50 protein-coding genes (2 of these 50 only partly in view) are annotated in these 57,671 nt (G+C 62.9%); 28 read left to right on the forward strand and 22 right to left on the reverse strand.

The window, feature by feature from the left end; all coding sequences use genetic code 11:
- The 3 genes in view from LB519_RS01330 to LB519_RS01340 are tightly spaced (at most 35 nt apart) and all read left to right on the forward strand, a layout consistent with a single transcriptional unit that may run on beyond the window.
- Nucleotides 1-208: the 3' portion of an ABC transporter ATP-binding protein gene (locus LB519_RS01330; RefSeq protein ID WP_013528136.1), read on the forward strand. The gene continues 869 nt to the left of window position 1, outside the view; the window shows 208 of its 1,077 coding nt (coding positions 870-1,077); its start codon lies off the left edge, out of view; it ends in the stop codon at nucleotides 206-208.
- A complete protein-coding gene (locus tag LB519_RS01335; protein ID WP_224618409.1) occupies nucleotides 205-1,236 on the forward strand; it encodes an ABC transporter ATP-binding protein in 1,032 nt (343 codons plus the stop codon). Before LB519_RS01330 ends, LB519_RS01335 begins: the two co-directional genes overlap by 4 nt.
- Nucleotides 1,237-1,271: 35 nt before the next feature.
- A complete protein-coding gene (locus LB519_RS01340) occupies nucleotides 1,272-2,543 on the forward strand; it encodes a CaiB/BaiF CoA transferase family protein (RefSeq protein WP_013528134.1) in 1,272 nt (423 codons plus the stop codon).
- Nucleotides 2,544-2,706: 163 nt separating this feature from the next.
- Here LB519_RS01340 and LB519_RS01345 read toward each other — a convergent pair whose 3' ends face one another.
- Both LB519_RS01345 and otnK read right to left on the reverse strand, forming a co-directional pair.
- Nucleotides 2,707-3,345: a class II aldolase/adducin family protein gene (locus tag LB519_RS01345; RefSeq protein WP_224618707.1), complete on the reverse strand. Its 639-nt coding sequence runs from the start codon at nucleotides 3,343-3,345 to the stop codon at nucleotides 2,707-2,709.
- Nucleotides 3,345-4,697, reverse strand: coding sequence for a 3-oxo-tetronate kinase (gene otnK / locus LB519_RS01350; RefSeq protein WP_224618410.1), 1,353 nt, complete (start codon nucleotides 4,695-4,697; stop codon nucleotides 3,345-3,347). Before otnK ends, LB519_RS01345 begins: the two co-directional genes overlap by 1 nt.
- Nucleotides 4,698-4,828: 131 nt before the next feature.
- Here otnK and LB519_RS01355 point away from each other — a divergent pair, with 131 nt between their 5' ends.
- Complete coding sequence (locus LB519_RS01355; protein WP_013528131.1) at nucleotides 4,829-5,566, forward strand: GntR family transcriptional regulator; 738 nt, start codon at nucleotides 4,829-4,831, stop codon at nucleotides 5,564-5,566.
- 33 nt (nucleotides 5,567-5,599) lie between these two features.
- Here the strand turns inward: LB519_RS01355 and LB519_RS01360 are convergent, their stop codons facing one another.
- The 4 genes from LB519_RS01360 to LB519_RS01375 all read right to left on the reverse strand — a co-directional run bounded on the left by LB519_RS01360 (nucleotide 5,600) and on the right by LB519_RS01375 (nucleotide 11,841).
- Nucleotides 5,600-6,829 (reverse strand): aminotransferase class III-fold pyridoxal phosphate-dependent enzyme, encoded by a 1,230-nt coding sequence (locus LB519_RS01360; protein WP_224618411.1) that lies wholly within the window; start codon nucleotides 6,827-6,829, stop codon nucleotides 5,600-5,602.
- Between the two features lie 119 nt (nucleotides 6,830-6,948).
- Nucleotides 6,949-8,511 carry an ABC transporter substrate-binding protein gene (locus LB519_RS01365; RefSeq protein ID WP_167355196.1) on the reverse strand — a complete coding sequence of 521 codons (1,563 nt, stop codon included), beginning with the start codon at nucleotides 8,509-8,511 and terminating at the stop codon, nucleotides 6,949-6,951.
- 88 nt (nucleotides 8,512-8,599) lie between these two features.
- Nucleotides 8,600-10,774, reverse strand: coding sequence for a dehydrogenase E1 component subunit alpha/beta (locus LB519_RS01370; RefSeq protein WP_063169872.1), 2,175 nt, complete (start codon nucleotides 10,772-10,774; stop codon nucleotides 8,600-8,602).
- Nucleotides 10,775-11,061: 287 nt separating this feature from the next.
- A complete protein-coding gene (locus LB519_RS01375; protein ID WP_063169873.1) occupies nucleotides 11,062-11,841 on the reverse strand; it encodes a helix-turn-helix transcriptional regulator in 780 nt (259 codons plus the stop codon).
- 112 nt (nucleotides 11,842-11,953) lie between these two features.
- Between LB519_RS01375 and LB519_RS01380 the strand changes: the two genes are divergently transcribed.
- The 5 genes from LB519_RS01380 (at nucleotide 11,954) to LB519_RS01400 (ending at nucleotide 19,251) form a co-directional block, all read left to right on the forward strand.
- On the forward strand, nucleotides 11,954-14,113 hold the full coding sequence (locus LB519_RS01380; protein WP_224618412.1) for a hydantoinase/oxoprolinase family protein: 2,160 nt from the start codon (nucleotides 11,954-11,956) through the stop codon (nucleotides 14,111-14,113).
- A gap of 12 nt (nucleotides 14,114-14,125) precedes the next feature.
- Nucleotides 14,126-16,330, forward strand: coding sequence for a hydantoinase B/oxoprolinase family protein (locus tag LB519_RS01385; RefSeq protein WP_224618413.1), 2,205 nt, complete (start codon nucleotides 14,126-14,128; stop codon nucleotides 16,328-16,330).
- Nucleotides 16,327-16,821, forward strand: a complete 495-nt coding sequence (locus LB519_RS01390) for an acetone carboxylase subunit gamma (RefSeq protein WP_224618414.1) — start codon at nucleotides 16,327-16,329, stop codon at nucleotides 16,819-16,821. Before LB519_RS01385 ends, LB519_RS01390 begins: the two co-directional genes overlap by 4 nt.
- Before the next feature lie 87 nt (nucleotides 16,822-16,908).
- Complete coding sequence (locus tag LB519_RS01395; protein WP_224618415.1) at nucleotides 16,909-17,736, forward strand: SDR family NAD(P)-dependent oxidoreductase; 828 nt, start codon at nucleotides 16,909-16,911, stop codon at nucleotides 17,734-17,736.
- Between the two features lie 201 nt (nucleotides 17,737-17,937).
- A complete protein-coding gene (locus LB519_RS01400) occupies nucleotides 17,938-19,251 on the forward strand; it encodes an O-antigen ligase family protein (RefSeq protein ID WP_013528122.1) in 1,314 nt (437 codons plus the stop codon).
- Between the two features lie 186 nt (nucleotides 19,252-19,437).
- Here the strand turns inward: LB519_RS01400 and LB519_RS01405 are convergent, their stop codons facing one another.
- Together LB519_RS01405 and LB519_RS01410 are read right to left on the reverse strand one after the other, a co-directional pair.
- Nucleotides 19,438-20,703 carry a polysaccharide biosynthesis/export family protein gene (locus LB519_RS01405; protein WP_224618708.1) on the reverse strand — a complete coding sequence of 422 codons (1,266 nt, stop codon included), beginning with the start codon at nucleotides 20,701-20,703 and terminating at the stop codon, nucleotides 19,438-19,440.
- A 100-nt stretch (nucleotides 20,704-20,803) separates the two neighbouring features.
- On the reverse strand, nucleotides 20,804-21,481 hold the full coding sequence (locus tag LB519_RS01410; RefSeq protein WP_013528120.1) for a sugar transferase: 678 nt from the start codon (nucleotides 21,479-21,481) through the stop codon (nucleotides 20,804-20,806).
- Nucleotides 21,482-22,082: 601 nt separating this feature from the next.
- Between LB519_RS01410 and LB519_RS01415 the strand changes: the two genes are divergently transcribed.
- Complete coding sequence (locus LB519_RS01415) at nucleotides 22,083-22,358, forward strand: exopolysaccharide production repressor ExoX protein (RefSeq protein ID WP_013528119.1); 276 nt, start codon at nucleotides 22,083-22,085, stop codon at nucleotides 22,356-22,358.
- A gap of 108 nt (nucleotides 22,359-22,466) precedes the next feature.
- Here LB519_RS01415 and LB519_RS01420 read toward each other — a convergent pair whose 3' ends face one another.
- The 6 genes from LB519_RS01420 to LB519_RS01445 form a co-directional block, all read right to left on the reverse strand.
- Complete coding sequence (locus tag LB519_RS01420; RefSeq protein WP_127367916.1) at nucleotides 22,467-24,311, reverse strand: ABC transporter ATP-binding protein; 1,845 nt, start codon at nucleotides 24,309-24,311, stop codon at nucleotides 22,467-22,469.
- A gap of 8 nt (nucleotides 24,312-24,319) precedes the next feature.
- On the reverse strand, nucleotides 24,320-25,306 hold the full coding sequence (locus LB519_RS01425; protein WP_127367917.1) for a serine kinase: 987 nt from the start codon (nucleotides 25,304-25,306) through the stop codon (nucleotides 24,320-24,322).
- The gene (locus LB519_RS01430) at nucleotides 25,303-27,225 is read right to left on the reverse strand and encodes a lasso peptide isopeptide bond-forming cyclase (protein ID WP_127367918.1); all 1,923 of its coding nucleotides are present in this window, start codon (nucleotides 27,223-27,225) and stop codon (nucleotides 25,303-25,305) included. Before LB519_RS01430 ends, LB519_RS01425 begins: the two co-directional genes overlap by 4 nt.
- Entirely contained in the window at nucleotides 27,222-27,599 is a 378-nt protein-coding gene (locus LB519_RS01435; RefSeq protein WP_224618418.1) for a lasso peptide biosynthesis B2 protein, read from the reverse strand. Before LB519_RS01435 ends, LB519_RS01430 begins: the two co-directional genes overlap by 4 nt.
- Nucleotides 27,600-27,768: 169 nt before the next feature.
- Nucleotides 27,769-28,083, reverse strand: coding sequence for a PqqD family protein (locus tag LB519_RS01440; RefSeq protein WP_013528114.1), 315 nt, complete (start codon nucleotides 28,081-28,083; stop codon nucleotides 27,769-27,771).
- Nucleotides 28,084-28,220: 137 nt separating this feature from the next.
- Nucleotides 28,221-28,373, reverse strand: a complete 153-nt coding sequence (locus tag LB519_RS01445) for a lasso peptide (protein WP_010913078.1) — start codon at nucleotides 28,371-28,373, stop codon at nucleotides 28,221-28,223.
- Nucleotides 28,374-28,886: 513 nt separating this feature from the next.
- On the opposite strand from LB519_RS01445, the gene LB519_RS01450 reads away from it, so the two are divergent.
- The 8 genes from LB519_RS01450 to LB519_RS01485 all read left to right on the forward strand — a co-directional run bounded on the left by LB519_RS01450 (nucleotide 28,887) and on the right by LB519_RS01485 (nucleotide 37,370).
- Nucleotides 28,887-30,011 carry a nucleotidyltransferase family protein gene (locus LB519_RS01450; RefSeq protein WP_013528113.1) on the forward strand — a complete coding sequence of 375 codons (1,125 nt, stop codon included), beginning with the start codon at nucleotides 28,887-28,889 and terminating at the stop codon, nucleotides 30,009-30,011.
- Nucleotides 30,012-30,102: 91 nt separating this feature from the next.
- A complete protein-coding gene (locus tag LB519_RS01455; protein WP_224618420.1) occupies nucleotides 30,103-31,125 on the forward strand; it encodes a glycosyltransferase family 2 protein in 1,023 nt (340 codons plus the stop codon).
- 290 nt (nucleotides 31,126-31,415) lie between these two features.
- Nucleotides 31,416-31,811, forward strand: a complete 396-nt coding sequence (locus LB519_RS01460; RefSeq protein ID WP_224618422.1) for a hypothetical protein — start codon at nucleotides 31,416-31,418, stop codon at nucleotides 31,809-31,811.
- Between the two features lie 154 nt (nucleotides 31,812-31,965).
- Nucleotides 31,966-32,820: a family 16 glycosylhydrolase gene (locus LB519_RS01465; protein ID WP_024501832.1), complete on the forward strand. Its 855-nt coding sequence runs from the start codon at nucleotides 31,966-31,968 to the stop codon at nucleotides 32,818-32,820.
- A gap of 67 nt (nucleotides 32,821-32,887) precedes the next feature.
- A complete protein-coding gene (locus tag LB519_RS01470) occupies nucleotides 32,888-34,219 on the forward strand; it encodes a UDP-glucose dehydrogenase family protein (protein ID WP_013528109.1) in 1,332 nt (443 codons plus the stop codon).
- Nucleotides 34,220-34,310: 91 nt separating this feature from the next.
- On the forward strand, nucleotides 34,311-35,753 hold the full coding sequence (locus LB519_RS01475; protein ID WP_063169883.1) for a GMC oxidoreductase: 1,443 nt from the start codon (nucleotides 34,311-34,313) through the stop codon (nucleotides 35,751-35,753).
- A gap of 13 nt (nucleotides 35,754-35,766) precedes the next feature.
- Nucleotides 35,767-36,216 (forward strand): hypothetical protein, encoded by a 450-nt coding sequence (locus tag LB519_RS01480; protein WP_013528107.1) that lies wholly within the window; start codon nucleotides 35,767-35,769, stop codon nucleotides 36,214-36,216.
- A gap of 74 nt (nucleotides 36,217-36,290) precedes the next feature.
- Nucleotides 36,291-37,370, forward strand: coding sequence for a glycosyltransferase (locus LB519_RS01485; RefSeq protein WP_224618423.1), 1,080 nt, complete (start codon nucleotides 36,291-36,293; stop codon nucleotides 37,368-37,370).
- A gap of 18 nt (nucleotides 37,371-37,388) precedes the next feature.
- Here the strand turns inward: LB519_RS01485 and LB519_RS01490 are convergent, their stop codons facing one another.
- Together LB519_RS01490 and LB519_RS01495 are read right to left on the reverse strand one after the other, a co-directional pair.
- A complete protein-coding gene (locus LB519_RS01490) occupies nucleotides 37,389-38,411 on the reverse strand; it encodes a phosphoribosyltransferase family protein (RefSeq protein WP_013528105.1) in 1,023 nt (340 codons plus the stop codon).
- A gap of 52 nt (nucleotides 38,412-38,463) precedes the next feature.
- Entirely contained in the window at nucleotides 38,464-39,960 is a 1,497-nt protein-coding gene (locus LB519_RS01495; protein ID WP_013528104.1) for a lipopolysaccharide biosynthesis protein, read from the reverse strand.
- Nucleotides 39,961-40,145: 185 nt separating this feature from the next.
- Here LB519_RS01495 and LB519_RS01500 point away from each other — a divergent pair, with 185 nt between their 5' ends.
- The 6 genes from LB519_RS01500 (at nucleotide 40,146) to LB519_RS01525 (ending at nucleotide 47,856) form a co-directional block, all read left to right on the forward strand.
- Nucleotides 40,146-41,318, forward strand: a complete 1,173-nt coding sequence (locus LB519_RS01500) for a glycosyltransferase (protein WP_063169885.1) — start codon at nucleotides 40,146-40,148, stop codon at nucleotides 41,316-41,318.
- Nucleotides 41,319-41,358: 40 nt separating this feature from the next.
- The gene (locus LB519_RS01505; RefSeq protein ID WP_063169886.1) at nucleotides 41,359-42,354 is read left to right on the forward strand and encodes a glycosyltransferase family 2 protein; all 996 of its coding nucleotides are present in this window, start codon (nucleotides 41,359-41,361) and stop codon (nucleotides 42,352-42,354) included.
- On the forward strand, nucleotides 42,354-43,304 hold the full coding sequence (locus LB519_RS01510) for a glycosyltransferase (RefSeq protein WP_224618427.1): 951 nt from the start codon (nucleotides 42,354-42,356) through the stop codon (nucleotides 43,302-43,304). Before LB519_RS01505 ends, LB519_RS01510 begins: the two co-directional genes overlap by 1 nt.
- Nucleotides 43,294-44,262, forward strand: a complete 969-nt coding sequence (locus tag LB519_RS01515; RefSeq protein WP_224618428.1) for a glycosyltransferase family 2 protein — start codon at nucleotides 43,294-43,296, stop codon at nucleotides 44,260-44,262. The genes LB519_RS01510 and LB519_RS01515 overlap by 11 nt, the downstream gene beginning before the upstream one ends.
- Nucleotides 44,263-44,336: 74 nt before the next feature.
- Nucleotides 44,337-45,233: a UTP--glucose-1-phosphate uridylyltransferase gene (locus LB519_RS01520; protein WP_013528099.1), complete on the forward strand. Its 897-nt coding sequence runs from the start codon at nucleotides 44,337-44,339 to the stop codon at nucleotides 45,231-45,233.
- A 235-nt stretch (nucleotides 45,234-45,468) separates the two neighbouring features.
- A complete protein-coding gene (locus LB519_RS01525; protein ID WP_024501825.1) occupies nucleotides 45,469-47,856 on the forward strand; it encodes a polysaccharide biosynthesis tyrosine autokinase in 2,388 nt (795 codons plus the stop codon).
- Between the two features lie 76 nt (nucleotides 47,857-47,932).
- On the opposite strand, the gene LB519_RS01530 is transcribed toward LB519_RS01525, so the two are convergent.
- The 3 genes from LB519_RS01530 to LB519_RS01540 form a co-directional block, all read right to left on the reverse strand.
- A complete protein-coding gene (locus LB519_RS01530; RefSeq protein ID WP_013528097.1) occupies nucleotides 47,933-48,691 on the reverse strand; it encodes a metallophosphoesterase family protein in 759 nt (252 codons plus the stop codon).
- Between the two features lie 246 nt (nucleotides 48,692-48,937).
- Entirely contained in the window at nucleotides 48,938-50,020 is a 1,083-nt protein-coding gene (locus LB519_RS01535; RefSeq protein ID WP_224618432.1) for an acyltransferase family protein, read from the reverse strand.
- A 113-nt stretch (nucleotides 50,021-50,133) separates the two neighbouring features.
- On the reverse strand, nucleotides 50,134-52,041 hold the full coding sequence (locus LB519_RS01540) for a propionyl-CoA synthetase (protein WP_224618433.1): 1,908 nt from the start codon (nucleotides 52,039-52,041) through the stop codon (nucleotides 50,134-50,136).
- A 142-nt stretch (nucleotides 52,042-52,183) separates the two neighbouring features.
- Here LB519_RS01540 and LB519_RS01545 point away from each other — a divergent pair, with 142 nt between their 5' ends.
- The 4 genes from LB519_RS01545 to LB519_RS01560 all read left to right on the forward strand — a co-directional run bounded on the left by LB519_RS01545 (nucleotide 52,184) and on the right by LB519_RS01560 (nucleotide 55,132).
- Entirely contained in the window at nucleotides 52,184-52,996 is an 813-nt protein-coding gene (locus tag LB519_RS01545; RefSeq protein ID WP_224618434.1) for a DUF2259 domain-containing protein, read from the forward strand.
- 440 nt (nucleotides 52,997-53,436) lie between these two features.
- A complete protein-coding gene (locus LB519_RS01550; protein WP_032898709.1) occupies nucleotides 53,437-53,724 on the forward strand; it encodes a PqqD family protein in 288 nt (95 codons plus the stop codon).
- The gene (locus tag LB519_RS01555) at nucleotides 53,724-54,158 is read left to right on the forward strand and encodes a lasso peptide biosynthesis B2 protein (protein ID WP_063171094.1); all 435 of its coding nucleotides are present in this window, start codon (nucleotides 53,724-53,726) and stop codon (nucleotides 54,156-54,158) included. The genes LB519_RS01550 and LB519_RS01555 overlap by 1 nt, the downstream gene beginning before the upstream one ends.
- The gene (locus LB519_RS01560; protein ID WP_224618436.1) at nucleotides 54,155-55,132 is read left to right on the forward strand and encodes a serine kinase; all 978 of its coding nucleotides are present in this window, start codon (nucleotides 54,155-54,157) and stop codon (nucleotides 55,130-55,132) included. The genes LB519_RS01555 and LB519_RS01560 overlap by 4 nt, the downstream gene beginning before the upstream one ends.
- A gap of 7 nt (nucleotides 55,133-55,139) precedes the next feature.
- Here the strand turns inward: LB519_RS01560 and LB519_RS01565 are convergent, their stop codons facing one another.
- The 3 genes from LB519_RS01565 to LB519_RS01575 all read right to left on the reverse strand — a co-directional run.
- Nucleotides 55,140-56,156 carry a nucleotidyltransferase family protein gene (locus tag LB519_RS01565; RefSeq protein ID WP_024501819.1) on the reverse strand — a complete coding sequence of 339 codons (1,017 nt, stop codon included), beginning with the start codon at nucleotides 56,154-56,156 and terminating at the stop codon, nucleotides 55,140-55,142.
- Between the two features lie 64 nt (nucleotides 56,157-56,220).
- The gene (gene dhaK / locus LB519_RS01570; RefSeq protein ID WP_224618438.1) at nucleotides 56,221-57,207 is read right to left on the reverse strand and encodes a dihydroxyacetone kinase subunit DhaK; all 987 of its coding nucleotides are present in this window, start codon (nucleotides 57,205-57,207) and stop codon (nucleotides 56,221-56,223) included.
- 92 nt (nucleotides 57,208-57,299) lie between these two features.
- Nucleotides 57,300-57,671: the 3' portion of a hypothetical protein gene (locus LB519_RS01575; protein WP_013528088.1), read on the reverse strand. 51 nt of this gene lie beyond the right edge of the window; 372 of the gene's 423 nt are visible here — the last part of the coding sequence; its start codon lies beyond the right edge, outside the window — the gene reads right to left on this strand; the stop codon is at nucleotides 57,300-57,302.

Here is a 57,671-nt window from a genome sequence, read left to right on the forward strand (position 1 = left end):
TTCGCCGCCCGCACTTGGGCGCTTGCCGGGCGGCTGCGCCTTCCATCCGCGCTGCATTTATGCCGCGGCACGCTGCCGGACCGAGGACCCGCCTTTGCACGATGTCGGCGGCCGGTTCTCGGCCTGTCATTTCGCGACGACCTTGCCGCCCTTCCACAGTGCTGTGCTGGCGGCGGCGAGCCTGGACAGTGGAGACGTGGCCCCATGAGCGCAGCGGAGCAACTCCAGGCGGAAACCAAACCGGCGGTTGCGCTTTCTGTTCGCCATCTCGTCAAGGACTTTCCGGTTCGCGGCGGCCTCGTCTTCGACCGTGCCGTTGCCCATGTCCGTGCGGTCGCCGATGTCTCGTTCGACGTAGCACCAGGCGAAACGATGGGTCTGGTCGGTGAATCCGGTTGCGGCAAGTCGACCCTCGGGCGCTGCCTGATGCGGCTGATCGAGCCGACCAGCGGCGAAAGCTGGTTCCGTGGCCAGAACCTGCTCGCGCTCAATCACGAAGACATGCGCCTGATGCGGCGCTACATCCAGCTCGTCTTCCAGGATCCCTACGGGTCGCTGCATCCGCGCATGCGCATTGCCGACAACATCGCCGAGCCGCTGCGCATGAGCGACATGTCGGCGGCCGACCGCCGCGCGCGCGTCGCCGAATTGCTCGAACTGGTGCGGCTCAATCCCGAGCATGGCAAGCGCTATCCGCACGAACTGTCCGGCGGCCAGCGCCAGCGCGTCGTCATTGCCCGCGCGCTGGCACTCAATCCGCAAGTGGTGATCCTCGACGAGCCGGTTTCGGCCCTCGACGTTTCGGTGCAGGCCGGCGTGCTCAATTTGCTCAAGGACATCCAGCAATCCTTCGGCACCTCCTATCTGTTCATCGCGCATGATCTGTCCGTCGTGCGCCACATCTCGCATCAGGTGGCGGTGATGTATCTCGGCAAGATCGTCGAGATCGCGCCGGCGGCCGAACTCTATTCGAGGGCGCTGCATCCCTACACCCAGGCGCTGCTGTCGGCGGTGCCGCTCGCCAATCCCGAGAAGGAGCGCAAGCGCGAGCGCATCGTGCTGAGCGGCGATGTGCCGAGCCCGCTCAACCCGCCATCCGGCTGCCGCTTCCGCACGCGCTGCTTCAAGGCGCAGGCGATCTGCGCTGCCGTCGAACCGCCGCTCGATCCGGCCGGTGGTTCGCATCGCGTCGCCTGCCATTTCCCGGAGCCGGTCAACACTTTCAGGGCTGTCTGAGTAGCCTGCCGAATTCACCCGAAGGAATTTTGATCGTGACTGAGGACCATTCCGCGAATGCCGGTACGGCAGAACCCGCGCGCTTGCCGCTCGAAGGCATCAAGGTTCTCGACCTCTCGCGTGTGCTGGCCGGGCCGTGGGCAACGATGAGCCTTGCCGATCTCGGCGCCGAGATCTGGAAGATCGAGAACATCGACGGCGGCGACGACACCAGGGCGTGGTCGGTGCCGAGCTACAAGGGTGTCTCGACCTACTATCTCTGCGCCAATCGCGGCAAGCAGAGCATCGCGCTCGACATGAAAAGCCCGCAGGGGCTGGCCATCGTGCGCGAGCTGGCGGCCAAGGCCGACATCGTCGTCGAGAATTTCCGCTCCGGCACCGCCGACCGCCTCGGCGTCGGTTTCAAGGAACTCAGCGCGTCAAATCCGCGGCTGATCTACTGTTCGATCTCCGGCTACGGCCAGACCGGGCCCGATGCCGGACGGCCCGGCTATGATTTCGTCATGCAGGCCGAAAGCGGCCTGATGGCCATCACCGGCGAGAGCAATGGCGAACCGATGCGTGTCGGCGTCGCCATTACCGATATCGTCTGCGGCATGGTCGCCACGCAGTCGATCCTGGCGGCGCTTTACGAGCGCGCGACGACCGGCAAGGGCCAGTTCCTCGACCTGTCGCTGATCGACTGCGCGCTCAGCCTGCTGATCAATGTCGGCAGCGGTTACCTTAACACCGGCCAAGAGGTCGCCCGCTACGGCAATGCCCATCCGACGGTCGTTCCCTATCAGATATTCGAAGCCTCCGATGGCAGCTTTGCGCTGGCGGTCGGCAATGACCGCCAGTTCGCGGCGCTGTGCGAGAAGGTCGTTGATCTGCCACATCTGGCTGGGGATGCGCGCTTCATCAAAGCAGGGGCGCGCGCCACCAACCGTGAGGCGCTGATCCCGCAACTAGCCGCCGTCTTCAAGACCAAGCCACGTGACCACTGGATGGCCACCTGTGCCGCCGCCAGCGTGCCGGCCGGCACGGTAAAATCGATACCGGAAGTCTTCGACAGTTCCAATGTGCGCGAGCGTGGCCTCGTCCAGACCTTGCCGCATCCGCATCTCGGCTCCGTCGCCATGGTGCGCCCGGCGCAGGGACTTGCCGCGCAGCTGACCGCGGACTTCACCGCGCCGCCGATGCTGGGCCAGGACACAGCTGCCGTGCTGGCCGACGTGCTCGGCTATAGCGCCGAGATCATCGACCAGCTGATCGGCACCGGCGCCATCGGCGTCTATACGCCGGCCGCCGAACCGATCCCCGCCTGATCTTCATGGAGCCTGACGGGCCTTCGTCTCGCATTTGCAGGTCGACTGAATGGTTCTTCAAGAGGGCGAAGAGCCGTTCCTTGTTTTGGCGCAATTCCCTGGAGAAAGCGCTATGCGCTTTTCCCGGGAAACCGCTTCACCTTTTCTGGAATTGCTCGGCCGGCTACTTCTGCTGGCCGTAATTCTTGTAGCGCCCGCGAATGGCGGGGATCTCGCTGCCCTCGATGAGCACCGGCGTGCCGGCGCTGCGCGCCAAAAGGTACTGCCGCGCCAGGGTTTCCAGCTTGATGGTGCGGATGAGCGCCGTGTCGAGATCGCCGCCGAAGGCGATCATGCCATGATTGGCGAGCAGGCAAGCCGTACGGTCCTTGAGCGCGACGACGGCAACCTTGGCCAGTTCGCTTGACGCGAAAAGCGCATAGTCCGAGCAGCGCACATCATCGCCGCCGAAGCCCGCCACCATGTAGTGGAACAGCGGCAGCGGTTCGCGCAGGCACGACAGCGCCACACAATGGTCGGGATGGGCATGCACGACGGCGCCGGTCTCGGGAAACGTCTTGTAGATCTCGGCGTGCATCTCCCATTCGCTCGACGGCCGGAACGCACCGTCCCAGGATCCATCGAGCTGCATCGCCACCATCTGCTCCGGCCGCAAGGCGCTTGTGGCTATTCCCGTCGGCGTGATCAGCATGCCGCCTGTCGTGCGCACGCTGATGTTTCCGGTGGTGCCGACATTCATCCCGCTGGCGTCCAGCGTCTGCGTCGCGGTGATCAGGCTCGTGCGTTCGATTTCGAGTTCCATCACGATGCTCTCCTTGCCGGTGGCCATGTGTCGATCGCCGGCGCAATAGTGCTCGGCCGTGTCATGTCTTGCAGGACGTCGGCGAAAATATCCGGGCCGCCGAGCTTTCCCGATTTCAGCATCAGCGCCAGCGGATCGGAGGGCCGGCCGGGGAGGTGAGCGATGGCGCGCGACAGTCCGGGGCCCTCATAGGCGCCCATGGCGATCCGGTCGATGCCGAGCGCCTTCACCACCGAACCGGCGGTCTCGCCGCCGGCGACGACGAGCCGGCGGACGCCGAGTTCGGGCACCAGAATCTGGGCAATCCCGGCCAGGATCTCTTCCGCCCTTGCCGCCACCATATCGCGGCCATGCGCCTGCTGCAGCGCTTCGACGGTCGCTTGCGGCGCTGTCGTAGCAATGGCGATCATCGCGCCGGGCAAATGCCGTTGGGCGAAGGTACGCGCTTCGGCCATGACATCGGCGCCGGCAAAGGCGCTGGCAAGGTCAATCGTCAGCAGTGGATTGTTTTGCGCAAAACGCTCGAGCTGTTCGATGGTGCGGTCGGCGACGCTGCCGGCCAGCACCGCTGCCGGCCCTTCGACGGCCGGCAGGCTGGCGGCAACGAGATCGCCTGAATCCAGCAGCCCATGCGTGAGCCAGGCCGGTGGCAGATGCGCGGCGACTGAGGAATTGCCGGTCATCAGCGGCAGGTCGAAGGTGGCTTCCGCGATCGCCGCCAGATCGCGCTCGCGGATGGTGTCGGTGACCAGCAGCGTCTCGCCGCGCCTGCTTTGCTCTCCTATAGCGCTCCGGATGGCTCCAGCGCCGGCGTCGACGACGAGATAGGGCACCAGCCCGACCTTGCCCCTGCTCTGCGCCTGCAGCACGCGAACCAGATTGGAATCGGTCATCGGCGTCAGCGGATCGAAGCGCTTGGGCGACTCAGCAAGCAGCTGGGGACCGCCGAACATATGCCCCTGATAGACGGTGCGCCCAGTCTCACACAGCGCGGGGGCGAACAGTGTGACGCCGCCGCCAAGGCGCTCGAGCAGCGCTTCGGCGCAAGGACCGATATTGCCCGCGGGCGTCGAATCGAAGGTGGCGCAATATTTGAAGAAGATCTGCCGCGCGCCAGCTTCGACCAGCCGGTCCGCGGCCTCCAGCACCTGGCGCACCGCATCGCTGGCTGCGATGACGCGGGTCTTCAGCAGGATCACATGGGCAAGATTGCCTGATGGGATCGGCGCGTCCAGCCCGACCGTGCATCCCGTCGGAATGCCGCGCGCGACCAGCATCGACGCCAGCTCGGTGCCGCCGGTCAGATCGTCGGCAATGGCGCCGAACAGCAAGGAAGGCATCGACGCGGTCATGCGGCCCGTCTCATGTCTGCCGGTTTCGGGGCGGCTTGTCTCATGTCGGTGGTCAGGCCATTCGTGGTATCATATACACAAGCCACGCGACGCAGGCGACGCCTGCGCTGTTGCAAGAACGGAGAGCGGATGTGACTGCTTCTATCGCGCCGATCGCGCGCGACAATCTGACGACGCGTGTCTATGAGGAGCTTCGCCGTGCCATGATGGAAGGCCGTTTCTGGCCGGGCCATCGCTTCAAGATCCGCGACCTTGCCGCCAGCCTTCAGGTGTCTGAGACGCCGGTGCGCGAGGCGCTGATGCAGTTGGTGCGCGAAAAAGGCCTGGAGATGGAGGCCGGCCGTTCGATCACCGTCGCCCAGCTGTCGCTGGCTCAGTATCTGGAACTGCGCAGCATCAGGCTGCATCTCGAAGGCATGGCGGGTGCCGCGGCAACGACGCGCATCGAGCCGCGCGAGATCGACCGTCTGGCGGCGGTGCATGAGAAACTCATTGCCAACGAGGACAATGGCCGCTGGTTCGAAGCCGTCCGCGACAATTGGGAATTCCATCACTCCATCTACCAGGCGGCGCAAATGCCGGAGCTGCTGGCCATCATCGAGGGAATCTGGCTGCGCAACGGACCGCTGGTGAACTACCAATACCCGCACGCCCGGCCGACCTATGACGGCCGCCACCGGCATCTCGACATTCTTGAAGCGCTGCGGGCGCGCGACGAGAACGGTGTGCGCAAGGGCATTCAGCAGGACATGATCGAAGGCGGCCGCCTGCTGGTCAAGGTTCTCGAACGGCTGAACGACGGCGCGGTCACGCCGGAAGAACTGCGCCGCGCTGCGCAGAACGGCCGACTGGTGTCGGCCACCGGCTGAACAGTTTGTTCCTTTCCACCGCATTGGCGCCGGTCACGCCACCTGCGCCGCGGCGGCCATGCCCGCATCGGCAGCCTGCAGGGCGAGATCTATATCTTTTGCGGTGTGCGCAGCACTCAGGAACATGTTGTGCCGGGGATGGAAATAGGCGCCTTCGCGCAAGGCGGCCGAGCAGAAGGCGTTGGCCAGCTTGAATTCGGCATCGCCGTCGAACAGCACCATCGGCATCGACACCGGACCTGTCTGTCGCAGCGAAAGACCATGCTTCTTCGCTGCAGCATCGAGGCCTGAGCGCAGCCTGTCGCCGGCCTGTGTCATGTGGGTGACGGCGTCGGTGTCGCGCAGTGTGCTGATGGTGGCGATCGCCGCGGCCATTGCGACGGCGCCATACCAGAACGAACCCGTCACATAGACCTTGGTCGCGGCTTCGCGAAACCGGTCGGTGCCTGCGATGGCGGCCAGCGGATAGCCATTGGCGATCGCCTTCGAGAAGGCGGACAGGTCCGGCCGTACGCCGAGCGGCTCCCAGCTGCCGGCGAGGTCGATGCGGAAGCCGGCGCGCACATCGTCGACGATCAATGCCGCATCGGCAGCGGTGGTGAGTTCGCGCGCCCGTTTGGCGAAGGCGGCGGTCGGCAGTTCCTGGTCGCGGGCGATGTCGTGCCGGAAGGCAGTGACGACGACAGCAGCGAGATCGTTGCCGGCCTGCTCGACGGCCGCTTCGAGGCTGGCGACGTCATTGTAGTCGAAATGGATCAGATGGGCGCGGTCCTCGGCGGTGACGCCGGCCAGCGATGGCGTGCACCACGGCACGGCGCCGTGATAGGAGCCGCGCGCGACCAGCACCTTGCGTCGGCCGGTGCCGGCGCGCGCGATCGTCACGCAGGCCGTGGTGGCGTCGGTGCCGTTCTTCTGCAGCATTGCCCAGTCGGCATGCGCGACCGTCTTGACCAGCAGCTCGGCCAGTTCGACCAATACCTCGCCGGGGCCGTTCATTGCATCACCGAGGCGACGCTGCCGGGCGGCAGCCTCTTCGACTGCTTGATGATGGTGGCCGAGAATGTTGGGCCCCCAACTGCACATCAGGTCGATGTATTCGTGCCCGTCGATGTCCCAGACCCGGCAGCCGTCGGCGCGTTCGAAGAATTGTGGATAGGCGGAGCCGAGATAGCGCGTCGCCATGTGTCCCCACATGCCGCCCGGAATCACCGAGGCCGCACGCTCGCGCAGCAACTGGTCCTTGGAGTTGATCAGGGAAGGCATGACGAGGTCTCCGCTCATTGATATATCATATATTGAATGTGATGTTGGAAGAACAGGATTTGCTGGCCTTCCGGGATGGAGAACAGGGAGGCGACTGTCGCCTCCCCGTATTGTTTTGCTCAGTGGCTGAGTTCTGCCAGCGGCAGGTTGCAGCAGGCGCTGTAGCGCACGCCCTTGACGTCCGACTTGTAGGCCAGGATCAGGTTCGGGCTGATCAGCGGCAGGATGATCCTGTCCTTGATCATCTCCTCGCCGGCCTGGTGCCACAGCTTGGAGGCCTCGTCGCCGCTTGCCGCAAGGGCTGCCTTGTAGATATCCGCTTCCTTCGGGTTGAGCACCGACGGGTCGCGCTCCGCGCCGGCACGGCGCGACCAAGGGCTGCCCTTCGTCATGGCGAAATAGTCGATGTATTGCGAGGTGCCGTAATAGTCCGGCGCGTAGAACACCGCCGTCATCGGGATGCCGTCGCCATTGACGCGCTCGCGCCAATTGGCGAAGGGGATCGGCTGCAGGTCGAGCTTGATGTTGATCTTGGCCAGATCCTGCTGGACCTTCTGCATCAAGAGCGAGAGATCGACGCCGTAGACGTTCATGCCGGGGAACGCCGCCTCCATCTCGAAGCCGTCGGCGTGTCCGGCCTTGGCCAGAAGTTCCTTTGCCTTGGCAACGTCATAGGGCTGCGCCTCGAAGCCCGAACCGCCGGGGAAGCCGAGCGGGATCGGCGCGCTGATCAGCTGACCCTCGGAGCCGATGGTGAAGTCGAGGATAGCAGGACGGTCGAGACCGAGCGAAATGGCCTCGCGCACTTCGGGCGTCAGCGGCACCTTGTTGGCCTTGGCGCCGGGCGACAGCGCCACATAGATGAAGTTGTAGGACGGCACGGTCTCGATCTTGACGTCGCTGCCGGTCATCGTCTTGGCCGTGTCCGGGTCGATCTGCATGGCGATATCGGCGGTGCCGCTCTGCAGCATCTGCGCCTGCGCCACCGCATCCTTGGTCTGGCGTATGACGACTTCGCTCAGCGCCGGCGCCGTGCGCCAGTACTTGTCGTTGCGCGCCAGCCGCAGTTCCGAATTGGGCTCATAGGATTTCAGCACGAACGGCGCGCTGCCGGCCGAATGGGCCAGGAACCAGGCCTCGGCATTGTCTGTCGTCGAGGCGTCCGCATCGGCCTTGGCGCCGGCTTCGGAAGCAACCTTGCTGTTGACGACCGCTGCGTAGGGCGCCGCCGCGATGTTGAGGAATTCGGAGCTCGGCGCGACCATCTTGACGACGACCGTATGCGCGTCCGGAGTCTCGATCGAGGCGACATTGTCCATCAGGAACGAGGCGCTGCCCTTGAGGTTCTTCAGCCGCTCCCAGGACCATTTGACGTCCTTGGCTTCGACAGGCGAACCGTCCGAGAATTTGGCGGCCGGGTCGAGCGTGAAGGTGAAGCTGCTCTGGTCGGCATTGCCTTCCCACTTCGAGGCGAGCAGCGGGATCAGCTTGTTGTCCTTGTCCAGCGTCAGCAGCGATTCGTAGACGCTGGAATTGTAGATCTGGCAGGTGTCGCAGAAGGCGCGGTGCGGATCGAGCGAATTGAGGTCGATGTTACGCGCAATGACCAGCGGCTTGCTGTCCTGCGCGAAGGTGGCAGGCGCCCAGAAGGCGCTGGTGGCCAGCAGCACGGCCGCCAGCATCGTCGCCCTGGTCTTGGCTCTTGGTAGGATCGTCATGTCCATTTCATTCTCCCATTTTCTTGTCAGATCTTTGTGGCAATGCGTTGCTCTATCCACCCACGGCAATGAGGGATTGAAGCGCGGCCTTGAGCTTATCAGCGCCGCCCAGTGCGGCGCGGTTGAGCGGGGCCGATACGACGGGAGCCGAGAGGCTTCCCGTCACATGCAGGATCTCGTGATCGAGATAGTCGAACACGCGATCCTGAATCTCTTGTGTCAGCCGTCCGCCAAGCGACAGTCCACGCTGCACCTGCTCGACGACGGCCACCCGGTTGGTCTTGCGGATCGAGGCCTCCACCAGCGGCCAGTCGAGCCCGGTCGGGTCGAGGCTGCGCAGATCGATGATCTCGGCATCGACGCCGGTCTCCTCGACCACCTGCTTGGCGACGGCGACCATGCTGGCACTGGTGAGCAAGGTGCAGGCACTGCCCGGCCTGACGGTTTTCGCCTTGCCGAGTCGCACGCAATAATCGCGGTCATCCGCAGGCACAGGCCCTTCGCTCGGGAACAGTTCGACATGCTCGATGACGACGACCGGATCGTCGCATTTCAGCGCCGAATTCATCAGGCCGATATAGTCGAAGGGCGTCGTCGGGGCGACGATGCGCCAGCCGGGAAACAGCGCGAACAGGCCAGACGGATCGCCCGAATGCTGCGAGCCGTAGCCGGTGTGCGGCGAGACGCGCACCCGGATCACGATCGGCACCGGGAAGCCGCCGCCGAACATGTGGCGCACCTTGCTGACCGCATTGAACAGCTGGTCGGCGGCAACCAGGCAGAAATCGCCGAACATGATCTCGACGATAGGCCGCAGCCCGCAAAGCGCTGCACCCAGCGCCACGCCGACAAAACCGTTCTCGGCGATGGGCATTGCCAGTACACGCTCCGGCCAGCGTTCCAGCGCACCCTTTGTGGCGCCCGAAACGCCGCCGCGCAGCCGGTGCACATCCTCGCCCATGATAATGATGCGCGAATCCTTTTCCATGGCGCGCGCAATCACCTCGGACGCGGCAACCATGAACTTGACCGGCCTGGTGTCGGCTGGCGGCATATCCTCGATCTCGAGGAAACGCTCGCCCTTCAGTTCGGAAAGATCACCGCGTATCTGGTTGTCGACGCCGCCTGGGTCTGGCCACAGATGGTCGGGAATGCCCAGCGCGTTGCCACTCATTTCGGTGAGCGAATCGGCAGCGGTGTTGACCACCTCCATGACGCGCTGGTCGAGTGTGCCGAGGTCGGAAGCGTTCAAAATGCCCATCGTCTTCAGGCGAGCCGCCATCGTGACCAGCGGATCGCGCGCTTTCCAGGCGTCTTCCTCGGCCCGCGTGCGGTAGCCGAATTCGCTACCCGGGCGCGCGCCGCTCTGATGCAGGAAGCGGTAGCAAAGCGCCTCGACCAGCACCGGGCCACCGTCTTCCTCGATCGCCCGGCGCGCCTCGCGCATGGCATGGTGGACCGCCACCACATCCATGCCGTCGCATTCGATGCCGCGAAAGCCGAGCATAGGTCCGCGCGAGGCCAGCCGCGTCTCGCGCGTCTGCTCGTTGATGTGCGTCGAGACGGCATAGAGATTGTTTTCGGCGAAAAAGATCACCGGCAGCCGGTAGAGCGCGGCGATGTTCATCGCCTCATAGGCCGGCCCCGCCATCATCGTGCCGTCGCCGAAAAAGGCGACCGAGATGTTGCCGGTACCGAGCAGCTTGTCGGCCAGCGCATAGCCGGCCGCATGCGGCAGGTTGCCGCCAATGATCGCGCTGGTGCCAGGGATGCCGGAGGCATCGTCGCGCATATGCATCGAGCCGCCACGGCCGCCGCAATAGCCTGACTTGAGGCCCATGATCTCGGCCATCAAGCCGCGCACCGAGCCCTGCATGTCCGGGTTGAAAGCGTCATGCAACGGGTCGAATCCGCCGGGCGTCTGCGCGTTGACAAGCTTGGCCAAGACCTGGTGATGGGCGCGGTGGGTGCCGTTGATGCGGTCGCCCGTACCGAGCACGGACATGGCGCCGACCGCCGTCGCCTCTTGTCCGATGCTGGCATGCGCCGGACCATGCACCAGCCCGGCATTGGCGAGATCGAGCACTTTTTCCTCGAAACGGCGGATGAGCAGCATCTGCTGATACCAGCGCACCAGGCTCGAAACCTCGGCGTCGTTCCAGTCCGAATCGTCGACGTCGAGCCGCAACCAGGGCGCCGATGGCTGGATCGATGTCTGCTGGACCATGTCAGCTATTTCCGTTCTGGTAGATGATATATCAAATATTTTCTCAGTCGATTGCGTCCGGGCACTTTTCCTGGGCACTGCACTGGCTTGCGGGCACCGCACAAATGGAATTAAATTTCATTTTCTGTGCGAAGCCGAGACTAAGCCGGGACGGCGGCGTTCCGCAAGAGGAATTTTGAAGCCAGTTTTCGAGCCATTCCGGCGACAAGCCCCCTGCACCAATTCACGGAGGGAGCGGCTCTGCAAATCAGGCATTCGGCTGGCGGATCGGCTGGGTAAGCGAGCGGCTAGCGATCGGCCTGATGCTGGAAGAACTGCAAAAACAATTCCCGCTCGGTGGTGATGTCGAGCTTCTCGTAGATGCGCCGGCGATGGTTCTTGACCGTGCCGACGGTGATGCCGAGGCGCTCGGCGATGTTGGCCGTCGGGTGGCCGGCGAGGATCAACTGAACCAATTCCCGCTCGCGCAGCGACAGCTCCGGCCACAGACTGGCCGGGATCGTCGGCTCCTGCCGGGGCGAGGCGCCGGGGCCTGTCGGCGCCGACGTGCGGGAGAATTTGGTTCCGCGCGCCTTGATGTCGAGCGCATGCAGCGCCTCGAATACAGGCAACCGCTCGTCCAGCAAAGCGATCTCGCTCTCCTTGAACGACGTGGTCGAGCGGTCGAGGAAGATGCCGAGGCACCAGTCGCCGCCATCGGCAAGCATGATGCCGACCTCGTCGCAGATCTCCGACTGCGCCAGGAAGCCGGCAATGTACTGGCCGCGCTTGGCCTCGTCGTCGGCGAGCCGTTTCAGCGGCATGATGCCCAACCTGCGCTCGCGCCGCCACGAGGCATAGAACGGGTCGAACACGTAGTAATTGTGGAGATAGCGCCGGACCATCTCATCCGAGAAGCGCCGGTGCTTGATGAATTCGGGTGTCTGCGTCGCCGAATAGCGCGTCACCGTGACGAGGTCGTGGTCGATGTCGGCGCCGATCAGGTCGATCAGGCAGTCGACATGCCTGTCCGTGCCGATGGCGGCGATCGCTTTGGCGAGCGGCGCCCAGATATTGCCCATGCCCATGCCCTTTTCTCGGCGATGTCAGCCCAACCGTCATTGTGTCTTTAGGCATATGGCGCGAGGCCATCCAATGAATCTAGCCTGGCGTCAACCTAGACCAGATCCCGAGGCGACCGTGACCCAACCCAATCTCACCGCCCCCATTGTCGGCAACCCAATCGTCATCGGCATCGACGCCGGCGGCACCATGACCGACACGATCCTTGTCGATCAGGACGGCCACTTCAAGATCGGCAAGTCGGCGACCACGCCGAAGAACGAAGCCGAGGGTTTTCTGGCCTCGGCCGAGGACGCGGCGGATGCCTGGGGCATCTCGCTGGAATCATTGTTTTCAGGCGTCAACGTCGTGCTCTATTCCGGCACCGGCATGCTGAACACGCTGTTGTCGCGCACCGGCCGCCGGCTCGGCCTGATCACCACCAAGGGCCTCGAGGACATGATCCTGATGGGCCGCGGGCTGCAGGCCTGGGCCGATTATTCCTACGCCGACCGGCTGCATGCGGTCACCCACCATCATCCCGATCCGCTGGTGCCGCGCCGCCGCACCCATGGCGTCACCGAGCGGATCGACCAGTTCGGCGACGTCGTGCTGCCGCTCTATGAGCACGAGGTTTCTGCAGCCGCAAAAAAACTGATCGCCGACGAGGTCGAAGCGATCTGCATCATGACCATCTTCTCGCACGTCAATCCGGTGCACGAGAAGCGCATCGCGGAAATCTGCCGCGAAGAGGTCGACAAGGCCGGCGCCGACATCATCGTCTACACCAGCCACGAGGTCCGCCCGGTCATCCGCGAGCAGTCGCGGCTGAACTCGGTCCTGATCGAGGCCTACGCCACCTCGCGCGGCCGCAAGCAGCTTAGGGGTATCGAGGACGTCTCGAAGAAATACGGCTTCAAATATGGCGTGCAGACGCTGCTCTCCTTCGGCGGCCTGACCTCGATCAACCATCCGCGCCTGCATGAAACCATGATCTCCGGCCCGATCGGCGGCATCCTCGGTGCTGCCTATGTCGGCAAGCTGATCGGCAATGATTCGCTGATCTGCTCGGACATGGGCGGCACCTCCTTCGACATGGGCGTTATCACGCGCGGCCAGACGCGGATCGAGAACGAGCCGCTGATGGATCGCTTCAAGCTCAACGTGCCGACGCTGCACCTCGATACGATCGGTGCCGGCGCCGGCATGATCCTCAAGGTCGATCCGCTGACCAAGAAAGTCTCGCTTGGACCGGAAAGCGCCGGCTCCGATCCAGGTCCGATTTGCTTCGCCAGGGGCGGCACCGAACCGACCATTGCCGATTGCGATGCGATTCTCGGCCGGCTCAACCCGCACTATTTCCTCGGCGGCAAGGTCGTGCTGCAGGTCGAAAAGGCCCGCCGCGCCTTCCAGGAGAAATGCTCCGACATCCTGGGCGTCGGGCTGGAGGAAGCCGCCGAAGGCATGATCGACATGCTGGAGGCCGACGCCAACAACGCGCTGCGCCGCGTCATTTCGGGCCAGGGCATCCATCCCTCCGAGTTCACGCTGCTGTCCTATGGCGGCTCTGGCCCGCTGCACCTGGCCGGCTGTTCCAGGGGCATCGGCTTCAAGGACATCATCACCTTCCAGTTTGCGGCCGCCTTCTCCGCCTTCGGCTGCACCACGGCTGATTTCATGCGCCGGCATTCGGTGTCGACGCAGCACGACATCCCGTCACGCGCCGATGAGGCGACGCTGGCCGCCTTCGGCGTCAAGGTCACCACGGTCTGGAACGACCTGACCAAGGCCGCGGTCGACGAGATGATCGCCGACGGCCATGCGCGTGAGAAGATCAGGACCGTGCCGTTCCTGATGATGCGCTACACCGGCCAGCTCGAGGATGTCGAAGTGATGGCGCCGCTGGTTGAGGTCAACTCGGCCGACGACATGCGCAGGGTTATCGACGAGTTCGAGGCGGTCTACGCCAAGGTCAATCATCGCGTGTCGCGCTATGGCGAGGCCGGCTTCACCATCACCGAACTCGGGCTGATCGCCACCGCCGACAAGGTCAAGCCGGTGCTGCTCAAGCGGCCGCTTGGCAAGTCGGATCCGGCTTCCGCGCACAAGGGCGTGCGCGAGGCCTATATCGGCGGACGCTGGCACAAGGCCAATCTCTATGAGATGGACCTGCTGCAGCCCGGTCACGAAGTCATCGGCCCCGCCATCATCGAACACCCCGCCACCACGCTCGTCGTTCATCCGCAGGACCGCGTCCATGTCGATGAATGGACGCTGCTGCACTACACCCACGCTTGAGAGGGCATCGCCATGTTGGACAAACCTGCCTCGACCCTGCGCCTTCGCGAAAGACTGCTCGATTCCGAGCGGCTGATGGAAGAGACCGGCTGCTATGACGGCATCACGGAACTCACGCTGCGCAACCAGGATCCGCTGAAGTTCGAGACGCTGCACACCAAGCTGCGCGCCTATTGCGTCTCGGCTCGCGAAATGGCCCGCCGCATCTCGGCCTCGCCCGGCGTGCGCGAAGTCGGCGAGATGGTGGTCGCCATCTATACGCCCGAAGGCGACGCCATCGCGCTCTCCAATGGCATCATGGTGCATGTCCATACGATGAGCCGCTTCATCAAATGGATGATCAAGAACAATTACGAGGAAAACCCGAAGATCCGCGAAGGCGACATCTTTGCCAACAACGACGCCTTCATCGGCACCGTGCAGGTGCCTGATGTCATGGATGTGGTGCCGATCTTCCATGAAGGCACGCTGGTCGGCTGGGCCGGTGCCGTCTGCCACGAACTGGAAGCCGGCGGCATCACGCCGGGCGGCGATGTCTGCCTGGCGCAGGAGCGCTTCACCGAAGGCCTGTTCGTCTGCGCCGAGAAGATCGGCGAGAATGACGAGATCCGGCGCGACTACGTCATACGCTGCGAGCGCAATCTGCGCATGCCGATCTACTGGGTGCTCGACGAGAAGGCCAAGGTCGCCTCCTGCATCGACATGCGCGAAAGCGTCAAGCAGCTGATCTCCGAGATCGGCCTCGACTACTGGATGAAGGTGTCGAAGGAGTTCATCGAGGAAGGCCGTCGCGCCCAGCTCGCCCGCACCCGCCAGCTCACCGTGCCCGGCATCTACCGCGGCCACACGTTCTACGGCCATGTCACGGCGGGAAAGCCCGGCTTCCAGCTGCTCGGCGATCCCGACTGGCTCTACAACATCCCGATCGAGATGGAGATCACGTCAGACGGCAAGATCACCATGGACTTCGAGGGCACGCAGCCCTGGGGCTACCATTCGATGAACTGCACGCCGGCCGGCATGGATGGCGGCATGTTCGTGACGCTGACCCAGCACATGAATTTCGAAGGCCTGGTCAATGACGGTGCCTGGATGGCGACCGAACTGAAACTGCCGCACGGCACCTGGACCAACCCCGACAACGAGATGGTGGCCACCGCCACCTCTTGGGCGCTGCTGCTGCCGGCCTACGGCGTTTTCCAGCGGCTTTTGTCGCGCAGTTTTGTCGCGCGCGGCTTCGTCGAGGAGGCCTTTGTCGGCCAGGTCAACAGCCCGATGATCGAGATGGGCGGCGAAAGCCAATACGGCACGCCGTTCGGCATGGCGCATTTCGAGTGCGCTGCCGCCGGGTCCGGTGCGCTCGCCATCAAGGACGGTCTCGACACCGCCTATGTCGGCTGGAACCCGGAATCCGACATGGGCAACATCGAGGTCTGGGAACAGTCGATGCCGATGGTCTACATCGGCCGTTCGATCGTGCCGAATTCCGGCGGCGCCGGTAAATATCGCGGTGGCTGTTCCTTCGTCTCGACCTGGCTGATCAACAAGACCTCACATCTGCGGCTCCACACCTCCGAGCACTCCTCGCGCGTGTTCGACAATGGCGGCATGTGCGGTGGTTATCCGGCGCCGACCTGCCAGAAGCATCGCGCGGTGCGCAACTCAGACATTCACGAACTGGCGGCAAAAGGCGAACCGCTGGCGCATTCGCCCGGCATCGACCCTGACGTCTCCGACTACGAGAAGAACATCGGCGGCGACCATGTCGTGGTCGAAGGCCCCTACATCACCTCGCCGCACAAATCCGGCGACATCTTCAGCCATTCCTACAATGGCGGCGGCGGCTATGGCGACGTGCTGGAGCGCGATCCGATCAAGACGGCATGGGATGTCGAGAACGGCTTTCTCACCCGTGAAGCGGCGGACCAGGTTTTCGGAATTGTGCTGAAGGACGATGAAGACGGTTATCCCGTCGCCGATATCGACGCCACGGTCGAACGCCGCGCCGCCATGCGCAAAGAGCGCCTGGCTAAGGCGATCCCGGTGACGGATTGGATCGCCAAGGAGCGTGGCCGCGTCGGAAAGGCCGACTTCGCGCCCGAAGTGAAGAAAATGTACGCCAGCGCGATCAAGCTGTCGTCGCGCTTCACCAAGGAATTCAGCGATTTCTGGAACGTTGACGCCAAATCGATCTTCACGCCGGGAGCCAAGCCATGACCTCATACAGCAAGGAAGTTCTGGGCGATCTGGCCGCCGGCAAGCTGCCCTGGCCGCAGACAAGGCGCATCATGAGTGCCTACAAGGATGACGACCGTTTCTTCAAGATGGTTGCCGTCTATCAGGATCGTGTCGCCTGGAAGGACCCGATCCTACTGCCGGTCTCGGACCATCTGTTCATCTGCCAGAGTGGCGATGAGCGCATTACCCGCTGCGAATGCGGCCACTCCTTCGGCGACTATCGGAAGAACTGGAAGCTCAACGCCGCGATTAACGTGCGCAACACCGAGGAGGCTTTGCGCGAGATCTATCCCAACAGCGATCTCCCTGATCCCGAATGGATGGAAATCCGGGAGTTCATCTGCCCGGAGTGCGGGACGCTGCATGAGGTCGAGGCGGCGGCACCCGGTTATCCCATCGTGCATGATTTCGAACCCGACCTCGAAGGCTTTTATCGCGAATGGCTGGGCAGACCGGTTCAGGGGTCCTGAACCCTCGTCGATGGAGGCTGCGCCGCTGTGATTGCCAAATCCGGTCAGGACTGATTGCCTGCCCAAACGAAGCGGAGACCGTGCGCCATGAACAACCTTTCCGGCCGTAGCGCCATCGTGACCGGCGGTTTCTCGGGCATGGGCTTCGCCATTGCCACGGCTTTGGCCGAGGCTGGGGCCAATGTCGCCGTCGGCTCCTACATCGCGCCTGCCGGCGCCGACAGATCCGATGCCGCCTACTATCCGGCCGCCGACGAGATCGAGCGCGTGCGCTCGGCCCTTGCCGCCCATGGAACGAAAGTTCACGCCGCACACCTTGACGTTCGCGACAGCGACGTCACCAACCGTTTCGCGGCTGATGCCGAGACGGCCATCGGCCCCGCCGACATTCTGGTCAACGCCGCCGGCACCACCGCCGAGCAGCCGGTCTGCGGCCATTCCGACGCGCTTTGGGACAAGATCGTCGACACCAACCTGACCGGCGCCTTCCGCGTCACGCGTGCCGTGCTGCCGGGTATGATCGAGCGCGGCTGGGGCCGCATCGTCAACATTGGCTCGACGGCCGCCTTGGTCGGGTGGAAGGACAACCCGGCCTACTGCGCGTCCAAGGCCGGCCTGCTGGGTCTCACTCGCTGCGTGGCGCTGGAAGGGGCGGCGCATGGCGTCACCTGCGTTATGATCAGCCCGACCTGGGTCGAGACCGAACTGATGCGCCGCAATGTGGCGCAGGTCGTCGAGCGCGAAGGCAAGGGGCGCACGCCAGAGGAAGCGATGGCCGAGATCGCCAGGGGCAACCCGCAGCAGCGCATGCTGCAGCCGCGGGAGATCGCGGCTTTGGCAGTCTTCCTGTGCTCGGATCTCGCCAAGGGCATCACCATGGAAAACATCCAGATCACCGGCGGAGCGCTTTGGTAGCGTCTCGGACGCGCAACCGGCTGATCTCTCCGCAGATGCCTCGCTGTAAGACAAGGTGACCGGATTTGCCATTGAGCGCCGGGCGCAATAGGTTATATTGCACTGCACAATGGAGACGCCGTTTATTGCACGCCCATGTCTGCGAAGATTCCGGCCGGCTCATGGCTTGCCGGCCCTGGGTCGTGTCGGCGGGACTCTGAGATGAAGATTCCAAAGTCCCTGCTGATCGATCCCGAGAAGAATTCGGTCTATGGCGCCTTTGCCGTAGCCGTTTCGATCTGGGCGTTTTCTTATTCGGTCATCTTCGGCCAGATATTGATCCTGGCCTACTATGCGGTCTGGCTCCCGCTCGTCCTGGTCGACTACCGGCGGTTTGTGAGGCATCTGTCCAGCGCCTGGCTGCCGCTGCTGTTTGCTGCCTATGTCTGCTTCTCGGTTTTCTGGTCGCAGGCTCCCGGCGTCACCGCAAGGACGTCGGTCCAGTATTTTTCCCATATTGCCTGCGCCTACGTAGCTGCGCGCACCGTCAGCGTGCGCACGCTGACCATAGGGGCGCTGATCGGGATATTTGTCGTCCTCATCTATTCGCTGAAGGTCGGGAACTATTCCGAGGATGTCCTCGACGGCACCGTCAACTTCGTCGGCGCCTTCGCCTCCAAGAACCAGATCGGCTTTGTCGGCTCGCTCGGCATCTATTTCTGCGTCGTCTTCCTTGCGTTCTACAGGCGCGGCCGGCTGAGCTTCATCCTGGCGGTGCCCGTCGTGCTGCTGTCGGCCTATGTCCTGGTCGCCTCGCATTCCGCCACCTCGATGGCCTCGATACCCGCGGTTCTGGCGCTGGTGGCGCTTCTTGCGATGAGCAAACTTCTGTCACGACGCTATCGCCGGGTCATCTTCCTGATCGGCGCCGGCCTGCTGGTCGTGACGGCCTTCGTCGCCTTGAATCTCGGGTTGATGGACTTCGTCCTCGGCCTCTTCGGCAAGGATTCGACGCTCACCGGGCGAACCTATCTGTGGGAGCAAGGCTGGAACACGGTCCAGAAATCGCCGATTCTCGGCGTCGGCTATGCCGCCTATTGGGTGCAGGGTTTCGCTGAAGCCGAGCGGCTGTGGAACGAATTCTACATCACCACCCGCACCGGCTTCCACTTCCACAACACCTATATCGAGGCCCTCGTCGAACTCGGCTTCGTCGGAGCGACGCTGGTGTCGCTGATCATGCTGCGCACGCTCTACGGCCACGTCTCGGCGGTGATCTTCAAGGCATGGCAGGCGGACTCGGTGATCCTTTTCGGCGTGATGGTCCTGCTGCTGATCCGCTCCTTCGTCGAGGTCGAGATACTCAACCCCTACATCATGGGTTCTTTCCTGATGTATTTCAGCTTCTTCAAGCTGGCGCGGCTGCCTGTTACCCGCAGGCGGCGGTCGCCGGCTCTGGAGCCGGCTGACGCGGCCGGGGGCGAGACTGACTGGCCTCGGTATGCCGGCCATCCGGCGGGCGCCGGTCCCTCATAAATTATCATCTCGCGGGCTGAAGGGGGCGGTCTTCCTTTTTGAGCAAGCATGTGCTCGGACGGGAAGCCTCGATCCCGAGACGGCTATTATAGTTTCCGCAGGGGTTCAAACAACTGAGCCAGAGCCTCATCCCGGTTTGTCGGGTGAGGCTCTGGCTCGAAACACTGGATCGTGTTGGAAGTCGGTCTACTGGCTGGCCAGCGGCGCCAGCTTGATCTTGATCACATCGCCGGGCAGCACCGGGGTTTCTTCCTTGGCGGCTATTTCGGTGGTCTTGCCGTCGACATTGCGCACCAGCGAATAGAGCAGGGTCGGCTGCTGATCATTTGTCATAGCGGCCGCCATCGCGGGATCGCTGGCCTGGGCTATCAGGCCTTTCTGCATGTTCACCTTCAACGCGGCCTCGTTCAGGTCGGCTTCGGTCTGCTGCCGGTCAGTGGCGAGACTTGAACTCAAGGTGTTCTGGGCATCGATAGCATCCTGCTTCGCCTTGCTGATCGCCTGCTTGGCGGTGAGGATGGCGGTTTCGTAGTCCAGGATCTTGCCCTGCAGGTCGGCAACCGACTGGCGCGAATCCAGCAGTCGGGCGTTGGCGATCAGGCCTTTCTGCGCCAGCGGGCCGATGCTGGCGAGCTGCTGCTGCGCCAAGTCGACCTGCTGCTGCTGGTTGACGATCTTCTTCTGCAGCGATTCGATCTCGGATTCCAAAACCCCTTTGAGATCGTCGAGCGCTTCAAGCTTCAGCTTCAGCGCCTTTTGGTCCGCTGTCAGGATCGTCATCTCGTCCGCCACGATGGCTGGCAGTCTCGGATCGCCCTCGACCTCCTTCGGCACGTCGAAACTCGCCTTTCCGGCCATATCCGCATCGATGCGGGCGCGCCTTACGATCAGTCGGATGCGCTGGTCGTCGGAGATGTCGAACATGCCCTTGGCGGTGACCAGGTCCTTGCCGAGCTGGGGGCCGTAGTCGGCGTTTCGCCGGATGCCTCCGGCGACGCTGATGGCCTTCAACACCGTCAGGTCGGGCACATAAGGAAACTGGCCGGGGTTCTGGACTTCGCCCGAAATGTAGAATGGCCGGAACTGCGCCATCTCGACCGAGGCTTCCGGCCTGTCTGACAAAGCGAGCTTTTTCTGCAAAGCCTCGCCGATCGCCGCCGCGATTTCGGACGTGGTCTTGCCGGAGGCCGGCAGTTCGCCGGCGAACGGCACCGACAGCGTGCCGGATGGACCGACCGTGTACTCGCCATTCACCGCCGACCAGTCACGGAATGTGCCTTCCACGGTCTGCCATTCGGCGACGCGGATGGTGAGCTTGTCCTGCGAGCCGAGGCGATAGTCGCCGGCGGCGGCGATGTGCGGGACGACGAGGGCCATGGCAAGGCATGTGGCCAGCAAACGCGCCCGCCGCAGCCGGCCGGAATCCGGGCCGCTGCGAAAGGTTTCGAACAAATCTGTTTTCAACTCAACGTTCCGATCCGCTATAGCCCCATCGCCCGATGAGCTTGCGTCGAATGGCCGACGCCAATGTCTGGCATTGGCCACCGGCCGGTCAGTAAGAACCGCGCGACATCCAGACGGCCGGGACGGTCTTGATGATGATGCGAACGTCCTCGAACAGCGACCAGTTCTCGACATAGTGACGGTCGAAGGCGACGCGGCTGTCATAGGACACATCGTTGCGGCCGCTGACCTGCCACAGGCCGGTCAGGCCCGGACGCGATTTCAGATAGTAGACGGCGGATGTGCCATAGATCTCTAGTTCGTCGCGCACAACCGGACGCGGACCGACAAGGCTCATATCGCCCTGCAGGATGTTGATGATCTGCGGCAACTCATCGAGGCTGAGTTTCCTCAGCACTGCTCCAACGCGGGTGACGCGCGGGTCGTTCTTCAGCTTGCGGGTCGCGATCCATTCCGCGTTGGCGTCCGGGTTGGTGGCGAGATAGGCTGCCAGCACCTTGTCGCCGTCCGGAACCATGGTGCGGAACTTCAGGCACGGAAAAATCCGTCCGCCCCGCCCGATTCGCCTGTGGCCGTAGAAAATCGAGCCGCCGTCGGAAAACTTGACGAGCAGCGCTATCATAACAAATAGCGGGCTGAGGGCGATCAAGCCAATCAGTGAACCGGTGATATCGAAGCTGCGTTTGAGCAGGCCGCCGATCGGCGGCGGAAAATCGATGTCAGCCTGCGAAAAGCTCGCGGTGGCCGACTTGGCAACGTCCCTCATGCCGTAAACTCCATGCGTTGAACGAATGGTTCACCACACGATACCAAAAAAATGTTGCAGCGCAACACACAATTTACCACCCCGTTGAAATAGTCACGTCATGAAATGACTAAATAATAAGCTTGCCATGCACAAATTTCGGCATATTTAGCACATTTGTGACAATAAATGGGCACAGCCGAAAAAATAGAGGCCTTTGTGGGGCGGTTTTTAGGCGGACCTACCTATTTGCCAAGGCGAGGTACAAACTAGTGCTTCATCATGCCGTGATGCTTGGTCGAAACCATATAAAATACTACTTAATATTGGCCATTTTACTGAAAAATATCGACGAGAGGATATCGGCCTAGCTCCCGTTGCGTGCATTGCAACATGGCAGAGTCGATCGCAAAAGCTCGATCAAAAATAACCGAAGTTGCCCTTGCCGCCTATTGCTCGCCTTAATAGAATTGCAAATTATACCTGTCACGGTGACGACAGGTGGAAAAGGCCGGAAGCAACCGGTCGAGAGTGGGCGACCTTAACAAGCCCACATGACAAGGGACGGCGCTCGGGTGGGGCAATCGCGATAATACCCGAGCCGGTTTATGGGCTGTTGGGTATGGCACTTCCAAAATTCATCCTCGGGATGATTTTCGCTCTGGCGATCGTCGTCGGCTGGTCCTGGCTGGGCGGTGCGTCGATAGGCACGATATTGGTGCGTGTCATCATCTGCGCCGTGACCATTCAGGCCGGCTATTTCGTGCTCATCTACACCATGATCGCCAGGAGCGCGCCGACGCCTGCCGACATAGCTCGTGACGCCGAGCGCAAACTGAACGCACCCGAGGTCGCCGAAAGCGAGAAGCTCGGCGGTGCCAGGCGCGGCCTGCATTGATGCAGACTGCTCAAACGTGGCCGGTTTGGCGGCAACGACATCCTTCGAGACAAAGGGACCAAAGCGCCGCGTGAATCCGTCTCGGCGCGACGCGTCCTGGTCGCCGGCTCACGCCACATCAGCGGGTTCGCTCTCCGACTGTTCCCCCGACAGCATCCTCGACAACCGGCTGCCGGTTTTTTCCTTCAGCCGCTGATATTGGCCGACCTCGACGATACGGCCGTTTTCCATCGCCACCACCCAGTCGGCGAAGGCGATCATCGACGGCCGGTGCGCGATGGTCAGGATCGTCATCGTACCGCGTAATCCGTCGATCGACCTGGCGATCAGCGACTGGTTCTGCCAGTCGAGCGCGCTGGTCGCCTCGTCGAGGATGAGCAGCGACGGCTTGCGCAGCAGCGCGCGCGCGAGCGCGATGCGCTGACGTTCGCCGCCCGAGAGCCGCACGCCGCGATCGCCGACCACCGTCTCGAGCCTGAGGTCGAGCCGTTCGACAAACTCGCCGGCGTGCGCCTGACGCAGCGCGGCCCACAGATCGCCATCGCTGGCCCGTGGCGCGGCGAGGCGCAGGTTCGCCGCGATCGTGTCGTGCAGGAGGAACACGTCCTGCGGCACATAGGCCACCTGGTCGCGCCAGCGACGGCGATTGCTGGCATCGATCTCGACGCCATCGACAAGCATCTTGCCAGTGGTGGGCTCCAGCAGGCCAAGCAGCATGTCGGCGATCGTGCTCTTGCCCGATCCGGACGGGCCGATCAGGGCGGTGACCTTGCCGGCCGGCAGGCCGAAGGTGATGCCGCTCACCACCGCCTTGTCGACAGTATCTCCGTAGGCGAAGGACACGCCGCGAATATTCAATCCCGTATTGAGGGAGAGTGTCCCGGCGTCGGCGAACTCGGTATGGCCGGGTTCGCGTTCGGCGTCGAAACGTGCCTGCAGGCTGCGCATTGCCGTAAAGGCGGGCAGGTTGATCAGCACTTGCTGGGCCTGCGTCTGCATGTCCATGAAGCGCGGCGCGATACGCATGAAGACCAGGAGCAGGACGACGATCTCGGCCAGCGACAGGTTGAAGCGGACCAAAGCCACATAGATGAACAGGCTCAGGCCCACGACGCTCGCCACCTGGAATACAGCAGTGCCGATGGTGCTGTTGCGCACATAGTCGATGTTGTCGGCCTTCATCCTCTCAAGCGTCGACCGCAGCTGCGCGAAATAGCTGTCCTCGACGTTCAGGCTCTTGGCCACCTTGATGCCGCCGAGAAATTCCGAGACCGTCCGGTACTGGTCCTGGCGATTGGCGGTCAGCACACGGCCGAAGGCAGTGGCCCGTGCCCGGAAGGGCCGCAGCGCCACGAACATCAGGATGCCGATGACCACGGCAAACAGCGTCATGACCGGCGAGATAAACACGGAAACCAGGAGATAGCCGGCCAGAAGAACGGCGATCTGCACCAGCATCAGCAGTGCGAAAGCCGCGCCCTGGACGCGGTCGATGTCGCCGGTCAGGGCATGATCGAGATCGGAACTGCGCATGCGTGTAAAAACGCCCCAGCGCGCCTTGCCGATGCTTTCGAACAGGTTCATGCGAACGCGATTGATGAAATCGAACAGCAATTTGGCCATGTAGACCGACTTGAAGCGATTGAACGCCGCCTGCGCCGCAACAAGCCCGACCAGCGCGCAAAGCACGGTCGTCAGTTGCAGCGTGCCATCAGGCACCAGCCAGCGCACGAAATCATCATTGGGCAGCCGAACAGCGAAATCCTGGTCGGCACGTCCGACCAGATGCAGCAGCGGCACGAGCAGCAGGATCGAAATGCCCTCGGTCAGGCTGCCGAGGATGAGGAAGAACAGCGCCGTCCACGTTCGCCGGCCGCCGATCCGGGCAATGGTGGCGCCGAAGGCGGCAATTTCTCGAAACAGCGACAGGCGAAGGATTGGGGGCTTCGACATGGTTGCGCTCACAACCGCCGGCTGCCAGCCGACAGATCCTTTTCGATCAGTTCCACGGCTTCGCCGATCCTGTCCAGGCCCGTCGGGACTTCCAGCCGGTACACGCCGATATGGTTGGCAATCCATGAACATTGCCGAAGATGCGCCGTCGCGAAGTCGCCGGGCAGGGCCGCGCGGCCGAAGCGCGTCACATAGGAGAATTTGATGATGGCCGGCAGGGCGGCAATGGCGGGCAAGGGCGTGATGTCAGCCCTTTCGCCGCGCTCGAGGATATAGATCCTGGTCGCCGGCACCTCGTCGCCCGAAAAGCTACCGTTCAGGCGATGCTGCATCTTGTCGATCGCCGCATGCACTTGCGGCCGCACTTCCGCTTCCCCAAGCGAGATCGCCGCCGCGGCGTCGGCCGCCAGCTTGATCTGCGGAAAGCCCGGAACGGTCATTGGCTCACTCGGATTGGCGAGGTCCAGCGCCACCACGTCATCGGTAAGCAGTCGATGCCCGGCCCGGATCATCGCACTTGCGGTCGTCGACTTGCCGGCTCCCTTGTCACCCATGAAGATGGCGCTCGTGCCGGCGGCGGCGATGGCACTGGCATGCAGGACAAGCAGGCCGCGCCGGTGCAAGAGCAGCGCCATGACCGGACCAAGCAGCGGAAACGCGAGCAGCGCGTCGTCGACGCCGGGCGCCGGTTCGATGTCGATACGGCTGGAATCGGTGATCAGGAACGCGCCCACGGCATGCCACGCCAGATATTGCCGGTCCGGCTCGAAGCGAAAGTCGGTCGCGGCTTCGGGCGAGGGCTTTGGCAGGTCGATCGCGCCGACGGCAATCACGACATCCGCCGCCCCCGGCGCCGCCGGCTGCAGTTCGGGCAACGTCACCTCCGACGCGATGGTCAGGCCGTAGGCCCGGTAGAAGCGGCGTTCTCGCATGGCCCGGCCATGCGAAAAGGCATCATCATTGCATAGAGCGAGCGGCTCGTTGCGCGGCATCATGCGGGGCTCCCGCCATGCTGGAACTGCCGCAGCCAGAGCGACAGCGAGGCCGAGCGCCAGACATACTGGACATCCAGGGGGGCTGCCTGATCGGGCTGGCGCAGCAGCCGCGCATAGGCGGCACTCACTTGCGGCAGATTGACGTAAGGCGCGATGCGGTTCGCATCCGAGACCAGCAGCTGTTCCAGGAGGTCGCGATGGTTGCGCAGCATGCCATTGACGAGATTGGCAGTGAAGTCGATCTTGTCGCGCCGCCACTGCACCGCCTCCGGCAATACGCCTTGCATGGCGCGGCGCAGCACATAGCGGCCAAAACCGTGGCTCAGCTTCTCCTCGCCCGGCAACGCCAGGCAGAACTCGACCAGCGGCTTGTCCCAGAAGGGGTAGCGCGGCTCGACCCCGAAATTGGCGGCGGCCTTGTCGAGAACCTCGAAAGCATGCGGGACATAGCCGTTCGACAGGATCCAGCGATGGCTCAAGGCATCGCTGGCCTGGACGCCGGGCGGCATGTAGCCGGCCCGGTGAAACCGGTCGACAAGCTCGGTGCGCTTGGCCAGGTCCGGATTGATCAGGTCGCGCCAGCTTCGTGCGCGCGACACTTGCGCGGGCTTGCGGATCTTGTTCAGGGCACGGTTGGCCATATGCCTCAGCCTGGCGATGCGCCAGGCCGGCCCGTAGAGGGTCAGGAACTGGAGATAAAGGCCAAGCGTGCTGTCGCCATAGGTGTTGGATGCGCTGCGGACCTCGCGCCACAGATCCATCCATCGGCCGCCATTCGCAAGCTCGTGCAGGTGGCCGTGGCCTTGTGAAACGACCTCGTCGCCACCATGGCCGTCCAGCAGCACCTTGATGCCCTTGGCGCCGGCAGTCCGGTAGATGCCGCGGGTGAGCGTCAGGCCCGGCGCCAGGAACGTTCCTTCCTGTTCTTCCAGCACGCGCTCGAATTCGGCGAATGGGGCATAGTTGCCAACCGGGATCAGCGTCGCGTCGACCTTCTGCTGGTCGAGAACGGCATCGATGAAGGGCCGCTCGTCCATCGGCGAGCCCTTCTCGAAAATCAGCGAGAAGGTTGGCAGCTTCGGCTTGCGCGCGGCGGCATTCTGCAGGCCGGCGACACAGGCGATAGACGAGGAATCGAGGCCGCCGCTCAGCATTGCCCCGACCGCCGAGGTCCCACGCATGCGGTTGCGCACCGATTGCGAGAACAGATGGGCGAATTCCTCCGATGCATCGGACCGCAAGGGCCGTGCCGACGGCTCGATCTGCCAGTATCGGCGCAGCATCACTTGTTGCGCGGTGACGGTTAGGCTGTGGCGGGCCGGCAGGCTGAATATATCGCTGTAGGGGGTCGACTGCGGGTCGTCGGGAAGCCCGGCCAGGAAGCCGGAGATCTGGCGCTCGCTGACACGTGCGCGGATACCCTCGACGCCCAGGATCGGACCGATCTCCGACGCAAAGGCAAAACGCCGGTCCGCCGCGTGGTAGTAGAACGGCTTGACGCCAAAATGATCGCGCGCGCAAAACAGCGATTGCCGCTCGTCATCCCAGATGGCGAAGGCGAAATCGCCTTGCAGATGCTCCGGGCAGGCTTCGCCCCAGCGCAGATAGGCCCGCATCAGCACGATCGCGTCGGCTACCGACTGGTCGCGGATACCGAGCCTGGCCAGCAACTCGTCACGGTTGTCCAGCCGGCAATCGGCGGTGATGGCGAGCCGGCCCCCAGCCATCGTCAAAGGGCCCGGACCGACTTCATCCGATGTGTTGAGCCAGGCGTGGCCAAGGGCGATGCTGGTGTCCAGCCACCAAGAACTGCCGTCAGGACCACGATGGCGCATGCGCGCCAGCATTTGCTGAATGTCGGCCGCCGCGACCGCCGGTGCGTTTGCTCCGCGCAACAGGATTCCGGCGACGCCGCTCATCGGCTGCCGTGGTCGACGAGATGGGCGAAGCCGTCGATCGATCCGCCAAGCACGATATGGTTGTCGCTGACCAGCCAGGCATGTGCTTTCAACTGCTCGCCTGTGCCACGTTCGATGCCGATGCGTATCGTCGATTCATTGCCTTGGCCGGCGAGAATATACTGGCCGGAGAGCGCCTGGGTCAGGCACGTGGCGTAAGGGACGAAACGGGCCGCGGCGGCAACGCCCCAGGCGACACGCCGCAGTTCGCCCATTGAGGCGCACTGCCGCGCGTCGAGGCGCGTCACCAGGCTGCGTACACGATTGTAGGACAACAGCGTCAGCCCCAGCCGAACTGTCGCCACCACCAGCAGGCAATAGCCAAGGAAGATCATTTCCGAGCCACTCAGGGAGAAAATCCTGACCAGCCCGCGCCGGCTTCCTCCGCGCTTCGTCTGCTTGACGTTTGTTTCTCTCGCCGGTTCCTGCCGTAAAGCCGTGGCCCGCGAAGACAAGGCCCGCGAAACCAGGGCCCGTGAAACCAGGGACTTGTGCTGGACCGGCTTAGACAAGTGCCTCATGATGCCGTCTCGCAAGCCCATTATCGGCCAGGCCCTTCAGCAATGCGTCGACATCGGCCTGGCAGCGCGCCGGGTCGACATTGTAGCGCGCAAGCACGGCGCTGCGGATGTCGCCGATCGACCGGGGTTCCTGGATCAAATCCCAGATGAAGGCGCCGACGCCATTCAGGCTGTAGTAGACATTGGATTTGAGATTGAGCAGCGCCAAGCCATCTCCGAACTCGCAAGCCACGGCATCCTTGGTCGCGCACACGCTATCGTGGTCGCCCAGATCACGGTCGGATAGCTCCCCGTTCATCCCCAAACCTCGCTGACAAAACGCTGCGACATCTCCAGGTGGCGCAGGAGAAATCGGGAGGCTGGCCCCCCGACCCCTCTTACGTCTGCTTTTGAATCCAGAGTCCCAACATGTCACTCTGGAATCGGCTGTAAGTCTCAGGAGAACGTCAGGTCGCCAATCGGCGTATGCGCGGGGAACGATGCGTCGATCGCCGTGCTGCCGCCGCCGCCCTGGGTGATGGTCTCAATCGAACCATGGACCGTCAGGCTTGGCGTTTCATATTCATGCTTTTCAACATTCTGTTCCATTTTACTCTCCGATTTAGGACTGGAAACGGCCTGTCGAGTGCCGTCAGCACTTTTATGCTGCAATGCAATAGCTGCACGGCAGCATTTATGAGTCAAGACTGTTTTACTTTCTGTTAATCAATTACGGTTGCTGGCGTCGTCACATGAGCGGCATGCCTAAAACTTGTCATTTTTTAGCCGATTCCTTGTGCACGACGATCGCGCCTGTGCTGATTCTTTAAGCATTTGATTTGCTTGCATAAGCCGTTTGCGTTGTGCCTATATTTAGGCCTCTCTAATGAAAAGAATTTCCATTTGAGAAATCGTCCGGAGATTGCCTAAGCCGACGTGGCAAGGGACATTTCAACCGCGGTTTTCACTGCTTTCCGATGCCACCTCGATAGACGCTTTGGTGGCAAAAATTCGCACTGCAGAAGGAAAGGCTTTACGGCATCGAGGTTTTTGGTGATGCTTGCTTCGCACTTGCAGCATAAGTGTCGGCGCGAAACGCTTTCTTGGGAGACTGTGCGCTAAATGGCCTTGCCGGATGGCTCATACGAACGATTGCGCGCCGCCGGCTGTGCCGGCGAGGTGGCCTATGTGCAGGCTTGCCTGCGATTGTTTTTCGCCGGCCCGGGCGCGGGCGACGTTTCGATGCGCCATCTTGACGGTGAAAAAATTGCCGAGATTGCCAGGCTGAACAAGGTCGCCGTCTTTGTCCTCAAGGCGCTTTCGCGCGCACCCGCGCTTCAGAGGCCAACTAAGCTTTTCCAATGGCTCGACACCTACCGCAGGAAAACGGTTTCGATGAACGCGTCCTGCATCATGGATTCGATGGCGATCCAGGACGTGCTGCGCGCCAGCGAGATCGATTTCGTTTTTCTGAAGGGTCCGTTCCAGCAGCAACTTCTCTACGACGACCATTTTATGAAGCCCTCGGGCGATGTCGACATCCTGGTTTCGCCGCTCGGATTTTTCAGGGCGCGTGATGCGCTTCGCAAGATCGGCTATGAGGTATCAGGCAAGTCGAGCTCCGTCTGGTGGGTCCGCTTCCTCGGCGAACAGCACATGACCCGGGACGACGGGCCGAGGTCGTCCACCGTCGATCTCCACTACCGCCTCCAGCAGCCCGGCTCGCCAAGCCCGCGCGACGCGGACGGGTTCCTGCGGCGCAAGCGACAGGTCGAAATCGCCGGTGCGACGGTGCCGTTCACCTCGGTGGCCGATACATTGCTTTTGTCCTGCATCAGCGTCGCCAAGGCACTTTTCAACCGGGAACCCTGCGCCGGATACGTCTGTGATATCGGCGCCAGCGCCGGCCGCCTCGACGAGGCGGATCAGCAGCGTTTGCTCGATGCCGCTACCGCGCAAGGTCTGGACGACACGCTGCTGCTTGGCCTGCGCGCCGCCGACGTGCTACTCGGCGGTGCCGGCACGCTGCTGTCGCAGCGCGCGACCAGGATCCTGCCGCGCATCGGCAATGAGGATCTGCTCAGCATGGTCATCGCGCCGTGGCTGCCGTCGCTGCGGTGGCCGCAGCGGCGAACGGTGCTTTGGGAACTGTGCGGCCGCGCGCCGGTCCGCTATCTGGCCGAAGCAGGCTGGGCGGCGTCCGCCGATATCAGCCGCCGCATCTTCGAGCGGCCGGCGAGTCGCTGAAGGTAAATTGGATGCTGATGGCAATTCTGTAGTGCATCGAACGAGTACGGGGCGAGGGCAAATCGATATTACCTGTACGAGAGGCAAATCCATGTCGATGACGAAATCCGAGGTCTGCGTGATCATCGCGGCAAAAAACGCCGCAGCGACAATCGCCGTCGCCATCGCATCCGCATTGCGCGAACCGGAAGTGGCGGAGGTCGTGGTCGTCGACGATGCCTCCACCGACGACACCGCCGGTGTCGCACGATCCGCCGATGATGGCAGCGGGCGGCTCTCCGTGATGCGCCTCGATGTCAATCGCGGCCCCTCCTTTGCCCGCAACGCAGCCATCGCCGGCTCGAAATCGCCGTTCATCAGCATTCTCGATGCCGACGATTTCTTCCTCGAAGGCCGGTTTCGCAACTTGTTTGCCGGCGCCGATTGGGATTTCGCCGCCGACAACATCATGCTGATCAGGGATGATGCGACAGGCGACGCGACGAAAATCGTCGCGCCGCAATTTGCCGCCGATCCGGAATTCCTCGATTTCGAGCGTTTCGTCGAAGGCAACATCTCCAGGCGCCGCGTGCAGAGGGGCGAACTGGGCTTTTTGAAGCCGGTGATCAGCCGTGCCTTCCTCGACCGCTATGGGTTGAGCTACGACGAGAGCCTGCGGCTGGGCGAGGACTATGAACTCTACGCCCGCGCGGTCGCATGCGGGGCGCGGTTCAAGGTCATTCGCTCCTGCGGCTACGGCGCCATCGTCCGCGCCGATTCCCTGAGCGGCCGCCACAAGACCCAGGACTTGAAGCGTTTGGCCGATGCGGATCTGGCGCTGCTGGCGATCGACAGCCTGCCGGAAGGCTCGAAGGCGGTGCTGCGGCGGCATGAACGGCACGTGCGCGACAAATATCGGCTGCGTAATTTCCTTGACGTCAAGGCCGAGCGGGGGCTGGGCTCGGCTGCGGCTTACGCCTTCGCCAGCCTGTCCAACCTCATCCCCATCGTCCAGGGCGTGGCTTCCGACAAGCTCGAGGCGCTGTTTCGTCGTGTCGGCCTTGTGTCCAGCCAAAAGCCTGTGCCGCCGCTGCGCTTTCTGATGGCCGGAACCAGCACGGGCAAGGAACGCTGAGAGCGGTCCCGATGCAGGCGATTTGTCCACTCGCGGCATGTCATCACGCAAACCATTTCGGCCGGATTTATGAGTTTACGAATTGGGTGGTTGCCTCGCGGCTCCGACGATGGCAGTCTATGTTGCGGTGCAGCATAGTGGACGACCAGCCGAACTGGCCCCCGATCGGATTGGTCTGATGTCTCTCCCTCAAAAGGAGCATGACAACGCAACACGAGTTTTTGGGCCCCGGCTGCGGGGATCGGCCAGAAGCCCGGCCCACAAGCCGGCGATGACGGGAACCTGAGTTCATGGCCTCGATATTCGGTTTCAGATCAAGGGATCCGGCCCGCGACCGGCAGGCCGATGTTTCACGTCTTGATCGTCTGGCAAAGCTGTTCGAGCAGATTGCGGCCGAGATCGAGGCCGAGAGAGCCGGGCTTGAGAATCGCTACCGGACGACGTCGACCAACGCCGCCTTTCTGGTCGAAGCGATGGAAAACGGCTCTGCTTCCGACAAGCGGTCTTCGGAAGTCAGCGCACTGACACAGTCGATCCTGAATTGCGAGCGCCGCATCGCGGCGCTGTCGCGCCAGGACGGCATGATGAAAGAGCTCCGTCATTCGCTGGATACGGTCTTTGACGAGGATGCCTCCTCGGCCGCCGCGGCGGAATTCGCCTGGCCGGCAGGCGCCGGCAGAGGTTGAACGTGAAGGCTCGGAACTGTTGCAACAGATTTGATGCAAGGCGGGAAGCAGAAGCAATCGAGAGGGTCACAAGGAAGGTCAAGGTTGGCCCGTGCAGGAGCGGTTCGAACGTCGACTTTGGGTTGGGGACACACAGCGCAAAGGTGAGTTTGGTATGAATTGGAATCCGAAACCTACGACGGCAATTGACGCACCGCCTCTCGCATATCGGACCGGACAAGCCGCCCGGCGGCTGGGGTCGCTCGGTGCGTTGCTGCTGGCTGCTCTTGGCGGTTTCCTGGCAACCCCTTCCCATGCCCAGGACATTCCGACATCGCCGTCCTTTGTCGATGATTTCAAAAGCTTCGACCGCACGCGCTGGTATGTTTCCGACGGCTGGAACAACGGCAGCCATCAGAATTGCACCTGGTCGAAAAATATGGTCGAACTGTCGAATGGTGTGCTGTCGCTCGGCTTCGAAAAGCAGACGCTGAAGGATCGCGACTACGTCTGCGGCGAGATCCAGACCAAGCAGCGCTTCGGCTATGGCACCTATGAGGCACGGCTGAAGACCGATACCGGCTCCGGCCTCAACGCCGCGTTCTTCACCTATATCGGTCCAAGCGACAAGCAGCCCTGGGACGAGATCGACTTCGAGGTCCTGACCAAGGACACCTCCAAGGTGCAGGTCAACGCCTATATCGCGGGCAAGGGCAAGAACGAGAAACTGGTCGACGTACCGGGCGGCACGGAGAAGGCCTTCAACGACTACGCCTTCGTCTGGCAGAAGGACAGCTTGCGATGGTACGTCAACGGCCAACTGGTGAACACGATTACCGACCCGGCGAAGCTGCCCAGCCATGCACAGAAGATATTCTTCAGCTTTTGGGGCAGCGATACGATGAAGGGCTGGATGGGAGCGTTCGCGGATCCGGGCCGCAAGCTTTCCCTGCAGGTCGAGCGGGTCGCCTTCACGGCGCTCGGCGAACCCTGTCAATTTCCGGAATCGCTGGCATGCAGTGTAAAGTAGTTGGGAAAGTCGATTTGAACCGGCGGGGCCGAAAACGGTCCGCTGCCTTGCATGGGAATGAAACCGAATGAATTTGACGGTGTTTGGAATTGGCTATGTCGGCCTCGTGCAGGCGGCGGTGCTTGCCGAAGTCGGGCACCAGGTGGTGTGCGTCGACATCGACGCCGCCAAGGTCGAGCGGCTCAACCAGGGCCTGGTTCCCATTTTCGAACCCGGTTTGGAAAACCTCGTTAAGGAGAACCATGCCGCCGGCCGCATCAAGTTCACAACGGATGCCGCCGCCGCTGTCAGGCACGGCGAGATCCAGATGATCGCGGTCGGCACGCCGCCGGGCGAGGACGGCTCGGCCGACCTCAAATATGTGCTGGCAGTCGCCGAGACCATCGGCCGCGAAATGGACAAACCCAAGATCGTCGTCGGCAAGTCGACGGTGCCGGTCGGCACCTGCGAAAAGGTGAAGGCCAGGATCGCCGACACGCTGAAGAAAAGAGGCCGCGAGGACCTGGCTTTCGATGTCGCTTCAAATCCGGAATTCCTCAAGGAAGGGTCCGCGGTTGCCGACTGCATGAAGCCGGACCGCATCATCGTCGGCACCGACAGCGAGGACACCGAGGCTGTGATGCGCGAACTCTACGCGCCGTTCAATCGCAACCACGAGAAGATGATCGTGATGGACGTGCGCAGCGCAGAATTCACCAAATATGCCGCCAACTGCATGCTGGCGACCAAGATCAGCTTCATGAACGAGATGGCCAATCTGGCCGAACAACTCGGCGCCGACATCGAGGAGGTCCGCAAGGGCATCGGCAGCGATCCGCGCATCGGCTACCATTTCATCTATCCGGGCCTCGGCTATGGCGGCTCGTGCTTCCCGAAGGATGTGCGGGCGCTGATCAAGACCGCCGAAGGCGTCAAGTTCGACGCCAAGCTGCTGCGCGCCGTTGAGGAGCGCAACAACGCACAGAAATCGGTTCTCTTCGACAAGGTGGACCGCTATTTCAAGGGCAACCTCAAAGGCAGGACCTTTGCGCTCTGGGGTCTGGCCTTCAAGCCCAACACCGACGACATGCGTGAGGCGCCGGCGCGCGTCCTGATGGAGGCGCTGTGGAAGGCCGGCGCCAATGTGCAGGCCTATGATCCCGAGGCGATGCAGGAATGCCAGGCCATCTACGGGCTGCGCGACGACCTGCTTCTGTGCGGCACCAAGGAGGCGGCGCTGCGCGGCGCCGATGCGCTGCTGATCGCCACAGAATGGAAGAGCTTTCGCGCGCCGTCCTTCGACGCGGTGAAGGACGCGCTGACCACGCCGGTCATCTTCGACGGCCGCAACCTCTATGACCCCAAGGTCATCGCCCGCCACGGCATCGAATATCACTCGATCGGCAGAATGGCGGCATGAGACCGGGCCCTGGCAGACGGATGCAAGACCGGTCCGCACACGACCTGCGGACGCTGGGGTTGAGCGCGTATTCTGTGTGGAGTTGTAGCTGATGGTGCTGGACGTAAAGCCGGAGCAAATCACCAAGGATCATTTCGATCTCGTCGCGATCGGTTCCGGCTTCGGTTCGGCCTTCTTCCTGCATGAGTTCGCCAGGCGCCGAAAGGCGCGCATTCTGGTGCTGGAGTGGGGACGCCACAACACCCATGAATGGCAGCTCGAACAGAACGTCAACACCGACATCGAAGACGAGACGACCTACAAGACCAATTCCGACAAGCCGTGGAACTACACGATCGGACTGGGTGGCGGGACGAACTGCTGGTTCGCGCAGACGCCAAGATTTCATCCCAATGATTTCCGGCTGAAAAGCACCTACGGCATCGGCAATGACTGGCCGATCAGCTATGACGACGTCGAGCCGTTCTACTGCGACGCGGAAGACATCATGTCGATCTCCGGCGACCCCGACATGGCGGCGATGCTGCCCCGCTCGAAGCCGTTTCCGCAACCGCCGCATCGCATGTCGACACCGGACAGGATGATGAAGGCGGCGCAGCCCGACCAGCACTTCGTCATGCCAACCGCGCGGGCTCGCGTGCCGACCGCGCAGCGCAGCTCGTGCTGTGCCAATCTGCGTTGCTGGCTGTGCCCGGTCGACGCCAAATTCACCGTCAACAACGGGTTGATGCACGTCTTCGAGCATCCCGACATCTCGGTCTGCCTCGGTGCGGAAGTGCGCCGGCTCGATCACGTCGGCGGCGCTGTCCGTTCGGTCACGTTCAGCCATGACGGCAAGGAATACCAGGTCAGCGGCGATCTCTTCATTCTCGGCGCCAATGCCATCCAGAGCGCGGCGATCATGCTGCGATCCGGCCTGGGCGGCGAATTTGTCGGCAGCGGCCTGCATGAATCCTACGGCTGGAATTTCGAGGTCTATCTCGACGGCGTCGACAATTTCGACGGCAGCACCATCACAACAGGCCTGAATTTCGGCCTCTATGATGGTCCTCACCGATCGGAGCATGCGGCGGCATTGGTCTATTTCGAGAACCGCTGGCAGCACGGAATGCGTGCCGAAAAGGGGCGGCTACGCCAGGCGCTGCCGTTGGTCGTGGTCACCGAGAACCTGCTCGACCCCGAGAACTACGTCACGCTTGACGCGGATGACAATGCCTTCGTCAGCTTCAAGGCGCCATCGGACTACGCGGTGAAGGGCATGGCGCGTGCTCTGGAGAAATTGCCTGACCTTCTGGCGCCGCTGCCGGTCGAAAAGCTCTTCGACCGCGGCATTCGGCCGACCGAATCGCACGTCCAGGGCACGCTGAGGATGGGCACCGGCCCGGCCGATTCTGTGGTCGACAGCGGCATGATCCACCATCAGCTCAGAAACCTGGTCGTCGTCGGCACCAGCACCTATCCGAGCTGCTCCTGCGCCAACCCGAGCCTGACCGCGGCAGCGCTGTCCTTGCGGGCGGCGAGCCGGATCGCGTGAAAGGAGGTATCGCATGATCGAGATTTCCAGACGCTCGGCCCTGGCCGTCTTGGCTGGCGGAGTGGTTTCGACGGGGGTCGCCTACGCCACCGTTTCCTCCTTCTCGGACGAGGATCTGGTGCGCGTCACGCTGGAAAAATACCTTGGCAAGTTGAACATCCGCATCGAGCATCTGCAGCAGTTCGTGCTGGCGTTCCGCGACCGGAATCCATGGAACTTTCCAAGCGAAAAACTGAGTGACGCCGTCACCCTGGTGGAGGAGCTCAAGCTGGGCGCCGCGCGTCGCTTGCTGCCCCGGCGGAAGCGGGAAGATCTGCTGCATTTCGACCGCTGGGTCGTCGCCGAATTCCATATGCTGACGGACTACGCCTGGCGCAGTTCGCCCAACGACCCGATCCGGTTTACCGGCTGGCAATCCTGTACCAATCCCTTCGCCAATCTGGAGCCGCCGAAACTTGCCTGACGTCGAAAGCGAGGCGGCGGCCTTTGCCTGTTGTCTCCGAGCAAGGAATACGAGATGCGACAAGGAGCCCGATCATGAAAGTTCTCTTTGCAGGCGGCAACGGCTACCCGCCCGAGTTCAGTGGCGGCGTTCAGTCGAGCACGCATCATCTGGCCGAACAGTTGATCGAGCACGGTCATGAAGCCGCTGTGCTCGCCGCCCTGTTCGGTGACGGTGTCTTCGGCTTCAAGGCGCGCGCCAAGATGAAGCTGTTGCGGCAGCCGGCGGTTGTCGACAGCTATCCCGGCTATCCGGTGGTGCGGGCCTGGTTTCCCTGGGAAGCGGCGGGTTATGCCGTCGACAGGCTGAAGCCCGATGTCGCCGTGGTCCAGTGTCACAAATCGGTTCCGATCGGCAAGGCGCTGCAGGCGGAGGGCGTGCCTCTGGTCGTTTATCTCCGCAATGTCGAGTTCCATGAACTGGGCGGCGATCTGCGCGAATTGCATTCGGCGCTTTACATTGCCAATTCGGATTTCACCGCGCGAACCTACAAAAAAGAATTCGGCATCGAGGCAGCAGTGATCCCGCCAACCATCAACCCGGCGCATTACTCGACGCCGACGACGGGCCAGTTCGTCACGCTGATCAACCCTTATGAGGAAAAGGGATTTGAGCTCGCGGTGCGGATTGCCGGCGCCTGCCGCGAAATTCCATTCCTGTTCGTCGAAAGCTGGAAGCTCGACGACGATCACCGGGCGCGGATCGAACAGACGATCGCTCCCTTGGGCAATGTCGTCCTGGAGAGCCGCACCAGCGACATGAAGACGGTCTATGGCCGCACGAAGATCCTGCTTGCTCCCAGCAAGTGGGAAGAGGCGTGGGGCCGCGTCGCTTCGGAGGCCCATTGCAGCGGAATCCCCGTTATCGGTTCGCGGCGCGGCGGTCTGCCCGAGGCTGTCGGCTCCGGTGGCGTGGTGCTGGATTACGATGCTCCGCTGGCCGATTGGGTCACGGCCGTCAGGCGGCTGTGGAACGACAACCAGGAATATGACCGGCTTTCCGGTCTCGCTCGCAGCTTCGCCGGGCGCCCGGAACTCGATCCCGATCGCCAGTTCATCACCTTCTTCTCGATACTGGACAGGGTCATGCAGCAGCGCGCGCGACAGGCGGCCTGACGACGCCGCCTGAGCAGGTCAGGCCGGACGCTTGACCCGGCTTTTCAGCGTCTCGTAGCCGCGGGCGCCAAGCAGTGCGCGGGCAATGGTCTTGGCGGCGCTCTTGCGGCCCTCTTGCGACTTGATCTGCCGCAGCCTTGCCGGCAGGTTGCGGGCCGCCTGGCCAAGTGCCGGCAGCGACAGCGCGTCGGGGAAGCTGACCATATGCGTTTCGACGCACAGCACCGGCTTGCCTGACAGTTCGGTGATCTTCAGCGCCTGTTCGTGCTCGCTCTCGATGAACAGGATGGCATCGGACTTGCGGTAGAAATCGGCCTTGAAACTGCCATGCGCGCCGAGTCGTTGCCGTTCCGCCTTGCTCGGCAGATCGAGCATGATCAGCTGGTCGTATTTGATCTCATGCTTGGCGAGCCATGCCTCGGTGAGCGCGCGGTATTTCTCCAGCCGGCTGGTGACCAGCCAGCCGATCCTGTGGGTCGCGACATGGAGCGGCCGCGCTTCGCTGAGGAATTTCTCATAGGCCGGGCCGTCGTCGTTTTCCGCCTCTGTCGGGTCGAGGCACAGCACGCCGTCAATGTCGACGCAGCATTGCGCCAGGAATTTGTGATGCATGAAGTTCCACTGGAACATGCGCGGATGCGGCACGACCTCGAAGACGAGGTCGGTTTCCTGGTGCAGGGGCTCAAGGCCGAACACGGCGGCAAAGGTGAAGTCCGCCTCGATGCCCGCAGCCTGGATGCGGGCGCGTGCGTCGCGCATGGCATTGCCGCCGGCGACGCTGTCGTCGATCACCAGCACCTTGCGCATCTCGGAAACCTTGCGGTCGAGAGCGGCCCGGCGCTTGGTGACGCCTGATGTGTAGATTCGCCCAGCCAGGAAGCTGTCGAGATCGGTCATCGGGATGTTCGCGGCAAGGCTGACCAGCGTCGCTGCCAAAACGCCGCTTCTCGGCACACCGACGACCAGGTCGATGTCGCGCGGCAGCCGGTGCAGGCCCCTGACGATGGCGTCGTTCATATCGGAGATCGATCGGTAGTGCATGGTTCAGACCTGGTCCTGGAGGAGATGTCCGTAGCAGTCGAAGACGCCCAAATTATTGCGCTTCGCGCGGCGCTGCCGCAGGCAGCCTTGCCGGCAGCATCTTGAGCGCCTCGCGCAAGGCTTCGCGGCCGGAGGCGAATGCCAGTGCGATGATGATTGTGATGAGGTAGGCGAACACGGCGCTGCTGGCCAGGGCGACGACATGCTGCTGCGGCAGCGCTGGCTTGACGAACCAGATCGCGGCCAGCGCCAGATGGGCGCCAAGCACGAACGGCGTTGCCGCGCGCAGCACATGATGCGCCTGCAGCGGTCCGCTCTTGCCGACATAGAGCCATAGGAAAGGCGTCCGCAGATATTCGCTGATCGCATAGGCGATCGCCACGCCCAGCGCGCCATAGGGCAGGCCGAGCATGAAAGCCAGCACCGACGTCACGGCCGTTATGATGCCCCAGCGCATGAAATCGCCGGAGCGGCCCTGGCTGACGAAAAGCCACCCCGCCGGATTGTTGAGCGGCTGCAGCAGCCCGGCAAAGCCGAGCGCCAGGAAAATCGAGGCGCTTGCGCGCCATTGCTCGCCGAGCACGAAGGGGATCAGCACATCCGACATCGCGGTGGCGAAGGCGACACCGGGAAGCGCCACCAGCAGGATCAGCGGCATGACGCGCAGATAGGCGCTGCGGTAGCGATCCGGCTCGTCCTTCAGCCTGGAAAGTGCTGGAACCATCACCTTCGACAAGGGGTTGGTGATCTGGCTCAGCGGAAACAGAAGCAGCTTGTAGGCGCGGTCATAGAGGCCGAGCTGCGCCTCGCCCCAATATTTGCCGATCAGCACGTTGTCGAGGTTGCGGGCAAAGAAATTGGCGAAGTTGAAGCCGGTGATGCCGGCGCCGAAATTGATCAGCTCGCCGATGCCGGCGACCTTGCGCGGCAGGCCCGGACGCCAGCGCGAACTCGCCCAGTAGCAGAGCGTCGGCAGCACGGCACCGGTCAGCGTGCCGGCAAACAGGGCCCAATAGGAGCGATCGATGAAGGTCCAGGCGATCGACACGGCAAGCCCGGCGATGGCGCTGGCGACGTCGATGACGGCCAGCCGGCCGAACTGCATACGGCGCGTCAAGAGCGCCAGATGCTGGGCGCCAAGCCCATAGGCCATGATCTGCAGCCCGAACGCAGCCACCAGACCTGTCACGCGCGGCTCGCCGTAGAAGGCAGCAACCAGGGGCGCGGCACCCGCAAGCACGCAAGCCAGGATCGCGCTGACGGCGACATTGATCCAGAAGAGGTAGTTCACCTCCTCATGCCGGATGCCTGATTTCTGGATCGTTGCCTGGGTCAGGCCGAAATCCTGGAACAGTGCGATAAAGGCAAGCACCGGCGCGCACATCGCCACGACACCGAAATCCTGTGGCGACAACAACCGCGACAGCACGATAACCGACAGAATCTGTGTCGCGACCCGCACCGATTGCGCCATGGCCGTGACAACCGCGCCGCGCCCAACCGATTTGCGCAAGGAGCCTTCTGGCGGATCGAATGCATTGGCTTCCAAATTCAGGATTCCTGATTTTTTACGTGGATTTTCGAGCCCGAAAATCCACGACCGCCGCCGACCACAAACTACGGCAATAATTTTGCAGTGCAACAGAAAACGTGGACCGCCGCACCAAAAATGTTGCGATGCAGCAAGACCTGTACTAGCATTCCCTCGGGTGGGCCAACAGCGGTCGAGTTTTTATGCTGCATGTCTTGTACCTAGTGCACGACGTTTCCGACCCGGCGGTGCGCCGGCGGATCACGATGCTCAGGGCAGGTGGGGCCCAGGTCACCTTGGCCGGATTCCGTCGCACCGCGAATCCGATTGCGGATATCGAGGGACTGCGCCCGATCGACCTCGGCGGGACGCGTGACGGGCGATTCGGCCAACGCCTCGCGGCCGTAGCCAAAGCAGCCGTTTCGATAGGCTCGAAGCTGGGCGGAATGCCAAAGCCGGATGTCATCGTCGCGCGCAACCTGGAAATGCTGGCGCTTGCCCGCCGCGCCAGGTCAGCCTTCGGTGCATCGGTTCCGATCGTATACGAGTGCCTCGACATTCATCGGCTTGTGCTGCGCAACGATGTCCTGGGCAAGGCGCTGCGTGCCACCGAACGATTTCTGGCCAGGGATGTGAAGCTGCTGGTGACCAGTTCGCCTGCCTTCATCGCCAATTATTTCAAGCCGTTCGGCCAGGTCGCGGCACCCATCGAGCTGGTCGAAAACAAATATTTCGAGGCCGCGACGATTGTGCCCGGCGCTGCCGAGGCCGATGAGAGCCCGGTCGGCCCGCCATGGCGGATCGGCTGGTTCGGCGCGCTGCGCTGCCGCCGCTCGCTCGAGCTGCTGGCTGATTTCTCCCGCCGCACGGAGGGCCGCTTCGAGATCGTGCTGCGCGGCCGTCCGGCTTTGTCGGAATTCCCTGACTTTCACGGCTTTGTCGAGGCCGAGCCATGGCTGTCGTTTCTCGGGCCCTACCGCAATCCGGAAGACATGGCGGCGATCTACAACGATGTCCATTTTTCCTGGGCGATCGATTTCTTCGAAGCGGGGCAGAACTCCGAATGGCTTCTGCCCAACCGGCTCTATGAGGGTTGCCGTTTCGGCGCGGTGCCGATCTCGATGGGCAATACCGAGACCGGGCGGTTCCTCAAGCAGCAGGATATCGGCGTGCTGTTGCCGCAGGCGTCGCCCGAAGCGCTCGAAGCCGCGCTAGGCAAGATGGAGGAGCATCGCTTCGCCAGGCTGAAGGGGCGTGTTCTGGCGCGCAACCCGAGGACCTGGAGCTACGATCGCAGCGATTGCCGTGCGCTTGTCGAGCGGCTGCGCAGCCTGACCGCCGTGCCCGGTTCGTTTGCCGCCGAGGCATTGGCATAGGATGGCAGGGGATGGACAGAGGCAAGATGGACAGAGGTTGATGACGCAGACGGAAAAACCCTCATCCAGCCTGATCGTTATCCCATGCCTGAACGAAGCCGCCCATATCGGTGCGCTGCTCGATCAATTGCGGCCCGCGGCCGCCAGGCTTGGCGCCCGGATCATCGTCGTCGACGGCGGCAGCACCGACGGCACGCTTTCCATCGTAGACGAAGTCATTGCCAGGGACCCGCGGGTTATCCTGCTCCACAACAAGCGGCGCATCCAGAGCGCGGCGATCAATCTCGCCGTCGGTACCTTCGGCGATGGTGCCGACTATCTCATCCGCATCGATGCGCATGGCGGTTATCCCGACGATTATTGCGACCGGCTGGTCGAGGAAGCGCTGGCTACATCAGCGGATTCGGTTGTCGTTTCGATGCTGACCAGCGGCAGCGGTGCCGTGCAGAAAGCAGCGGCCGCGGCGCAGAACTCCAAGCTCGGCACCGGCGGCTCGAAGCATAGGCATCTTTCGCAGGGACAGTGGATCGATCACGGCCATCATGCACTGATGCGGATATCGGCGTTCGGCGCCGTCGGCGGCTATGACGAAACGTTCAGCCACAACGAGGACGCCGAGCTCGATTATCGCCTGCGCAAGGCCGGCTACAAGATCTGGATGAGCGGCAAGACGCAGATGGTCTACTACCCGCGCGGCTCGCTCTCAGGCCTCTATTTCCAGTATCTCGGCTACGGTCGCGGGCGTGCCAAGAATGTGCTGAAGCATCGCGTCATCCCGAAGGTGAGGCAGATGGTGCCGCTGCTGGTGTTCCCGGTGGTGCTGCTGGCGGCCTTCTCTTTCGTGCACTGGCTGGCGGCGGTGCCGCTGCTGCTGTGGGCGTCGGTGTGCCTGGGCTACGGGCTGGTGACGGCTATCCGCCAGCGCAAGGCCGACGTTGCGCTGGCCGGTGTCTCGGCCATGGTCATGCATCTTGGCTGGTCGGTCGGCTTCTGGCTGCAGCTTCTCGGCCTCGGCTCGCGACGAGGAGTGGCCTGATGGCGGTGTCGGCAAAGAACCGCAGCATCGACATCGGCGTCTGCACGTTCCGCCGGCCGGAACTGGCCGACACGCTGCGCTCGCTCGACGCCATGGAGATGCCGGTGGGATTCGATGTCCGCATCGTCGTCGCCGACAATGACGACACCCCATCGGCCCGTGACCTGGTGGCGGCGCTGTCGCGGGAATTGACGGTGCCGATCCACTATCAGCACGCCCCGGCGCGCAACATCTCGATCGCCCGCAACGCCTGCCTCGATGCGAGCACCGCGGATTTCGTCGCCTTCATCGACGACGACGAGACGGCCACGACGCCATGGCTTGCCGAACTGGCCGCGATGGCGCAGCAAAGCGGTGCCGCCGCCGTGCTCGGCCCGGTCAGGGCGCGCTATCGCCCGGACGCGCCGGACTGGATGCGGCGCGGCGATTTCCATTCGACCTTGCCCGTCTGGGTGCGCGGCGAGATCCAGACCGGCTACACCTGCAACGTTCTGCTGCGGATGGGCTCGGACAGCCTGCGCGGCCGCCGCTTCAGCCTGGCGCGTGGCCAGACCGGCGGCGAGGACACCGAATTCTTCGACCAGATGCACAAGGCAGGCGGCCGCATCGCCTTCTCGCCCGAGGCGTGGGTCGACGAGGTGGTGCCGCGCTCCAGGGCGGCATTCGATTGGCTCGGCCGCCGCCGCTTCCGCGTCGGCCAGACGCATGGCCATCTCCTGGGCAGCAGCGCCAGCGGAATCGGTCTGGCCAAGCAGGTCGGCCTGGCCTCGGCAAAGGCCATCTATTGCTTCGCCTCGGCACTTCCGGTCGTCGTCAGTCCGGTACGCAGGAACCGCAGCCTGCTGCGCGGCATTATGCATGTTGGTGTCGTCAGCGGCCTCGTCGGCATCCGCGAAATCCGCCTCTATGGCCAGCCGTCGCCACAGGAGGGAGGCAAGCGTGCAGCCTGACGTCAGCTCTATCCCCGATGTTTCCTTCGTTATTGCCGCCTACAATGCCGAGACGACCCTTGATCGGGCGATCGCCAGCGCCATCGCCCAGAAGGGTGTCAGTGTCGAAATCATCGTCGTCGACGACAAGTCGCACGATGCGACCCTCGATGTTGCGCGGGCCTATCCAGGGGATATCGTCCGTGTCATCGCCCTGCCAAGCAATCGCGGCCCGGGCGGCGCCAGGAATGCCGGCCTCGATGCCGCCCACGGCAGATGGATCGCGGTTCTCGATTCCGACGACGCGGTCTTTCCCGGCCGGCTCGCCAAGATGATCGCGCGTGCCGAAAGCGCGGATGCCCAGATCGCCGTCGACAATCTGCAGGTCGTTCGCGAGGACGGCGTTATCGAGGACGCGATGTTTCCGCGGCAATATCTGGAAGGCTTGCGCGAGATTTCGCTGGCCACCTACATCGCCGGCAACGTCGTCTTCGAATCCAAGTTCAACCTCGGATACCTCAAGCCGGTCTTCCAGCGCGAGTTCCTGAACGAAAACCGGCTTCGCTATGACGAGAAGCTGAGGATCGGCGAAGACTACATCCTCTTTGCCGCCGCCCTGGCCAAGGGCGGAAAATGCGTCGTCGAGCCCGATATCGGCTATGCCTACCATATTCGCAGCGCCTCCATTTCGCGCGTGCTCGAGCTTCACCACGTCGAAGCCATGCGCAGGGCGGATGCCGTGTTCGCTCAAACCCATCGGATGGATGAGGCCGCGCAGGCCGCGTTCGCGCGGCGTGGTCGCAGCCTGCGCAAGGCGGCATCGTTTCTGTCACTGGTACAGCACATCAAGGCGCGGTCCCCGCTCAAGGCGATCCGGACTGCGCTCAGCGACCCGGCGGCGGTCAGGCATATGGGCATGCCGATCGCCGTGCGGTTGCGAAGAATGGCGGCACAATTTGCCGTCGGGGCGGGGAGGTGAAGATGCAGGCACATGGAGGGAATTTTCGTGGCCTGTGAACGGATTGAAGTCGATCTCCTCAGAAGGAATTTGCGATGAAGAAAATCAGGAAGGCCGTGATACCGGTGGCGGGGCTTGGAACGCGGTTCCTGCCGGCGACCAAGTCGATGCCGAAGGAAATGCTTCCCGTCGTCGACAGGCCCGTCGTCCAATATGCGGTGGACGAGGCCTTCGAGGCGGGCATCGAACACATCGTCTTCGTGACCGGTCGCAACAAGGCGGTGATCGAGGACTATTTCGACCTGCATCCGGAATTGATCGGCACCCTGGAGCAGACCGGCAAGAAGACCCAGCTGGAGGCGCTCGAAAGCATGCTGCCTGTGGCCGGCGCCACCAGCTTCATCCGCCAGCAATCCCCGCAAGGCCTCGGCCATGCCGTCTGGTGCGCGCGCGAGGTTATCGGCAACGAGCCCTTCGCCTTGCTGCTGCCGGACATGGTGTCCTTCGGCGGTCGCGGATGCCTCGCCGAAACCGTCGAGCTTTATGAGCGCACGGGCGGCAACGTGATCGCCGTCGAGCGTTGCGAACCCAGCGAGACCAACAAATACGGCATCGTTGGCCGTGGCGCCGAGATCGGCGGCGGTTTCGAGGTGACGGCCATGGTCGAGAAGCCGGCGCCGGCCAATGCGCCTTCGAACTTCTACATCAACGGCCGCTACATCCTGCAGCCGGAGATTTTCGCGCTCCTGGGCAATCAGCAGCGCGGCGCCGGCAATGAGATTCAGTTGACAGATGCCATGGTTCGTCTGTCGAAGGATCAGCCGTTCTTCGCCCAGCCTTTTCTCGGCCGCATGTTCGACTGTGGTTCCAAGGAAGGGTTCATCCAGGCCAACATCGCCTTCGCGCTGGCGCGCGACGACATGAAGGGTCCGGTTTTCGAGATGCTTCAGGAGTTCGTCCGGTCGCATGAACGCCAGGAAGAAGCTGCATAATGCCCATCTTTCGGGAGTATCGTCAGATGGCCGGCGAAGAGGGGCCGGCAGGTTCTCTCCGTCTGGCACGACGCTTGCATTGCTCTGGCGATGCTCCCGATCTTCGAGGCGCCTGCAAGCCAAGGCATGATCCCTGAAAGTGGGTCCCGGTTTCCGGAAAAGATCATGTTGAAACAGTAAGATAGAGCCAATTGCGATCAATCGGAATAGGACCGGCTCTAGAATTGGACCGAAGATGAATTATGCCAACTTTCCTCTCGACAAGAGGATGCCATTGCCGAATTCGGACGCAGGAGACGGCGAAGACTTCATCGATATCGAGCGGCTGCTTGGCATGGCCGCACGGCAGGCCAAGGTGGTTGCCGTGTGTGCCGTCATCGGTCTCTTCCTGGGCCTGCTCTATTTGCAGACAACGCCGCCCAAATATCAGTCGATCGCCAGCGTGCTGATCGACGAGGGCTTGAACAAGATCGTCGACGACATTTCGGCGACGTCGACAACCATGCAGACCGATTCCGCCATCCTGAGCCAGATCGAGATCCTGACCTCGACGCGGCTTGCCGCCGTGGTCGTCGACAAGCTGAAGCTCGACCAGAACGACACGTTCATGAATCCGCCCCAGTCGGCGCTTGCCCAAGGCATAGGCCTCATCCGCGGCCTGATCCAGTATGTCCGCCCCAGCTCTTCCATGCCGGGTGGCGCTGACTTCAGCAAGCTCGACCCGGCCGCCCGCGATGCGCTGATCGCCACGTCGCGCCGCGACTACGCGATCCTCAAGCTGCAGAACGAGATCCGGGCGGAACGCGTCGGCCGAAGCTACGTCATCGCGCTCGGCTATCAGGCGACGGATCCGGCCTTGGCAAACGCCATCACCAAGGCCTATGCCGATGCCTATCTCGCCGATCAGCTCGATGCCAGCTTCGATGCCACCGAGCGGGCTGCGGTCTGGCTGCAGGGCCGGTTGACGGAGCTGCGCCAGAGCTCGCAGGCAGCTTCGCTCGCGGTTGAGAAATTCAGGGCTGAACATGGGCTGGCGGCCAACAGCGATGGCCAGCTGATGAGCGACAAGCAGCTTTCCGACCTCAACGCCCAGCTTATCGTGGCGCAGGCCGACACCGCACGCGCCAGCGCCCGCTACCAGCAGTACAAGGCCATCGTCGACAGCGGCTCCGAAAACGCTTTCAAGGATGCCGCCATATCGAGCGACCAGCCAAGCAGCTCGGTCATATCGGCGCTCAAGACCCGCTACCTCACGGTGGCCAAGCGGCTGCAGGACGTCGAGGCGAATTTCGGCCCCGAGCACCCGCAGGCGGTGGCTCTCTCCAAGGAGAAGGCCGACATATCGACGCAGATTTTCGGCGAGCTGAAGCAGCTGACCGAAAGCTATCGCAACGAATATGAGGTGGCGCAGGCACGCGAGACCGCGCTCAGGGCCAACGTCGCGGCCGCGCAAGGCAAGAGTTCCGTCGACAACCAGACGCAAGTCAAGCTGCGTGAACTCGATCAGCAGGCGACGGCGCTCACCACGCTCTATCAGACATTCCTGGGTCGTTACGAGGAAGCCGCGCAGCAGCAGTCCTTCCCGGTCGGCAAGATCCGCATCATCTCCGACGCGTCGATGCCGATGACGGCCTCAAGCCCGCGCACCATCGTCGTGCTCGGACTTTCGCTGGTGCTTGGCCTGCTGATGGGCGCCGGCTTTGGTGGCCTGAACGAGTTTAACGAACGCTTCTTCAGGACCGGCGAGGACGTGCGCGACCGCGTCAACCTGAAATTCCTCGGCTACCTGCCGACGATCGGCGGCAAGCTCGGCAAGGAAGAAAAGCCGGGCGAGACCCAGGTGGACGCCAAGACCACCCAATCGCTGTCTTCAGCCGAAAAGCGGGCGCGCATGCGGGTCAGCATCGATTCTCCAGCCTCGATGTTCTCCGAAACGCTGCGCAGCGCCAAGATCGCCTTCGACGTCGTGATGGAAGGGCAAGGCAGCCGCGTCATCGGCATCATCTCGGTGCTTCCCGGCGAGGGCAAGTCGACGGTCGCGGCAAATCTCGCCGGCTTGCTTGCCGCCAATGGCTCCAAGACGCTGCTGATCGACGGCGACTTGCGCAATCCCGGCCTCAGCCGAGGCCTTGGCATGGAAACCGAGCAGGGCTTGATGGAAGCGGTGGTCGGCGGCCAGACCTGGCAGTCCGTCGGCAAGATCGACAGGCAGACGAAGCTGGCGATCATCCCGGCGGTGCTGCGCGGTCACTTCTCGCATACCAGCGAACTTCTCTCCTCGGCCGGCATGCGGCGCTTCATCGAGAACGCCAAGGAGACGTTCGAATACATCGTCGTCGATCTGCCGCCGCTCGGACCGGTGGTCGACGCCAAGGCCTTCGCGCCATTGGTCGACGGTTTTGTACTGGTCACCGAGTGGGGGCGCACCCCGCGCGCGATGGTCAGGTCGATGCTGGAATCCGAACCCTATGTCGCCAACAAGATCGTCGGCGCGGTGCTGAACAAGGTCGATTTGAAGAAACTGGCCAAATACGGATCGTTCGGCGGTTCGGAAAAATTCTTCGATAAATATTCGAGCTACTATCTGGAAAAGTCGGAAGTGCGCGGCAAGGCGCCGGTCTGACGTCGACCGTTGCGCGAGTGGGTCCACTCTGAAGTGTATCGATCTTCAGGCCAGCACACCTGAATATCGTTGCGCGTCAGGAGAAGATCAGCCTGCCTTGCTTGTCGGCGATCCTGACGGCGGTCAGGCGTCCGCTCTGGAAGGCGGCCGTGTCGATGCCGAGCCGGCGCCCTTCGAGCTTCGGGACATCCACCGGCGTATGCCCGTGCACCACCCAGCGGTCGAGCAGGTGCGTTGCCTCGAAGAAGTCCGAACGGATGTTGATCAGGTCATGGTCGGTTTGCGCCGCAAGGTCGACGCCGGGCCTGATGCCGGCGTGGACAAACACGAACTTCCGCGAACGGACCATGATCGGCAGCCCGCGCAGGAAGCTGACGTGATCGTCCGGAATGATCTCCCTTATGCGCCGGTCGATCTGCGCGCTGCTCCCGTAGAGGCTGGTGAGGCGCGCCGGATCGATGCCATAGGAAAACAGGGTTTGCAGGCCGCCCGTCGCCAGCCAGGGTTCGCGGGACAGATTTCCGTCGAGATAGTTCAGCATTGCCACTTCGTGGTTGCCCGCAAGACAAATGCGCTGAAATCCTTTCGGCGGCGGCGCCAGGAGGTGATCGAGCACCCGCGCCGACTGAAACCCCCGGTCGATGTAGTCGCCAAGCATGACGATGATCTTGCGGCTCTGGAAGCGCAGCGAATCGAGCAGGATCTTCTGCTCCAGCGCGCGGAGTTCCTTGTAGCAGCCATGCACGTCGCCGATCGCATAGACGACAGCGTCCTGCATGTCGATATCGAGGCGCGGACGCGCCGCGATGCGGGGTTTTCGCTGGAACAGGGTCACGTGCCGGGCGTCTCGAGGCAAGCTCTCATGCCGAAGGCATAAGTGCCTGTTATCATGCCCGAAACGAAGAATTCCGCAATCGTGGAAAATGCAGCTGCGCCGGGTCGGCACCGCCAATGCATGTCGCTCGGAAGTGAGCTCCGTTTTGGGAGAGCGATCCGTGGAACAAAGGCCTGGAGTGGGCCTGAATCCGCTCAGGCGCGACATGCTTTAGGTCGGCGGCCGGCCCGGTCTGCCGGACCGTCGTCAGGCTGCCTTGAGCCGATAACGGAAAACGGTATGGTCGAGCAGCAGCCGGATGCGTGGTTCGGCCTCGGTCGCCACTAGCCAGCTTGCCGCGATCATCGTCGCGCCGACGACCGCCATCGAGAACAGATGCGGCAGACCGGCGCGGACCAGGATGCCGAGCAGGGCCGCGCCGACGACATCGTGCAGCAGGTAGAGCGGATAGGTCATCAGCCCGATCCGGCGCCAGCCGCTCCAGGAGAGGTCGAGCCGCAGCGACCACGCCATCAGCGCGATGCCTATGAGGAAGATGAGGATCGGCGGGGCGAAGGGCATATCACGCCCGACCTTCAGGATATGAACGTCGACCGAACTGGCGATCTGCAGCACGCCACCGGCCAGGAACAGGGCGCAGAAGGCTAGGCGGGCGGCTGTCACCGCCTTGAAGCGCATCAGCCACAGCATGACGCCGGTGGCGAAGAACACGCCGTGATGCACCAGAAGCAGGTCGAGCGTGCGTGTTTCGGCAAGGTCGGCCCAGTCGAGCGGGTAGTAGAGGCACCAGAACAGCGCGCTGATCAGGCCGATGGCGAGGGCCACAATTTCCATTAGATGGAAGCGGCCGAGCCGCAGCAAGGTCCAGACGACGGCATAGAAGGCGATCTCGATGCCGAGCGTCCAGTAGACGCTGTCCACCCATGGCGCGTAAGGGGCGAACAGGCCGGTGCGGACGAGCCTGACGACGGCATCGGTCGGCCAGCTGAGGCCGACGATCAAAAGCACCGCCGCAGTGACCGGCGCACAGATCCACACGGCCGGCGCCAGCCGTTTCACCCTGGCTTCGAAAAACCGCAGGGGTGTCGACCTTTCGGCGCTGAAGGCGATGACGAAGCCGCTGATGACGAAGAAGATCTGGACGCCGACCCAGCCGGATTCGACCCAGGCGCCTATTGCCAGCTGCGGGGGAACGCCGCCCGTGGCGCGCGCCGAAACACCGTCAGGATACGCCCACACCCAGAAGCCATAGTGGTAGACCATGACCATGACGGCGGCGAGAAAGCGCAGGATGTCGACGCCGCCAAATGTAATCTTCTGCTGAGCCATGCGACCTTTGTCGATGGCCCCCCGCGAACGACTTTAGGGTGCATTGCTGCGTCGCACAATAAAAGTATTGCTTGCCGATCGAAAAGGTCGTCCGCAGCCCACCCTTCAGTGGCTCAAAGTCCGATTCCGCGCTCCTTTAGCGTGGCGCTGATTTCGTCGAGGATGACCGGATCGTCGATGGTTGCCGGCATGGCCCATTCCTCCTTGTCGGCGATCTTCTGCATGATGCCGCGCAGGATCTTGCCCGAACGCGTCTTGGGCAAGCGCTTGATCGTCACCACCGTCTTGAAGGCGGCGACCGGGCCGATGCGTTCGCGCACCAGGCCGACCACCTCGTTCTCGATGGAGCCGATATCGCGGGTCACACCCGCATTCAGCACCACGAAGCCCAGCGGAACCTGGCCCTTCATGGCGTCGGCAATGCCGATGACCGCGCATTCGGCGACATCGGGATGGGCCGAAAGCACCTCTTCCATGGCGCCGGTTGACAGGCGGTGGCCGGCGACATTGATGATGTCATCGGTGCGGGCCATGACGTAGAGATAGCCGTCCTCGTCGACCATGCCGGCATCCGCCGTCTTGTAGAAGCCGGGGAACTCGTCGAGATAGGCTTGGCGGAACCGTTGATCGGCATTCCACAGCGTTGGCAGGCAGCCGGCCGGCAGCGGCAGTTTGATCACCACATTGCCCAGCGTGCCGCGCTGCACCTCATGGCCAGCATCGTCGAGAACGCGGATGTCGTAGCCGGGCATCGGCACGCCAGGCGAGCCGTATTTCACCGGCAGCAGGCCAAGGCCGGCGGGATTGATCGTCATCGGCGAGCCGGTCTCTGTCTGCCACCAATGGTCGACCACAGGCACATTCAGCTTCTGCTCCGCCCATTTGATGGTTTCCGGGTCGGCGCGCTCGCCGGCAAGAAACAGCGTGCGGAACTTCGAGAGGTCGTGTTTGGCAATGAACTCGCCCTTCGGGTCCTGCCCCTTGATGGCGCGGAATGCGGTCGGCGCGGTGAACAGCGCGACCACGCCATGCTCCGCTATCACCCGCCAGTAGGTGCCGGCATCGGGCGTGCCGACAGGCTTGCCCTCGAACAGGATGCTGGTGCAGCCATGCAGCAGCGGTCCGTAGACGATGTAGGAATGGCCGACCACCCAGCCGACATCGGATGCCGCCCAGAACACCTCGCCCGGCTTGACGCCGAACTCGTTTTCCATCGTCCATTTCAGTGCGACCATATGGCCGCCATTGTCGCGCACGATGCCCTTGGGCTGCCCGGTCGTGCCCGATGTGTAGATGATGTAGAGCGGATCGGTGGCAAGCACCGGCACGCAGTCGACATTGGCGCCCGCTGCCCGTTCGCGGGCGACGGCATCGGCGTAGTCGATGTCGAAATGCTCCTTCAACTCGCAGCGCAACTGGTCGCGCTGCAGGATCAGGCAGGCGTCCGGCTTGTGGCGGGAGATCTCGATCGCCTTGTCGAGCAACGGCTTGTAGGCAACGACGCGGCCTGGCTCCAGGCCACAGGATGCCGAAATGATCAGCTTCGGCCTGGCATCGTCGATGCGGGTGGCAAGCTCATGCGAGGCGAAGCCGCCGAAGACCACCGAATGCACCGCGCCGATGCGGGCGCAGGCGAGCATGGCGATGGCCGCCTCGGCCACCATCGGCATGTAGATGATGACGCGGTCACCCTTGCCGATGCCGCGGTTCTTCAGCACCGAGGTCAGCGCGACGACCTCGCGCTTCAGCTCGGCATAAGTGAACTTTTTCACGGTTCCGGCAATCGCACTGTCGTGGATCAGCGCGATCTGGTCGGCGCGGCCGCCGGCGACGTGGCGGTCGATGGCATTGTAGCAGGTGTTGCAGGTGGCGCCGGTGAACCAGCGGCCATAGACACCGGCATTGGCGTCGAACACCTTGTCCCAGGGCGAATACCAGTCGATGGCGCCGGCCGCATCCGCCCAGAATTGTTCCGGATCGCGTTTCCAGCCTTCATAGACCTCGTGATAGCGTGAAGCCATCCATACCTCCCCGGGAAATGTTTTTCTTCCTTCCAGATAGCGCGCTCTACCCTTGGCCGCAAATCCACGCCATTGTGACGACGGCATCGACCTGGCGCTTGGGGCAAGCAGCTATGAACTGCGAGACGGGACTGGGGTGGTGATGTCTGCTGCTGTTCGGATCATCGGGCGCTTTTCGCTATCGTCGGTCATGGGCGCCGTACTTGCTATGTCCACCGGAACCGCTGAAGCCGGCGATGCCGCGGCACGGCACATCATCGGCTTTTCGCCGGATGGCGCTTATTTCGCCTTCGAGCAATATGGAACGCTCGACGCCGGCGCCTCGGACTCCGGCTGGTCTGAGATCGACATCATCGATACCCGTACGGATCGGTTCGTTGGCGGTAAGCCGATCCTCGTCGTCGATGAGACGGAGGAGGCGACACTGACGCTGGAGCAGGCGAGGGCGCAGGCCGCCGCTCAGGCGGCGCCCATTCTCGCCCATTATGCAATCACATCCCCAGCCGAGCAGACAGCGTCCGACAAATTCACCTTTCCGGGTGAAATGGTTGCCTACAACGACATCTCCCGCCTCGAACAGGTGTCGCAGAAATGGCTGTCGCCGCTCCATGGCGAAACGGGCGTTTCGACCATCCAGCTCGACGAGATCCTGGCAGCCAGCACGGGCGATTGTTCGGCGAGTTTCGCAACGACGGAGCGGCGCGACACATCTGGCAAGGCACTCGGCTTCCGGCTGACGCTGCAAGGCCAGGACGGCAAGCCGGTCAAGATCCTGCACGAGGACAAGACCGTGCCGGGCTCAAGAAACTGCCCGACCTCCTACAGCCTGTCGGAATCCTACGAACTTACCCCGGCCGGCAAGCTGCCGGTAATTGTCGTGCTGGTGCAGCGTTTCAGCCAGGGTTTCGAGGGGCGCGATCGCCGCTTCCTCGCAGTGACCGGGCAGCCACGCTGAGAGGTCAGGCCCAGGCGCCGGCAGCCGCTCTGTCTGAAGGTTGTTTCTAGATCGGCAGGGCCACAAGCATAAGGCCAATGCCGCCAGCGATCAAAATGGCTGTCGCCAGCGCTTTTCTGTGACGTTCGAAGCTCGTCGGAGCTCGCTCCCAATTGTAACGCATACGCTATCTCCCCAATACCCAGGCAGGTTTTACCTTACTTAAGGGAAGAAATGCAACGTCCGCTGCCGGCAGCCCGCTGCCTGTCACGTTTCACCGATGACTATTTCTGGGACGAATGCGGCCGGGAAGACGCAACCGAGCAGGTTCTAACGCGACTGGCGCGGAGAATCTGTCAGCAAGGCCGTTGGTCCGTGCACCGGGCTCCCGTGATCGGCTGATAGACAGCGCTCCACCTCCGCGCTATCTGATTTCCGGGATGAGCTGGCTTGGAGGGGGCGTGGTGGAAATAGTCTCTGGAACCGTTCTGCGGCTGGCCGAGGATGCCTCGGTGCAGCATGTGGGCGATGGCGCAGTCGTGCTTTTGGCGCGCAGCGGCCAGCTCTATACATGCAACGGCACGACCGAAGCCTTTCTCGACAAGGTGGACGGCGCGCGCAACCTCGACCAGATCGTCGACCTGCTTTGCGAGGAGTTCGAGGTCGACAAGGGGACGCTCGATCAGGACATGGCGGCACTGGCCACGGATCTGATCTCGGAAGGTATCCTCGCCGCGCCAGGTGCTTGATGGCTGACGGCCCGCTCCTGCGCGCTCTTTTTCGCTGCCATCTCTGGGCGAGCGCGCGGCTGATGCCGGTCCTTGTCACCAACCGGAGCTTCGAGGAGGTGCTCAAATGGGCGCCGCTCGCCTCGTCGACGCCCTATCGCGGTCTGCCGTCCGCCTACATCGTCGAGAGCGTCAACCGCACGGTCCGCCATCCCTGGCTGATGCGTGACCGCAGGTGCTTGAGGGAAGGTCTGCTCGGTCATCGTTTCCTGCGACTAGCCGGCTTCGATCCGGACCTGCGCTTCGGCGTCGAACCGCAGTCGATGCAAGCGCAGCGTCTATCGGCGCATTGCTGGGTCTGCCTCGACGGCAAGCCGGTGGTCAGCGACAAGCTTCCCGGCATGGTCGAGATCTATCGTCATCATGCCGATGCCGTAAAGGCGCGTCCCGCTTGACCAGACCTTCAGCCTGCTATGGCCTCAACGGCCTGATCCTTGGCATATCGGCCGAGCGCTCCGAGCTGTGGCAGGATTTCGACCGGATGCTGGGCAGCCTGCGCATAGAGGAACCCGTCGCGCCGGACTTTCGTCTTGAGATCACCGAGACAGACACGCTGGACGAGACACCCAATGGATCCCTGGTCTTCGATGGCGAGGTGCCGGAGGATGGTCCCTGCCGGATGATCGAGGATGGCGGCATTGTCCATCTGGTCTTTCCCGGGCGCCAAACCGTTGCGATCAATGGTGGGGAAAGTTGGGCCGAACTCCGGATTCGTACCGGTACGAAAGCCGCCTGGACGCCGTCGATGTTGGTCCTGGATGCCGCGCTCGACGCCGGTGGCCAGCATATGCTGCATACGGCCGGGCTGACCTTGCCTGACCGCGATGCGGTGGTGCTGATCCATGCGCCGAGCGGCACCGGCAAGACCACGACGTCGTTGGCGCTGGCAACACAGGGCTTTGGCCTCTGCTCCGACGACGCCATGATCCTGAATGTCGCTTCGGGCAAGGTCGTGGCCTGGGGCTTGCCGCGCGCCGTCAAGATCCACCGGAAGACTGCCGAAATGATCCCGCAGGTGGCGCCATGCCTTGCCCAGACGTGGGATCGCAACGGCGAACAGCCGGTCTCGTTAGAACGGTTGGGGGGTATCATCCGGGTGGAAAACGCATCCGCCCGGCCGGTGGCGGCGCTTCTGCATCTGGCGCGTTCCGCCGACGGCCAGACCCGGCTCGTCGCCATGGCCAGGACCGACGCGATGGTGGCGCTGGCAGTCGACAATGTCCGCACCGGCATGACCGGGCTGCTGCCGATGCAGAAGCGCAGGCTGGCGACCATCGCCGGGCTGGTCAATGCGGTGCCGACCTTCCAGCTCGAAGTAGGCGGGCGCCCCGCTGACGCGGCGGCGCTGATCCGCGCTACCCTGGATTGACGTCAAGTCAGGCTACTTGCGGCCTGGCCTTGGCCAATCTCTGAATCCACCGGAAGGCGTCGCGGCGCAGGCGCGAGCCCAGTCTGTCCCTGGAATTGACGCCAAGCAGCGTATTCGTTGTGATCAGCCGCCTGGCCAGCCGTATGGAGAGGTCGGGCTTGATGCGGCCGGCGAGTTCGAGCGCGCGGCTCTCGTCGAACAGCTGGCCGGTCACATTGAGCACGATTGCCAACTCCAGTTCGATGCCGGTCATGCGGGCAGCGTCGAACAGGCGTGCTTCCGCTTCGGGTGATTGCAGCGCCCGCACGCCTTGCAGCACGTCGACGCAAAGCTGCAGGCGGTGGAATTTGTGGCCGCCGGCGGCGTGCACGATGGCGATCGTTAGAAGAGCCGCCGGCGTGTCCGTGGCTTCGCCGTCGATGGCGCGCAATTCAGGGAAACCCAGCGACAGGCGCCGTCGCATGCCGGTGTCATGCACGAGGTCGCCATGCAGTTCGACCAGCAGGCTGGAATTCTCTTTTTCCAGCCATTTGAATTCCTGCAATTCGTAGGATTCGGCCTCGTTGCTGCCAAGTTCGAAGCCGCATGCCGCGATCACCTGGTTTGCCCTGGCCAGATTGGCGGGTTCGACCAGGATGTCGATGTCGGTGAAGGGCCTGTCGGCGACGTTGCGGTAGAGCTTTCGCGCGAAGACGGGTCCCTTGACGATCCGCGCCGGAATATTGTCCGCCGCCAGTCCCTTCATGATGCGGTCCCCATGATACTTCAACAGCATCGACTGGCCGGTGGCGATCGTTGCCTTCTGGCGCAGATCCTCCAGCTTGCCGTGCAGGTCGGCATCCGCTGGCAGCCGCGCGTCCCCGCTGAGCTTGCGCAACATGATCGGCAGCACGCCGTGAAACTCGGCATTGTCGAGCAGCGCCGTCAGCGTCTTTGCCGACAAATCTTCGCCGCCTGCCGCCGCCTCGGGGTCAGCGAAGCGCAGCAAGAGTCTTTCTTCAGCGGAAGTAAGCGGTGGCAGCATCAACCCAGCTAGCATTGCGAGCAAGTCAGGAATGGTTGCAGAAAAGCCTAATGTAAGCCAGCTTTTACATGCCCCAGCGCAGCGCCGCAGTGTGTACCGGCGCGTCCCAGAATGCGGTCGTCTCGTCGTCGAGCATGGTCAGCGTGATCGAGCAGCCGGCCATATCGAGCGAGGTGACATAGGAGCCGACCAGCGAACGGGTCACCGTCACGCCATGCTTCTCGAAGATTAGCCGTGCGCTGTTGTACATCAGATAGAGTTCCATCAGCGGCGTGCCGCCGAAGCCGTTGACGAACAGCAGCGCCGGGCCTTTCGCCCTGTCGCCGAGATCGCCGAGGATCGCGGCGCAAATCTCCTGCGCGATCGCATCGGCGCTTTTCAGCGCATCGCGCCGGCGGCCGGGCTCGCCATGGATGCCGACGCCGAACTCCATCTCGCCGTCGCCGATATCGAAAGTCGGCTTGCCCGCCGCCGGCACGGTGCAACTGGTCAGCGCCACGCCCATCGAGCGGGTAGCAGCGTTGACGCGGTCGCCAAGCGCCTTCAGCGACGCCAGAGCCAGGCCGTGTTCGGCCGCCGCGCCGACGATCTTTTCCACCACCAGCGTGCCGGCGACGCCACGCCGGCCCGTCGTATAGGAAGAATTCTCGACCGCGACATCGTCATTGGTCACGATCTGCTGGACGCCTTCCGACATTTCGGCCGCCATCTCGAAATTCATGACGTCGCCCTCATAGTTCTTGACGATGAACAGGCAGCCGGCGCCGGTGTCGACGGCCTCTGCCGCCGCCAGCATCTGGTCCGGTGTCGGCGAGGTGAATACCTGGCCGGGGCAGGCGGCGTCCAGCATGCCGTGACCGACAAAGCCGCCATGCAGCGGCTCGTGACCGGAACCGCCGCCGGAGATCAGCGCCACCTTGCCCGGCCGCAAGGTCTTTCGGCGGATGAATTTGTGCTCGTCGCCGAGCACGAGGATGTCGGCATGGGCGGCGACGAAGCCGTCGAGGCTTTCGGTCAGCACCGTGTCCACCGAATTGATAAACTTCTTCACGGCCGTCTCCTCCCGAAATAGGCCTTCCAAAGCAATTCCAGGAAAAGTGTATCGCGGTTTTCCGTCCGGAATTGCGTAAAACAAGAGTTCGATCAGCCACTCTTGCCGGTGATGCTGGTGATCTTTTGGATAAAATCGTTCACCGCCTTATCGAGCGCGGCGTTCTGCTTGTCGTCGCCGAAATCCGGCACGATCAGCGAGACATGCCGCGTCTTGCGCATGCCTGATGCGATCGACATCTTGCCTGGATGCGCCTGGTGATAGGCGGCGAGAAACTGGTCGCGCTCGGCCGGGCTGAAATGGCAGACGGAAAATATAGCCGGCAAATGTTTTGACGGAATCGGGATCGAATAGGCAGGACTGGAAATCTGCGTGACGAAGCTGCGGTGCTTGCCGAGCGCATCGGCCAGGCGCTGGCGCATGCCGGACGGGCGCTGGTCGATGACCTGCGACAGGATCGTCTT

The sequence above is a fragment of the Mesorhizobium sp. AD1-1 genome (assembly GCF_020164655.1).
Taxonomy (GTDB): domain Bacteria; phylum Pseudomonadota; class Alphaproteobacteria; order Rhizobiales; family Rhizobiaceae; genus Mesorhizobium; species Mesorhizobium ciceri.

Excerpts from the sequence above, each read along its gene's own strand:
- LB519_RS01335 (WP_224618409.1), top strand. The coding sequence starts at position 205 with ATGAGCGCAGCGGAGCAACTCCAGGCGGAAACCAAACCGGCGGTTGCG.
- LB519_RS01345 (WP_224618707.1), bottom strand. The coding sequence starts at position 3,345 with ATGGAACTCGAAATCGAACGCACGAGCCTGATCACCGCGACGCAGACG.
- otnK (WP_224618410.1), bottom strand. The coding sequence starts at position 4,697 with ATGACCGCGTCGATGCCTTCCTTGCTGTTCGGCGCCATTGCCGACGAT.
- LB519_RS01360 (WP_224618411.1), bottom strand. The coding sequence starts at position 6,829 with ATGCCTTCCCTGATCAACTCCAAGGACCAGTTGCTGCGCGAGCGTGCG.
- LB519_RS01365 (WP_167355196.1), bottom strand. The coding sequence starts at position 8,511 with ATGCTGGCGGCCGTGCTGCTGGCCACCAGCGCCTTCTGGGCGCCTGCC.
- LB519_RS01370 (WP_063169872.1), bottom strand. The coding sequence starts at position 10,774 with ATGGTCCAGCAGACATCGATCCAGCCATCGGCGCCCTGGTTGCGGCTC.
- LB519_RS01375 (WP_063169873.1), bottom strand. The coding sequence starts at position 11,841 with ATGGGCATGGGCAATATCTGGGCGCCGCTCGCCAAAGCGATCGCCGCC.
- LB519_RS01385 (WP_224618413.1), top strand. The coding sequence starts at position 14,126 with ATGTTGGACAAACCTGCCTCGACCCTGCGCCTTCGCGAAAGACTGCTC.
- LB519_RS01390 (WP_224618414.1), top strand. The coding sequence starts at position 16,327 with ATGACCTCATACAGCAAGGAAGTTCTGGGCGATCTGGCCGCCGGCAAG.
- LB519_RS01395 (WP_224618415.1), top strand. The coding sequence starts at position 16,909 with ATGAACAACCTTTCCGGCCGTAGCGCCATCGTGACCGGCGGTTTCTCG.
- LB519_RS01400 (WP_013528122.1), top strand. The coding sequence starts at position 17,938 with ATGAAGATTCCAAAGTCCCTGCTGATCGATCCCGAGAAGAATTCGGTC.
- LB519_RS01410 (WP_013528120.1), bottom strand. The coding sequence starts at position 21,481 with ATGAGGGACGTTGCCAAGTCGGCCACCGCGAGCTTTTCGCAGGCTGAC.
- LB519_RS01415 (WP_013528119.1), top strand. The coding sequence starts at position 22,083 with ATGGCACTTCCAAAATTCATCCTCGGGATGATTTTCGCTCTGGCGATC.
- LB519_RS01420 (WP_127367916.1), bottom strand. The coding sequence starts at position 24,311 with ATGTCGAAGCCCCCAATCCTTCGCCTGTCGCTGTTTCGAGAAATTGCC.
- LB519_RS01425 (WP_127367917.1), bottom strand. The coding sequence starts at position 25,306 with ATGATGCCGCGCAACGAGCCGCTCGCTCTATGCAATGATGATGCCTTT.
- LB519_RS01430 (WP_127367918.1), bottom strand. The coding sequence starts at position 27,225 with ATGAGCGGCGTCGCCGGAATCCTGTTGCGCGGAGCAAACGCACCGGCG.
- LB519_RS01435 (WP_224618418.1), bottom strand. The coding sequence starts at position 27,599 with ATGATCTTCCTTGGCTATTGCCTGCTGGTGGTGGCGACAGTTCGGCTG.
- LB519_RS01440 (WP_013528114.1), bottom strand. The coding sequence starts at position 28,083 with ATGAACGGGGAGCTATCCGACCGTGATCTGGGCGACCACGATAGCGTG.
- LB519_RS01445 (WP_010913078.1), bottom strand. The coding sequence starts at position 28,373 with ATGGAACAGAATGTTGAAAAGCATGAATATGAAACGCCAAGCCTGACG.
- LB519_RS01450 (WP_013528113.1), top strand. The coding sequence starts at position 28,887 with ATGGCCTTGCCGGATGGCTCATACGAACGATTGCGCGCCGCCGGCTGT.
- LB519_RS01455 (WP_224618420.1), top strand. The coding sequence starts at position 30,103 with ATGTCGATGACGAAATCCGAGGTCTGCGTGATCATCGCGGCAAAAAAC.
- LB519_RS01460 (WP_224618422.1), top strand. The coding sequence starts at position 31,416 with ATGGCCTCGATATTCGGTTTCAGATCAAGGGATCCGGCCCGCGACCGG.
- LB519_RS01465 (WP_024501832.1), top strand. The coding sequence starts at position 31,966 with ATGAATTGGAATCCGAAACCTACGACGGCAATTGACGCACCGCCTCTC.
- LB519_RS01470 (WP_013528109.1), top strand. The coding sequence starts at position 32,888 with ATGAATTTGACGGTGTTTGGAATTGGCTATGTCGGCCTCGTGCAGGCG.
- LB519_RS01475 (WP_063169883.1), top strand. The coding sequence starts at position 34,311 with ATGGTGCTGGACGTAAAGCCGGAGCAAATCACCAAGGATCATTTCGAT.
- LB519_RS01480 (WP_013528107.1), top strand. The coding sequence starts at position 35,767 with ATGATCGAGATTTCCAGACGCTCGGCCCTGGCCGTCTTGGCTGGCGGA.
- LB519_RS01485 (WP_224618423.1), top strand. The coding sequence starts at position 36,291 with ATGAAAGTTCTCTTTGCAGGCGGCAACGGCTACCCGCCCGAGTTCAGT.
- LB519_RS01490 (WP_013528105.1), bottom strand. The coding sequence starts at position 38,411 with ATGCACTACCGATCGATCTCCGATATGAACGACGCCATCGTCAGGGGC.
- LB519_RS01500 (WP_063169885.1), top strand. The coding sequence starts at position 40,146 with ATGCTGCATGTCTTGTACCTAGTGCACGACGTTTCCGACCCGGCGGTG.
- LB519_RS01505 (WP_063169886.1), top strand. The coding sequence starts at position 41,359 with ATGACGCAGACGGAAAAACCCTCATCCAGCCTGATCGTTATCCCATGC.
- LB519_RS01510 (WP_224618427.1), top strand. The coding sequence starts at position 42,354 with ATGGCGGTGTCGGCAAAGAACCGCAGCATCGACATCGGCGTCTGCACG.
- LB519_RS01520 (WP_013528099.1), top strand. The coding sequence starts at position 44,337 with ATGAAGAAAATCAGGAAGGCCGTGATACCGGTGGCGGGGCTTGGAACG.
- LB519_RS01525 (WP_024501825.1), top strand. The coding sequence starts at position 45,469 with ATGAATTATGCCAACTTTCCTCTCGACAAGAGGATGCCATTGCCGAAT.
- LB519_RS01535 (WP_224618432.1), bottom strand. The coding sequence starts at position 50,020 with ATGGCTCAGCAGAAGATTACATTTGGCGGCGTCGACATCCTGCGCTTT.
- LB519_RS01540 (WP_224618433.1), bottom strand. The coding sequence starts at position 52,041 with ATGGCTTCACGCTATCACGAGGTCTATGAAGGCTGGAAACGCGATCCG.
- LB519_RS01545 (WP_224618434.1), top strand. The coding sequence starts at position 52,184 with ATGTCTGCTGCTGTTCGGATCATCGGGCGCTTTTCGCTATCGTCGGTC.
- LB519_RS01555 (WP_063171094.1), top strand. The coding sequence starts at position 53,724 with ATGGCTGACGGCCCGCTCCTGCGCGCTCTTTTTCGCTGCCATCTCTGG.
- LB519_RS01565 (WP_024501819.1), bottom strand. The coding sequence starts at position 56,156 with ATGCTGCCACCGCTTACTTCCGCTGAAGAAAGACTCTTGCTGCGCTTC.